49 protein-coding genes are annotated in these 50,142 nt (G+C 67.6%); 26 read left to right on the top strand and 23 right to left on the bottom strand.

Features of this window, described 5'->3' with window-relative positions:
- Positions 1–794 precede the first annotated feature (794 nt).
- Positions 795–2,375 carry an acyl-CoA mutase large subunit family protein gene (locus tag E1261_RS09660; protein ID WP_132404958.1) on the bottom strand — a complete coding sequence of 527 codons (1,581 nt, stop codon included), beginning with the start codon at positions 2,373–2,375 and terminating at the stop codon, positions 795–797.
- Positions 2,376–2,495: 120 nt separating this feature from the next.
- Between E1261_RS09660 and E1261_RS09655 the strand changes: the two genes are divergently transcribed.
- The 4 genes from E1261_RS09655 (at position 2,496) to E1261_RS09640 (ending at position 5,665) form a co-directional block, all read left to right on the top strand.
- Entirely contained in the window at positions 2,496–2,726 is a 231-nt protein-coding gene (locus E1261_RS09655) for an AbrB/MazE/SpoVT family DNA-binding domain-containing protein (RefSeq protein WP_132404956.1), read from the top strand.
- Positions 2,713–3,153 (top strand): type II toxin-antitoxin system VapC family toxin, encoded by a 441-nt coding sequence (locus E1261_RS09650; protein ID WP_132404954.1) that lies wholly within the window; start codon positions 2,713–2,715, stop codon positions 3,151–3,153. Before E1261_RS09655 ends, E1261_RS09650 begins: the two co-directional genes overlap by 14 nt.
- Before the next feature lie 155 nt (positions 3,154–3,308).
- Entirely contained in the window at positions 3,309–4,433 is a 1,125-nt protein-coding gene (locus E1261_RS09645) for a glycosyltransferase family 4 protein (RefSeq protein ID WP_202874534.1), read from the top strand.
- A gap of 2 nt (positions 4,434–4,435) precedes the next feature.
- Positions 4,436–5,665 (top strand): glycosyltransferase, encoded by a 1,230-nt coding sequence (locus E1261_RS09640; RefSeq protein WP_132404953.1) that lies wholly within the window; start codon positions 4,436–4,438, stop codon positions 5,663–5,665.
- Positions 5,666–5,775: 110 nt separating this feature from the next.
- Here the strand turns inward: E1261_RS09640 and E1261_RS09635 are convergent, their stop codons facing one another.
- Entirely contained in the window at positions 5,776–6,591 is an 816-nt protein-coding gene (locus E1261_RS09635) for an MBL fold metallo-hydrolase (RefSeq protein WP_132404951.1), read from the bottom strand.
- A 278-nt stretch (positions 6,592–6,869) separates the two neighbouring features.
- Between E1261_RS09635 and sdhC the strand changes: the two genes are divergently transcribed.
- From sdhC to E1261_RS09615, 4 genes are read left to right on the top strand one after another with little or no spacing between them, the layout of a single operon-like run.
- Positions 6,870–7,247, top strand: a complete 378-nt coding sequence (gene sdhC / locus E1261_RS09630; RefSeq protein ID WP_132404949.1) for a succinate dehydrogenase, cytochrome b556 subunit — start codon at positions 6,870–6,872, stop codon at positions 7,245–7,247.
- 1 nt (position 7,248) lies between these two features.
- Positions 7,249–7,704 (top strand): succinate dehydrogenase hydrophobic membrane anchor subunit, encoded by a 456-nt coding sequence (locus tag E1261_RS09625; RefSeq protein WP_132404947.1) that lies wholly within the window; start codon positions 7,249–7,251, stop codon positions 7,702–7,704.
- A gap of 13 nt (positions 7,705–7,717) precedes the next feature.
- Positions 7,718–9,460 (top strand): succinate dehydrogenase flavoprotein subunit, encoded by a 1,743-nt coding sequence (sdhA, locus tag E1261_RS09620; RefSeq protein WP_132404945.1) that lies wholly within the window; start codon positions 7,718–7,720, stop codon positions 9,458–9,460.
- Complete coding sequence (locus E1261_RS09615; protein ID WP_132173147.1) at positions 9,460–10,164, top strand: succinate dehydrogenase iron-sulfur subunit; 705 nt, start codon at positions 9,460–9,462, stop codon at positions 10,162–10,164. Before sdhA ends, E1261_RS09615 begins: the two co-directional genes overlap by 1 nt.
- Before the next feature lies 1 nt (position 10,165).
- Here E1261_RS09615 and E1261_RS09610 read toward each other — a convergent pair whose 3' ends face one another.
- Complete coding sequence (locus E1261_RS09610) at positions 10,166–10,591, bottom strand: DUF2000 domain-containing protein (RefSeq protein WP_132404943.1); 426 nt, start codon at positions 10,589–10,591, stop codon at positions 10,166–10,168.
- 79 nt (positions 10,592–10,670) lie between these two features.
- Between E1261_RS09610 and E1261_RS09605 the strand changes: the two genes are divergently transcribed.
- From E1261_RS09605 to E1261_RS09590, 4 genes are all read left to right on the top strand, one after another.
- Positions 10,671–11,456, top strand: a complete 786-nt coding sequence (locus E1261_RS09605; RefSeq protein ID WP_238176094.1) for a helix-turn-helix transcriptional regulator — start codon at positions 10,671–10,673, stop codon at positions 11,454–11,456.
- Positions 11,457–11,549: 93 nt separating this feature from the next.
- Positions 11,550–12,041 (top strand): RNA polymerase sigma factor, encoded by a 492-nt coding sequence (locus tag E1261_RS09600; protein WP_132404939.1) that lies wholly within the window; start codon positions 11,550–11,552, stop codon positions 12,039–12,041.
- A complete protein-coding gene (locus tag E1261_RS09595) occupies positions 12,034–13,203 on the top strand; it encodes a sialidase family protein (RefSeq protein ID WP_132404937.1) in 1,170 nt (389 codons plus the stop codon). The genes E1261_RS09600 and E1261_RS09595 overlap by 8 nt, the downstream gene beginning before the upstream one ends.
- Positions 13,204–13,226: 23 nt before the next feature.
- Positions 13,227–13,529, top strand: coding sequence for a hypothetical protein (locus E1261_RS09590; protein ID WP_132404935.1), 303 nt, complete (start codon positions 13,227–13,229; stop codon positions 13,527–13,529).
- Here E1261_RS09590 and E1261_RS09585 read toward each other — a convergent pair.
- The 9 genes from E1261_RS09585 to E1261_RS09545 form a co-directional block, all read right to left on the bottom strand.
- Positions 13,526–14,353, bottom strand: a complete 828-nt coding sequence (locus tag E1261_RS09585) for a M55 family metallopeptidase (protein WP_132404933.1) — start codon at positions 14,351–14,353, stop codon at positions 13,526–13,528. The genes E1261_RS09590 and E1261_RS09585 overlap by 4 nt on opposite strands.
- Positions 14,350–14,571: an SCO4848 family membrane protein gene (locus E1261_RS09580; RefSeq protein ID WP_132404931.1), complete on the bottom strand. Its 222-nt coding sequence runs from the start codon at positions 14,569–14,571 to the stop codon at positions 14,350–14,352. Before E1261_RS09580 ends, E1261_RS09585 begins: the two co-directional genes overlap by 4 nt.
- Before the next feature lie 22 nt (positions 14,572–14,593).
- Entirely contained in the window at positions 14,594–17,350 is a 2,757-nt protein-coding gene (locus tag E1261_RS09575) for a helix-turn-helix transcriptional regulator (protein ID WP_132404929.1), read from the bottom strand.
- A 192-nt stretch (positions 17,351–17,542) separates the two neighbouring features.
- Positions 17,543–19,075, bottom strand: a complete 1,533-nt coding sequence (locus E1261_RS09570; protein WP_238176093.1) for an amino acid permease — start codon at positions 19,073–19,075, stop codon at positions 17,543–17,545.
- A gap of 72 nt (positions 19,076–19,147) precedes the next feature.
- Entirely contained in the window at positions 19,148–19,867 is a 720-nt protein-coding gene (locus tag E1261_RS09565) for a FadR/GntR family transcriptional regulator (RefSeq protein ID WP_132404927.1), read from the bottom strand.
- A 9-nt stretch (positions 19,868–19,876) separates the two neighbouring features.
- On the bottom strand, positions 19,877–20,656 hold the full coding sequence (locus tag E1261_RS09560; protein ID WP_132404925.1) for a 3-oxoacyl-ACP reductase: 780 nt from the start codon (positions 20,654–20,656) through the stop codon (positions 19,877–19,879).
- Positions 20,657–21,991, bottom strand: a complete 1,335-nt coding sequence (locus tag E1261_RS09555; RefSeq protein ID WP_132404923.1) for an aldehyde dehydrogenase family protein — start codon at positions 21,989–21,991, stop codon at positions 20,657–20,659.
- Positions 21,988–22,707 (bottom strand): gamma-glutamyl-gamma-aminobutyrate hydrolase family protein, encoded by a 720-nt coding sequence (locus E1261_RS09550; protein ID WP_132404921.1) that lies wholly within the window; start codon positions 22,705–22,707, stop codon positions 21,988–21,990. The genes E1261_RS09555 and E1261_RS09550 overlap by 4 nt, the downstream gene beginning before the upstream one ends.
- Positions 22,688–24,043, bottom strand: a complete 1,356-nt coding sequence (locus E1261_RS09545; RefSeq protein ID WP_202874532.1) for a glutamine synthetase family protein — start codon at positions 24,041–24,043, stop codon at positions 22,688–22,690. Before E1261_RS09545 ends, E1261_RS09550 begins: the two co-directional genes overlap by 20 nt.
- Before the next feature lie 209 nt (positions 24,044–24,252).
- Between E1261_RS09545 and E1261_RS09540 the strand changes: the two genes are divergently transcribed.
- The gene (locus E1261_RS09540; RefSeq protein ID WP_132404919.1) at positions 24,253–25,194 is read left to right on the top strand and encodes a zinc metalloprotease; all 942 of its coding nucleotides are present in this window, start codon (positions 24,253–24,255) and stop codon (positions 25,192–25,194) included.
- A gap of 215 nt (positions 25,195–25,409) precedes the next feature.
- Entirely contained in the window at positions 25,410–26,513 is a 1,104-nt protein-coding gene (locus E1261_RS09535; RefSeq protein WP_132404917.1) for a D-alanyl-D-alanine carboxypeptidase family protein, read from the top strand.
- Between the two features lie 51 nt (positions 26,514–26,564).
- Here the strand turns inward: E1261_RS09535 and E1261_RS09530 are convergent, their stop codons facing one another.
- From E1261_RS09530 to trpS, 3 genes are read right to left on the bottom strand one after another with little or no spacing between them, the layout of a single operon-like run.
- Positions 26,565–27,635, bottom strand: coding sequence for a YihY/virulence factor BrkB family protein (locus E1261_RS09530; protein WP_132404915.1), 1,071 nt, complete (start codon positions 27,633–27,635; stop codon positions 26,565–26,567).
- Positions 27,636–27,663: 28 nt separating this feature from the next.
- Positions 27,664–28,176: a 2'-5' RNA ligase family protein gene (locus E1261_RS09525; RefSeq protein ID WP_132404913.1), complete on the bottom strand. Its 513-nt coding sequence runs from the start codon at positions 28,174–28,176 to the stop codon at positions 27,664–27,666.
- The gene (gene trpS / locus E1261_RS09520; RefSeq protein ID WP_132404911.1) at positions 28,176–29,225 is read right to left on the bottom strand and encodes a tryptophan--tRNA ligase; all 1,050 of its coding nucleotides are present in this window, start codon (positions 29,223–29,225) and stop codon (positions 28,176–28,178) included. Before trpS ends, E1261_RS09525 begins: the two co-directional genes overlap by 1 nt.
- Before the next feature lie 71 nt (positions 29,226–29,296).
- Here trpS and E1261_RS09515 point away from each other — a divergent pair, with 71 nt between their 5' ends.
- Positions 29,297–29,842 carry an alpha/beta hydrolase gene (locus E1261_RS09515; RefSeq protein ID WP_132404909.1) on the top strand — a complete coding sequence of 182 codons (546 nt, stop codon included), beginning with the start codon at positions 29,297–29,299 and terminating at the stop codon, positions 29,840–29,842.
- Here E1261_RS09515 and E1261_RS09510 read toward each other — a convergent pair.
- Genes E1261_RS09510 through E1261_RS09485 form a run of 6 tightly spaced genes read right to left on the bottom strand, consistent with a single transcriptional unit; the run spans position 29,839 to position 36,372 of the window.
- The gene (locus E1261_RS09510; RefSeq protein WP_132404907.1) at positions 29,839–30,873 is read right to left on the bottom strand and encodes an iron-siderophore ABC transporter substrate-binding protein; all 1,035 of its coding nucleotides are present in this window, start codon (positions 30,871–30,873) and stop codon (positions 29,839–29,841) included. The two genes, E1261_RS09515 and E1261_RS09510, sit on opposite strands and share 4 nt — an antisense overlap.
- A gap of 48 nt (positions 30,874–30,921) precedes the next feature.
- Positions 30,922–32,250 (bottom strand): N-acetylglucosamine/diacetylchitobiose ABC transporter substrate-binding protein, encoded by a 1,329-nt coding sequence (ngcE, locus tag E1261_RS09505; protein ID WP_132404905.1) that lies wholly within the window; start codon positions 32,248–32,250, stop codon positions 30,922–30,924.
- Between the two features lie 9 nt (positions 32,251–32,259).
- Positions 32,260–33,144, bottom strand: coding sequence for a carbohydrate ABC transporter permease (locus tag E1261_RS09500; protein ID WP_132404903.1), 885 nt, complete (start codon positions 33,142–33,144; stop codon positions 32,260–32,262).
- A complete protein-coding gene (locus tag E1261_RS09495) occupies positions 33,141–34,145 on the bottom strand; it encodes a carbohydrate ABC transporter permease (protein WP_238176092.1) in 1,005 nt (334 codons plus the stop codon). The genes E1261_RS09500 and E1261_RS09495 overlap by 4 nt, the downstream gene beginning before the upstream one ends.
- A complete protein-coding gene (ngcE, locus tag E1261_RS09490) occupies positions 34,142–35,560 on the bottom strand; it encodes an N-acetylglucosamine/diacetylchitobiose ABC transporter substrate-binding protein (protein WP_132404901.1) in 1,419 nt (472 codons plus the stop codon). Before ngcE (E1261_RS09490) ends, E1261_RS09495 begins: the two co-directional genes overlap by 4 nt.
- 23 nt (positions 35,561–35,583) lie before the next feature.
- Entirely contained in the window at positions 35,584–36,372 is a 789-nt protein-coding gene (locus tag E1261_RS09485; protein WP_132404899.1) for a sugar isomerase domain-containing protein, read from the bottom strand.
- 255 nt (positions 36,373–36,627) lie between these two features.
- On the opposite strand from E1261_RS09485, the gene E1261_RS09480 reads away from it, so the two are divergent.
- The 4 genes from E1261_RS09480 (at position 36,628) to E1261_RS09465 (ending at position 40,336) form a co-directional block, all read left to right on the top strand.
- The gene (locus tag E1261_RS09480; RefSeq protein ID WP_238176091.1) at positions 36,628–37,617 is read left to right on the top strand and encodes an N-acetylglucosamine kinase; all 990 of its coding nucleotides are present in this window, start codon (positions 36,628–36,630) and stop codon (positions 37,615–37,617) included.
- 79 nt (positions 37,618–37,696) lie between these two features.
- A complete protein-coding gene (locus E1261_RS09475) occupies positions 37,697–38,230 on the top strand; it encodes an alpha/beta fold hydrolase (RefSeq protein ID WP_132404895.1) in 534 nt (177 codons plus the stop codon).
- Between the two features lie 259 nt (positions 38,231–38,489).
- On the top strand, positions 38,490–39,077 hold the full coding sequence (locus E1261_RS09470) for an ArsR/SmtB family transcription factor (RefSeq protein ID WP_132404893.1): 588 nt from the start codon (positions 38,490–38,492) through the stop codon (positions 39,075–39,077).
- On the top strand, positions 39,074–40,336 hold the full coding sequence (locus tag E1261_RS09465) for an MFS transporter (RefSeq protein WP_132404891.1): 1,263 nt from the start codon (positions 39,074–39,076) through the stop codon (positions 40,334–40,336). The genes E1261_RS09470 and E1261_RS09465 overlap by 4 nt, the downstream gene beginning before the upstream one ends.
- Here the strand turns inward: E1261_RS09465 and E1261_RS09460 are convergent.
- Positions 40,278–41,606, bottom strand: a complete 1,329-nt coding sequence (locus E1261_RS09460; RefSeq protein WP_132404889.1) for a hemolysin family protein — start codon at positions 41,604–41,606, stop codon at positions 40,278–40,280. The two genes, E1261_RS09465 and E1261_RS09460, sit on opposite strands and share 59 nt — an antisense overlap.
- 167 nt (positions 41,607–41,773) lie before the next feature.
- Between E1261_RS09460 and galT the strand changes: the two genes are divergently transcribed.
- From galT to E1261_RS09445, 3 genes are all read left to right on the top strand, one after another.
- Positions 41,774–42,823, top strand: a complete 1,050-nt coding sequence (galT, locus tag E1261_RS09455) for a galactose-1-phosphate uridylyltransferase (protein ID WP_132404888.1) — start codon at positions 41,774–41,776, stop codon at positions 42,821–42,823.
- Complete coding sequence (gene galK / locus E1261_RS09450; protein WP_132404886.1) at positions 42,820–43,947, top strand: galactokinase; 1,128 nt, start codon at positions 42,820–42,822, stop codon at positions 43,945–43,947. Before galT ends, galK begins: the two co-directional genes overlap by 4 nt.
- 113 nt (positions 43,948–44,060) lie before the next feature.
- Positions 44,061–44,858 (top strand): M23 family metallopeptidase, encoded by a 798-nt coding sequence (locus E1261_RS09445; protein ID WP_132404884.1) that lies wholly within the window; start codon positions 44,061–44,063, stop codon positions 44,856–44,858.
- 191 nt (positions 44,859–45,049) lie between these two features.
- On the opposite strand, the gene E1261_RS09440 is transcribed toward E1261_RS09445, so the two are convergent.
- The gene (locus E1261_RS09440; protein ID WP_132404882.1) at positions 45,050–45,862 is read right to left on the bottom strand and encodes a DeoR/GlpR family DNA-binding transcription regulator; all 813 of its coding nucleotides are present in this window, start codon (positions 45,860–45,862) and stop codon (positions 45,050–45,052) included.
- A 79-nt stretch (positions 45,863–45,941) separates the two neighbouring features.
- Here E1261_RS09440 and E1261_RS09435 point away from each other — a divergent pair, with 79 nt between their 5' ends.
- The 4 genes from E1261_RS09435 to E1261_RS09420 all read left to right on the top strand — a co-directional run bounded on the left by E1261_RS09435 (position 45,942) and on the right by E1261_RS09420 (position 49,814).
- Entirely contained in the window at positions 45,942–47,072 is a 1,131-nt protein-coding gene (locus E1261_RS09435; protein ID WP_132404880.1) for a GNAT family N-acetyltransferase, read from the top strand.
- 78 nt (positions 47,073–47,150) lie between these two features.
- Complete coding sequence (locus tag E1261_RS09430; protein WP_132404878.1) at positions 47,151–47,810, top strand: GNAT family N-acetyltransferase; 660 nt, start codon at positions 47,151–47,153, stop codon at positions 47,808–47,810.
- A 70-nt stretch (positions 47,811–47,880) separates the two neighbouring features.
- The gene (locus E1261_RS09425; RefSeq protein WP_132404876.1) at positions 47,881–48,681 is read left to right on the top strand and encodes a CAP domain-containing protein; all 801 of its coding nucleotides are present in this window, start codon (positions 47,881–47,883) and stop codon (positions 48,679–48,681) included.
- Between the two features lie 170 nt (positions 48,682–48,851).
- Entirely contained in the window at positions 48,852–49,814 is a 963-nt protein-coding gene (locus tag E1261_RS09420; protein WP_132404874.1) for a CAP domain-containing protein, read from the top strand.
- Positions 49,815–50,142 lie beyond the last annotated feature (328 nt).

Genomic DNA, 50,142 nt, shown 5'->3' with positions numbered 1-50,142 from the left:
CGACACCACCGGCGACCTCCACACCCCCACCTTCGACCCCTCCGAAGAATCAATCTCCCTAGCCACCACGTTGCTAACCTCCGCCGCCCTCCTCGACTGAGAGCTCCCCAGCGACAGCTCCGTCGCCGCCTCCGGCGGGTGATTGCGCCGGAAGTGATTGCCCCGAGTGCGGGCGAGTGGCGGGTGCGGGCCAGCGCGTCCGAAGCGTGCGTTTGTCCGCCGGCGCTCGTCTACGGCGACTCGCGCACGAGCGCCGACTGCAGGCCGTCAACCGGTCATCGCGGACTACGAGGCCGATCACGGTGTCATCACCGAGGACGAGATCGCCGAGGCGGAGCGCTCCGTCCAGGCCAACGCGATCGTCGTGCGTGGCGGGCGTGTCATCCGTCCCGCGGCGGACCGCCCGCACTGATCAACCCACGCCGCCCAGGGTCTGCCCGCTCAACAGCCAGCCGACTTTCGTGGTCGGAGGCACTTGGTCAGTGCCGCAGGTGCGGACCGCCAGGCCATCACAACTGCCGACGCGCCCGGCGCTCCCGCGTGGAACCGCGTCCAGCACGCAATTGTGATGGCCTGGGTGTCCGGGCCACAGGACAGCGAGGGCTCATCGCGGACTCCCATCACCCACCAACTCGCTCCGCACCGGCCGTGCCACGCCTGGCGGCACTTCGTTGGCGAGCGTTTGTGGGGGTTAGACGGTGGTGCACGTCCGCCCCCGCCCCAACCCACCTACCGGGGCACAGCGCAGCGCGCCCCCGCGGCGGCAAAAGGCTGTCGCCGCGGACCGGTGTCCTCTAGAAGGTGTCGGCGGGGATGTAGACGCCCCAGACTTCGCGGAGGGTGTTGCAGACTTCGCCTACGGTGGCTCGGGCTTTGAGGGCTCGTTTCATCGGGTAGAGGCAGTTGTCGGTGCCTTCGGCGGCCTTCTTCAGGTCGGCCAGGGCTGCGTCCACCTCGACCTGGTCGCGTTCGGCGCGGAGGGTGGCCAGGCGGGCTACCTGCTGGGCCTCGATGGCGGGGTCCACGCGGAGGGGTTCGTAGGGCTCTTCTTCGGCGACCTTGAACTTGTTCATGCCGACGACCACCCGTTCGGCGGAGTCGATCTCGAGCGAGATCCGGTACGCCGACTGCTCGATCTCCTGCTTCTGGAAACCCTTCTCGATCGCGGCCACCGCACCGCCGTACTCCTCGACCTGGCTCATCAGCTCGACCGCTTCGGCTTCGACCTTGTCGGTCAGCGCCTCGACGACGTACGAGCCGGCGAACGGGTCAACGGTCGCGGTGATGTCGGTCTCGTAGGCGAGGACCTGCTGCGTGCGCAGCGCGAGCCGGGCGGCCTTCTCGGTCGGCAGGGCGATCGCCTCGTCGTACGAATTGGTGTGTAGCGACTGCGTCCCACCCAGTACGGCGGCCAGCCCCTGCACGGCGACCCGGACGAGGTTCACTTCCGGCTGCTGTGCGGTCAGCTGCACCCCGGCGGTCTGCGTGTGGAACCGCAGCATGTGCGACTTCGGGTTCTTCGCGCCGAACTCGTCCCGCATCACGCGCGCCCAGATCCGCCGGGCGGCGCGGAACTTCGCGACCTCTTCGAGCAGCGTCGTCCGGGCCACGAAGAAGAACGACAACCGCGGCGCGAACGTGTCCACGTCGAGCCCGGCAGCGACCGCCGTACGGACGTATTCGATCCCGTCCGCGAGCGTGAACGCGATCTCCTGCGCGGGCGTCGCCCCGGCCTCGGCCATGTGGTAGCCGGAGATCGAGATCGTGTTCCAGCGCGGCAGCTCCGCCTGGCAGTACGCGAAGATGTCGCTGATCAGCCGCAGCGACTCCTTCGGCGGGTAGATGTACGTCCCGCGCGCGATGTATTCCTTCAGTACGTCGTTCTGGATCGTCCCGGTGAGTTGTTCACCGGCGACCCCCTGCTCCTCCGCGACCAGTTGGTACAACAGCAGGAGCACCGACCCCGGCGCGTTGATCGTCATCGAGGTGGACACCTGGTCCAGCGGGATCCGGTCGAACAGGATCCGCATGTCGTCGATCGAGTCGATCGCCACCCCGACCTTGCCGACCTCGCCGGACGCGATCGTGGCGTCGGAGTCGTAACCCATCTGGGTCGGCAGGTCGAAGGCGACCGACAACCCCATCGTCCCGGCATCGATCAGCTGGTGGTACCGCTGGTTCGACTCCGCGGCCGTCCCGAACCCGGCGTACTGGCGCATCGTCCACGGCCGCTGGGTGTACATCGTCGGATACACACCCCGGGTGAACGGGAACTTCCCCGGCTCCCCCAGCTTCTCCGCCGGGTCGAACCCGTCCAGCGCGCCCGCGTCGTACACCGGCGCGAACTCGAATCCGGACTCACTGCGATGACTCATCTCCCCACCGTAGGCGGAACCACCCCTCCACTGGTATGCACAAACCAGGTGAGATCGGGCACGCCACGACCGGGGGCTGGTAGGATTCCTACTAGTTGGATTCCTACTGTGGAGGCAGCGATGAAGCTCAGAGCCAAGGGGCAGGTGACGATTCCCACCGAGGTCCGCGAGCACCTCGGCCTGCATGAGGGCGACGAGGTGGATTTCGTCATCCGCGGCAACATCGTTCAGATCACCAGAGCCGAGCACAACCGTTCCGTCGGGCGGCAGGTCGCGGGGCGGCTGCGGGGTCGCGGCTCCAGTGGGATGAGCACCGACGAGATCATGGAACTGCTGCGTGGCGAGGACTGAGCTCAGCGTCGTCCGCCGTCCGGTCACACTGGTCGACGCCTGCGTGATTCTCGACCTGACCACCAACGATCCTCAGTGGGCCGATTGGTCGGAGCAGACGCTCGCCGAGGCGGCCGACGAGGGGCCGCTGGTCATCAACGCGATCGTGTACGCCGAGGTATCGGTGGACTTCACCTCGATCGAGGAGCTGGACGACGCCCTCGACCAGAGCTACATCCGCCGTGAGCCGTTGCCGTTCGAGGCCGGCTTCCTGGCCGGGAAGGCGTACGTCGCCTACCGCCGGCGCGGCGGATCCCGCCGATCCCCGCTGGCCGACTTCTACATCGGCGCCCATGCCGCGGTGGCCGGCTACCGTCTCCTGACCCGGGACACTGCTCGCTACAGCACGTACTTCCCGTCGGTCAGGCTGCTGACGCCGGACGGTTGAGTCTGCTGGTGCCCAGAGTTCGTGTCTGAGCAACCGGTAGCCGCTCGCTCGTCACCGGGCAGACATCAAGCGTCCTTGAAGGCGTCGACAGGGAATCCACAACGCGTTACGGACACGTCGCCGAGGGTTCATGCGCGGTGGGGAACCTCCGAAGTGTGCGAATCGTGATGGTTGCCGAGACCTTCCTGCCGCAGATCAATGGCGTGGCGAACACGGCTCGCCATGTCGCCGACCGGCTTCGGGCCCGCGGGCACGAGCTGCTCATCATCGCGCCCGGACCGGGCCCGGACAGTTACGGTGACGTGCAGGTGATCCGGGCGCGGAGCTTCCGGACGCCTGGCTACAAGGAGTTTCCGGTCGGGCTGCCGGATCCGTCGATCGAGCGGGCGATGGCCGAGTTCCAGCCCGATCTGGTGCACCTGGCCTCGCCGTTCATCATCGGCGCCTACGGGCTGCGGGCCGCGCGCCGGCTCGGGCTGCCGACGGTTGCGATCTTCCAGACCGATATCGCCGGCTTCGCCCGGCAGTACCCCTGGTTCGCCGCTGCGGACCGTGGCATCTGGCGCTGGGTACGGCGGACACACTCGCGCGCCGACCGGACGCTCGCACCTTCCACCGCGTCGGTCGAGGCGCTGGTGCAGGGCGGCGTACCGCGGGTCTATCACTGGGGCCGCGGTGTGAATCTCGAACTGTTCGATCCGCAGCACCGCGACGAGAGCTGGCGTCGCGAGATCTCCCCGGACGGCAAGCCGATCGTCGGGTACGTCGGTCGTCTGGCAGCCGAGAAGAAGGTACGGCGACTCGCCGAGCTGACCGATCTGGGCTGCCAGATCGTGATCGTCGGCGACGGCCCGGACCGCGCGTCCCTGGAGCATGCGTTGCCCCAGGCAACCTTCCTCGGGATGCGCCGGGGTGCTGACCTGGCCACGATCTTCGCCGGGCTGGACGTATTCGTGCACACCGGTGAGCACGAGACGTTCTGCCAGACGATCCAGGAGGCGCAGGCTTCCGGCGTCGCCACTGTCGGCCCGGCCGCAGGCGGTCCGCTGGATCTGATCCACCCCGGCGTCAACGGCCTGCTCTTCGAACCAGGTCAGGCCGGATCGCTCCGCGACGCCGTCAAGACCCTGCTGGACCACCCGGAAGCCCGCGCCCGGATGGCAGCCAGCGGCCTCCAGCGAGTCCAGTCCCGTACCTGGCCGGCGGTGGTCGACGACCTGGTCGACCGGCACTACGCCCAGGTCCTGCGCGAAGCCGCCGCCGTACGGCAGGTGGCTTGAGTATGAGTAGCCTGCGGATCGCCCAGCTGGCCAATTTCGTGGGACCGACCTCCGGCGGGATGCGGACCGCGATCGAGCACATCGGTCAGGGGTACGTCGATGCCGGCGCGGACCGGATCGTCATCACCCCGGGCGAGCGGGACGAGATCGTGGAGACCGAGTCCGGCACGGTCGTCCGGGTGAAGGCGCCGAAGGTGAGTGGCGGCTACCGGCTGATCACCACGCCGTGGAACGTGATCGACGTACTGAAGAAGTTCCAGCCGACCACGGTCGAGATCTCCGACAAGTCGACCCTGCTCCCGGTGGCTCGCTGGGCCCGCAAGAACGATGTCGGCAGCGTCCTGTTCAGCCACGAGCGCCTGGACGCGATGCTGGCCCTCGGGGCGGCGAGACCCGGTCAGCTGGGCGGTCACGACGTACTGCGCCCGGGCCGGATGCTCGGTGAGGTCACCACGTACACCAGCCGCTGGACCGGTGAGAGCGTCCAGCGCCGTGCCGAGGGTGTGAAGGCCAGCCAGCTGCATGTGGTCGCCACCGTGGCCGCGCTCTACAAGATCCTCAGTCGCACGTACGACGCGGTCGTGGTGACGTCGCGGTACGCCGCGGCCGAGTTCGACGACGTGACCACGCCGCTGGTCCGGATCCCGCTCGGCGTCGACCTGGACACCTTCCACCCGTCACTCGGCAAGCCGGCCGACGACGGCGTACTGAAGCTCGTGCACGCCGGTCGGCTGTCCCGCGAGAAGAGCCCGCATCTCGCGGTCGCCACCGCTGCTGAGCTGCACCGACGCGGCGTCAAGCTGCAGATGGACGTCTACGGCACCGGTCCGCATCTCGACGAACTGCTCGAGATCGCGGGTACGGCGCCGATCACGTTTCACGGGTACGTCGATGGTCGGCGTACCCTCGCCCGGCATCTGGCCGAGGCGGATATCGCGCTGTCGGTCTGCCCGGGCGAGACGTTCGGCCTCGCCGTACTGGAGGCTCTTGCCGCCGGTACGCCGGTTGTCACGGCCAACACCGGCGGTGCCCGCGAGCTGGTCGACGAGACCTGCGGCCGCTGGGGCCAGGCCAACCCGGTCGCCCTGGCCGACGCCGTACTGCAGCTGGCACAGGTCCCCAACCGCCGAGCCGCGGCCCGTCGCCGGGCCGAGCTCTACGACTGGGACACCTGCATCCGGCACATGCTCGCCCTCCACACCCGCCTCGCCCAAGCGCGGATCGCCGCCTAAACCCGCAACGTCCGAAGGACCGGAGGGCCCGCCTCCAGTTTTCGGACGTTACCGAGGTGCTGCGCGTAACGTCCGAAGGATCGGAGGGCCCGCCTCCGGATTTTCGGACGTTAGGTCAGGTGGTCGTAGTCGCCTCGGGTCCAGGCCATGTGGCGATCGGCAGAACGCCGTACGACGGCCTTGGCGTCGACCGGGATGACCGAGCCGAAGTTGTTGTAGAGGCGGTCGAACTCGTACGGGTCGAGCGCGCGAGCCACGCGGTCGACCACCGCGCCGGACAGCGGGATGCGGTTCGGGTAGCTGCGCATGAAGCTGACCGAGGTGCGGTCGGGGTTCGCGAAGATCGTGTCGCCGGACAGCACGACACCCTTGCCCTCGGCACCATCTGCCCAGTGCACGACCGCGCTCCCCGGGAAATGACCGCCGGGCTGGAGAAGCGTCACTCCCGGCAACGGGTTGAGTACGCCGGACCAGGTCTGGATCACCGCGTCCTGCCGGGCGACCCAGTGCGCATCGGCCTCCGACACGTACACCGGTACGTTGCCTAGACGGTGGCTCCACTCGACCTGGACGCCGTACATATGCGGGTGGCTGGCAACGATCCCGACGACTTCGCCGAGCTCGCGGATCCGCCGTACGGCGTCATCGTCGAGATAGCCGATCGGGTCCCACAGGAGGTTGCCCTCGGACGTGGTGACCAGCATCGACTGCTGACCGATTCCGACCGGCGGCTTGGACGTGACGCCGTACAGGCCGGGTTCGACCGCCTCGATGGCGACCTCCGTCCCAGCCGCGGCCAGCTCCGCCAGCGTGGTCCAGTGCTGACCGTCTGCCGGCACCCACTGCCGCTCGTCGGCGCAGATCGCGCACACCTCCACCTGCTCGGAGTGCTCGACCGCACAGGTTGCACAGATCCAGAAACTCACCGTGATCTCCCTCCATAGCTTTTTGCCCGGACTCTCGCGGTTAAAGCCTGGTTGAAGTCAAGAACACCGCGGGGTCACCGGTCGAGGGCCACCTGCTGCCCGGCTGCCGGGGCCAATTGAGGGCCGCCTACGACACGCGGGAGAGCGATGTCACACCTGTCAGGACAAAAGCGCCAAGCCAGCAGGACTACCATCGAACCCGGCCGGGTTATCGCCGGGCCGAGCCGAATCGCGGCAGCCGCACGGCTCTCGATCCGAGATCCGATCGGAGGATCGGTTTGCCCAGCAAACCAGCCGGCACGCTCTACCGTGGCCGGGAGGGCATGTGGTCATGGGTCGCACACCGGATCACCGGCGTGGGAATCTTCTTCTTCCTGCTCGTGCACGTGCTCGACACCGCTCTGGTCCGGGTGTCGCCGGAGGCCTACAACGAGGTCATCGGCACCTACAAGAACCCGATCGTCGGCCTGATGGAGGTCGGACTGGTCGGGGCCATCCTGTTCCACGCGTTCAACGGCATCCGGCTGATCCTGGTCGACTTCTGGGCCAAGGGCCCGCGCAACCAGCGCAAGCTGATGATCGGCGTCGGCGTGGTCTGGGTCGTGTTGTTCGTGCCGTTCGTGATCCGGCACCTCACACACGTCTTCGGAGGCTGAGATGAGCGACATTGCAGCGCCGCGGTCCAGCACCCACGCCCGTTCCGTCAAGGGCGGCGGCCGGAACCGATCGGGCCAGACCAACTTCGAGCTCTACAGCTGGCTGTTCATGCGGCTGTCCGGGCTCGCCCTGGTCGTCCTGGTCCTCGGCCACCTGTTCGTGAACCTGATGCTCGGCGGCGGCATCACCGCCCTCGACTTCGCCTTCGTGGCCGGCAAGTGGGCCAACCCGCTGTGGCAGGTCTGGGACCTGCTGATGCTGTGGCTGGCGATGCTGCACGGCACCAACGGGATGCGGACGATCATCAACGACTACGCCGAGAAGGACCAGACACGGTTCTGGCTGAAGGCACTGCTGATCACGGCGTCGATCGTGATCGTCGTCCTCGGCACCCTGGTCATCTTCACCTTCGATCCCTGCCTAGACCCGCACAGCACGCTGTCGGTCTGCAAGTAAGGACAGTTCAGATATGCAGCGGCACCAGTACGACGTAGTGATCGTCGGTGCGGGCGGTGCGGGGATGCGCGCGGCCCTGGAGTCCAGCAAGCGGACCCGGACCGCGGTGCTCACCAAGCTCTACCCGACCCGGTCGCACACCGGCGCGGCCCAGGGCGGCATGTGCGCCGCACTGGCCAACGTCGAGGAGGACAACTGGGAGTGGCACACCTTCGACACGGTCAAGGGTGGTGACTTCCTGGTCGACCAGGACGCGGCCGAGGTGATGTGCCGCGAGGCCGTCGACGCGGTCCTCGACCTGGAGAAGATGGGCCTGCCGTTCAACCGGACCGCCGAGGGCAAGATCGACCAGCGGTTCTTCGGTGGGCACACCCGCAACCACGGCGAGGCCGTCGTACGGCGTTCCTGTTTCGCCGCGGACCGGACCGGCCACATGATCCTGCAGACGCTGTACCAGCAGTGCATCAAGCAGAACGTCGAGTTCTTCAACGAGTTCTACGTTCTCGACCTGCTGATGGTGGCCGGCAAGGCCACCGGCGTGGTCGCCTACGAACTGGCCACCGGTGAGCTGCACATCTTCAGTGCCAAGTCGATCGTGTTCGCCTCCGGCGGCTTCGGCAAGGTTTTCCGTACGACGTCCAACGCGCACACGCTCACCGGCGACGGGATGGGCATCGTGTGGCGCAAGGGGCTGCCGCTGGAGGACATGGAGTTCTTCCAGTTCCACCCGACCGGTCTCGCGGGTCTCGGCGTACTGCTGTCGGAGGCCGCTCGTGGTGAGGGCGGCATCCTGCGCAACTCGGACAACGAACGCTTCATGGAACGGTACGCACCGACCGTGAAGGACCTCGCGCCACGCGACATGGTGGCGCGCGCGATGGCGAACGAGGTGCGTGAAGGTCGCGGCTGTGGGCCGGACAAGGCGTACGTGATGCTCGACCTGACCCACCTCGAGCCGGCGCACATCGACGCCAAGCTGCCGGACATCACCGAGTTCGCGCGGACCTATCTGGGCGTCGAGCCGTACACAGAGCAGATCCCGGTCTTCCCGACCGCGCACTACGCGATGGGCGGCATCCCGACCAACATCAAGGGCGAGGCGCTGGCCAACAACGACGACGTGATCCCCGGCCTGTACGCCGCGGGTGAGGTCGCGTGTGTGTCCGTGCACGGCGCGAACCGGCTCGGGACGAACTCGCTGCTCGACATCAACGTGTTCGGCCGACGGGCCGGGATCGCCGCCGCCGAGTACGCCGCGACCGCCGTCTTCGAGGAGCTTCCGGACGCACCGGAGACCTTCGTGGTCGACCTCATCGAGGGCATGCGGAACGCCGGCGGCGAGGAGCGGGTCGCCGCCATCCGGACCGACCTGCAGGCCACGATGGACATCAACGCGCAGGTCTACCGGACCGAAGGATCGCTCAAGCAGGCGCTCGTCGACATCGAGCGGCTGAAGGAGCGGTTCGCCCAGGTTTCTGTCCAGGACAAGGGCAAGCGGTTCAACACCGACCTGCTCGAGGCGGTCGAGCTGGGCTTCCTGATCGACCTGGCCGAAGTACTGGTCGTGTCGGCCCTTGCTCGTAAGGAATCCCGTGGCGGGCACTTCCGCGAGGACTACGACAAGCGTGACGACGTGAACTTCATGCGGCACACGATGGCGTACCGCGAAGTCGATGCCGAGGGCAACATCAACATCCGGCTGGACTACAAGCCGGTCGTCCAGACTCGCTACAAGCCGATGGAGCGGAAGTACTGATGGACGTCAAGGTCAAGATCCTTCGGTACAACCCCGAGGTGCTCGACGAGTCGGAGTGGAAGACCTACTCGGTCACGCTGCTGCCCGGCGACCGGGTGCTCGACGCACTCCACAAGATCAAGTGGGAACAGGACGGCACGCTGACCTTCCGCCGTTCCTGCGCCCACGGTGTCTGCGGCTCCGACGCGATGCGGATCAACGGCCGCAACCGGCTGGCCTGCAAGACGCTGATCAAGGACCTGAACCCGGAGAAGGAGATCACCGTCGAGCCCATCAAGGGCCTGCCGGTGCTCAAGGACCTGGTCGTCGACATGGAACCCTTCTTCGACGCCTACCGCTCGGTGATGCCGTTCCTGGTCACCAGCGGCCACGAGCCGACCCGCGAGCGGATCCAGTCCCAGGAGGACCGGGAGCGCTTCGACGACACCACCAAGTGCATCCTCTGCGCCGCCTGTACGACGTCCTGCCCGGTCTTCTGGTCCGACGGCCAGTACTTCGGCCCCCAGGCCATCGTCGGCGCGCACCGCTTCATCTTCGACAGCCGCGACGAAGGCACCGAACAGCGCCTCGAGATCCTGAACGACAAAGAAGGCGTCTGGCGCTGCCGAACCACCTTCAACTGCACCGACGCCTGCCCCCGAGGCATCGAGGTCACCAAGGCGATCCAGGAAGTGAAGCGAGCGCTCATCTTCCGCCGCGTCTGACTCAGGGGTGCATTTGGGCACCCTTGAGGATCTTGTCGACGGCGTTCCTGGGCCCGTAACAGGCAAGACCGACCAGGTCGAGCGCCGCGGTGGTCACCGCTTTCACCGCGGCGCGATTGTCACGATCGTTGCCAGTAGCAAACAGATCCTGAGTGAAGACCGAATGCTCGACGCCGCGCTGCAACGCGCGCTGATGAGCGGTCGCCAGGAACTCCTTCGTCCCCTCGAAGACCAGCACCGGCTGCCGGAACATCGGCAGGTAACGCACCCCGTCCGCGTCCTCGTAGGCCTCGCCCACCACCTCAGGATGCGTCCCCGCAATCCCGCTCACCAAGAACGCGGTCACGTTCAGCCGCTGCCAGGTCGGCAGATCTTCCCGCAGCAGTACGGCGATCTTGGTCTCGAAGCGAATCGGTTCGTTGTCCACCCGCCCATCGTCGACCTGGGCCGGGCGCGGCGTCTTGTACGTTCTTAGCCCGTACGGCGGGAAGCGTATGTTCGTCAGTGTGAAACCGAGCGTGAAGGCGTGGCGGCCCGCACTCAGCGGCGTCGTCGAGGTCCTGCACGCGCACTTCCCGTCGCATGCCTATCCCAGTCACACCCACGACGCCTGGACGGTTCTGATCGTCGACGAAGGCGCCGTCCGGTACGACCTGGACCACCGCGAGCACGGTCTGGCCCAGGCACAGGTGTCGCTGCTGCCGCCCCACGTCCCGCACGACGGGCGATCGGTGCAACCGGACGGCTTCCGCAAGCGCGTCCTCTACCTGGAGACCGACCGGTTGGGCGTCGACCTGATCGGCGCGGCGGTCGACCAGCCCGAGTACGCCGACGCAGCGCTACGCCACCGGATCCACCAATTGCATGGGGTCCTGGTGGACGGCGACGACGACTTGGAGGCGCAGAGCCGGCTGACCCTGATCGAGGAGCGGCTGCGGCAACATCTTCAGCGAAAGGTCACCGGCCCGCCGGACCAGCGCGACCCCGGCGCCGCCAGGAAGCTCCGCGACCTACTGGACGCCAACGTGCCCGCCGGGATCACGCTCGACGAGGCATCCAGGGTCGTGCAAGCGCATCCGGTCCATCTGGTCCGAGCGTTCAGCCGCGAATTCGGCATGCCGCCACACCGGTACCTGATCGGCCGCCGGATCGACCTGGCCCGCCGCTACCTACTGGACGGACGCCCACCGGCCGAGGTGGCGGTGCTGGCCGGCTTCTACGACCAATCACACCTCAACCGCCACTTCCGCAAACTCCTCGGCGTCACCCCGGCAGCTTTCGCCCGCCGATAAGCTTGTGTGAGCTGAGTCACATTCAGCAACCAGCGGCTGCCAGCCGGGAGTCCTGCAGGCAGAGGCTGAGCGCTGATTGGGGGGACATGCCGGATGGAGAGCCTGCTCGAGATCTACGACGGTTGCTATCGCCGTCTGGTCGGCCAGCTCTACGCGTTGTGCGGCAGTCTGCCCGAGGCTGAGGACGCCGTACAGGAGGCCTTTGTGCGGGCGATCGAGAAACCACGGCGCTTCAACCAACTCGAGAACCCTGAGGCCTGGCTCCGGATGGTCGCCTTGAACATCGCCCGAAGCCGCTTCCGCCGGACCAGCACCTTTCACCGGATCATGAGCCGGACAGGTCCGCCGGGCGACTCGGTTCCCGGGCTCACCCCCGACCACGTCACCCTGGTCGACGCTTTGCGCCGTCTGCCGTGGGACCAGCGCGAGGTGATCACGCTGTACCACATTGTCGATCTGCCGGTCCGCGAGATCGCGGTGCAGCTCGGCGTACCGGAAGGCACCGTCAAAGCCAGGCTGTCCCGCGGCCGCATCCGCCTCGCTCCCCTGATTCGTGAGTTCGCCGAGGAGGTCGACCATGTCTGATCTGAGAGACCTGGCCCAGTCGGTCCAGCAGGCGATCGACGCACCGCCCTTCGACAAACTGGCCCGCCGCGCGACCAGGCGCCGGCGTCGCAAGACGGCCTTCGCCACTGCCGGGGTGATCGGGATAGTCGCGACCATCGTGTCACTGGTCGTCCTGCCCGGCGGTTCCGCGGAACCGGCGGCCTCCCCGGAAGAGGAGGGCCGGGCTCTGGTGCAGAGCGCCGATGCTCAGCTGCAGGGCACCCTCATGATCTCGGAGAACCAGTGGGCAGCGAGTTGGGCCGACTGCAGGGGGAGCTGCCGGTACGGCGCCGTCCTGAGCCGGAACGGTCGGTCGTGGTACCTGCCGGTGAAAACCCAGCCGTACGTCCTCCTGCAGGTCGGCAACGAGCCGGTCGCGGTCTCCGGGCGGGAGCCGATGTCCCCTGCAGGCGATCGGCCCGAACAGTCCCTGGCCCGGCTCACCAATCGCGGACTGGTGCGGACGCTGCTGCGCTATGTCGCGCCGACACAGACGTTCGCGACAGATGAGGTCCTGACCGACAAGTTCGGCCCAGAAAGTCTGCAGGTGCTCAACCTCAAGGACTCGACCCTCCGTCCGCTCACAACACCCCCGATGGACGAGATCCTGTCCCCGTCCGCACCCGTCCGCGACAAGACCGGCCGCTGGTGGACACTCAGCGGCCGGACGCGGATCAAGGTCGCCTGGACCGACAACCGCGGAATCAGCTGGCGGTCCGAGCCCGTCGATGTCGAGAGCAGCCCGGGGAACCTGGCCGTCAGCCCGAACGGACGGACCACCGCGGCCACCTCGCTCACCCCGCTCACCGGCAACACCTTCGTGTCGATCGCGAACCTGAAGGTGTCCACCGATGCCGGACAGAGCTGGCGGCTCTTTACCAAGCCCGGCGGACACAGCGCCGGACCGGTCACCCTCGACGACGGCACCGTCCTGTTGCTCGGCCAGCTACCCGGTGATCCCACCCGAGGGCTGTACACCGTCACCGGCCGCCAGGTCCAACGCCTCAACGACGCACCCGACCTGACCAACTTCACCGGCAACAGCAATCTGCTTTACGGCCTCACGATCGAACCCATGACGACCAAGGTCGCCTTCTCCACCGACCGCGGAACGACCTGGAACTACTTCGAGCCGCGCTAGGTGCGGACCGTCATACTGACCGGATGGACTGGTCGAAAGAGAAGAACGCGCGGCTGCTCGCGGCGGCGTACACAGTGGGTTTTGTGGCGTGGCTGATCGGCCTGCTGATGATTCTGTACGGGCAGTTCGCGGGGGGTTCGATCGCGGGCACGGTGGTGGGCAGCGTGTTGTTCCTGGTCGGCCAGGCGCTGCTCTCGACCGTCGCCTTCACCCTGCGCAGGAACTTTCAGACCAGTACGTCGATGTCCTCGTTCTCGCAGGCCTGGCAACGGTTGGCCCTCGGGCTCGAACTGTCCCCTGCGGTGCGGCTGCTGCTCAAGCGTTAGCAGTACGGCGGGTTCGAGGTGACTGCGGTGGCTACGCGGAGGAAGAGGTTGAAGAGGCGGTAGAGCTGGAGCATGTCGTCCGTGACCGTCACGGTGCGGTCGTCGCGGCGGGTGACGCCGGGGATGGCGGTCAGGTGGGAGGCCACCGAGGCGGACTGCCAGCGGACGCTGAGGGTGCGGGGATCGGGGCCTGCGGCAACAGTCGGCAGTGAGCGGAGGGCTTCGGCGGCACCGGCTGAGATGGCGGCGCGAGCCTCGGCGACCGGGACGAGCTCGGCGGCGAAGCGGTCCTTGGCGAATTTGACCGGGACCGTGTGGATGGCGCCGTTCCAGGCTGTTGCCTCGGCGCAGGCGGTGTCGTCGCCGGTGAGCAGGACCAGCGGGACGCCGTACGACGCGGCGGTCGCCTCGAAGAGGCCTATTTCGCCGGTGACCTGGTCGTCGAGCCAGATGTCCTCGATCTCGTGGCCCATGAAGCTGTGGCTGAGTACGCCGAGGATGCCCGCGCGGGCGTGGAAGCCGACACACAGGACGGCGTCGTACGACGAGGTCAGCCCTTCGATCATGCCCATCGGCTTCGGCCGGCCCTTGATCAACACGGCGCGCGGGTCGAGAAGGTCCGGCAGCAGGTTGCGCATCGGGCCGTGTGCGTCATTCACCAGTACGGCGGTCGCCCCGGCCGCGTAGGCGCCACGGATGGCCGCGTTCACGTCCTCGGTCATCATCACCCGGCCGCGCTCGTAGTCGCGGCCCGGCGGCTGCACGTCCTCGGCATCGACCAGGCCGGTGATGCCCTCCATGTCCGCGCTGATGTAGACCTTCACGACGAGGTGACCTTGGCCGCCTTGTAGGCGCGGACTCCCCAGGTGCCGAGGACGGCCGCGATCACCAGGTTCACCACGATCAGGATCGTGTGGGCGACGTAGTACCCGGTCGGGCGGTCCTCGGTGTCGATCAGCGCCTTGATGAAACGTAGGTACGTCACCACGTTCCAGATCGCGATGCCGAGCAGGACGAAGGCGTGCTTGCGTTCGAGTTTCACCCAGCCATTGTGCCCGGCCGGGTCACGTGCCGGGGCGGTCCACCATGCGCAGCAGTTGGGTGCGATTCGCCACTCCGAAGCGGCGGTAGAGGCGGGTCAGCTGGGACTCGACCGCCTTGACCGACAGGTAGAGCGCGGCGGCGATCTCGCGGTTCGTCGAACCGTCGCGCACCATCGCCACGATCTGCTGCTCGTTGTCGGTCAGCTCGGACGGCTGCCGGCTCCGGCTCGGCACGTCCAGGCGGGCCAGCTCGGTCTCGGCCACCTCGCGCCAGGCGGGAGCGCCGTACGTCTCGAACTGCTCGATCGCGTCCAGGAACGCCGTCCGCGCCACCGAACGACGCCGGGCCTGCCGCGCGACCCGGCCGCGGGTCAGCTCGCAGCGGGCCAGATCCAGCGGGTACACGCGGTCGCCCGCGCTGCTGATCGTCCGCTCCAGCAACTCGAGGGCTGCGGCCGGATCGCCCTGCTTGGCGATCAGCAGCGCCTCCGAACGCGCCAGCCCGATCAGCACGATCGGGCGGTCCAAGGTCGCCGCGCGGGAGCGGATCTCGGCGATCAGGGCGGCCGCGTCGTCGAGCCGACCAGCCGCGACCAGTGCCTCGGCATAGTCCGCGTGCCACGGGATGATCGCGGGGTCGAACGGCATCGCGGCCTCACCGGAATCCGCGATGGAGTCGAAGGCCTCGACGGCTCGCTGCGGGTCACCGGTCAGCACACCGACCAGGCCTTGTACGGCGAGGGCCGGGCCAGTCCACTCGTCATTGCCGACCAGCCGAACACCCTCGAGCGCCGCATCCGCGAGCTGGCGGGCCATTGCCGCCGTACCGCCTGCCCACTCCGCGCGGCTGGCGATGATGAGCCCGACCTCGGCCTCTTCGCCGATGTCCTGCATCAGCTGGTAGCACTCGTGGCCCGCGCTCAACGCCTCGGGGCCACGACCGCTGCGCTCGTAGATCGCGGTGGCCGAGATCAGCACCGAGGCCAGCCAGCGCATCGCGCCGCCGTCGCGGACCTCTTCGACGAGGGCACTGATCGCGGTGATCGCCTCGTCCGTCCGGCCGCGGAACAGCTCGCTCATCGCAGCCATCTGGCGGGCGATCACGACCGCCTTGGTCAACGGCAGGTCGCGGGCCAGCTCAGCAGCCTGGGCCAGCAGGAAGTCTGCGCTCTGGTCGGCCCGGCGAGACATCAGCACCGAGCTGCTCGCGCTCAGCGCGTCGACCAACGCCTCGGTGTCGCCGGACGACCTGGCCAGCGCCTCGGCCACCCGCGCGTGCTCCTGAGCCTCGTCGAGCCGGCGATCGAAGTACGCGCTGTTGCTGAGCCCGATCCGAACCCGCGCCTCGAGCCGATCGTCGCCCTGGGCAACCTCGAAGGCGTCGGCCAGCAGACCGACCCGGCACTCGCGATCCGGCCAGGCCGCGTCGACCTGCAGCAGCAACGCCGGAACCTTGGTCTCAGGACGCGTCGCAGCCTGTACGGCGAGGCGCGCCATCTCAGCGGATTCCGCCAGATGCCCGGCGGCTGCAGCGTCGTCCGAGGCCCTGGTGAGGCGGCGAGCGCGCTCGTCCGGCAGGTTGCCCGGAGTCCGCTCGGCCGCGAGTCGCCAGAGGGTCGCGGCGGCGCCAGGCGCACCACGGCCGGCGGCGACGGCGGCCGCCTCCTCGATGGCGATCGCGAGGTCGGCGTCGGCCTCCTGGGTGGCCAATGCGCGGTGGGTCGCGTTCTCGACCGGTTCGTCGACCACTGCGGCGAGCTGGGCGTGCGCCTGGCGGCGGGCGGCCGACGTGGCTTCGGCGTACACGTACTCCCGGAGAAGCGGGTGGGAGAACCGCAGCCGCTCGGACGCGATGTCGATCAGGCCGAGTGCCTCAGCCTCGGCCAGCTCGGTCTCGATCGGCCGGTCGAGGGACTGCGCGAGCTGAGTGGTCGTCGGGCGCGGGGACGATGCCGCGTGGAGCAGCAGCTCGTGGGCGCCGAGGCTCAGGTCGGAGAGGCGGTCGCCGAGCAGCGTCTTGAGCCGGCTCGACACCGGCAGCGGGTCGTTCGGCGAGACGCCCTGCGGGTGCCGCAGCACCGCCCGACCGAGCTCCAGCGCCATGAACGGGTTGCCGGCGCTCGCGGTGAAGATGCGACGCGCCGTACGGACTGGGAGAGGGCTGGACAGGCGCTGACGCAGCAGACCCAGTACGTCGGGCTCGGTCAGCGGGGGTACCTCCAGCTGCAGCACCGGCTCCGGGCACGCCTCAGCCATCACCGGGAGGTCGCCGTCGGCCACCTGCTCGGTGGCGAGCATGTGCACGCCTTCGGACAGTCGGCGGGCACAGAACGTGAGCACCTCGAGACTGGACGGATCCACCCACTGGATATCGTCGACCACGAGCAGGACGGGCCCATTCGCCGCCAGACGACGCAGTACATGCAGTACGGCGAGGCGGACGGCCAGCTCATCGCGGACTGTGTCCGGAGCGCTCGCCTTGAGCAGGGCCACCTCTAGGGGCTGGCGGAGGTGGTCCGGCAGCACCTGCCAGGCCAGCTCGAGCTGGTTCGAGAGGAGGTCGAGGAGCGTGACATACGGCAGTCCGGCTTCGCTCTGTGACGGAGCGGCGCTCAGAACCCGGCAACCGGCCTTGGTCCGGTCTGCGACCAGCGCTCGCCCCATCGCCGACTTGCCGATGCCGGTCGGACCGTAGAGCAGCACACTGCCGCTGGTCTCGAGCTGCTTCTTCGCACGCTCGACCAGTCCGCTCCGGCCAACCAGCTCGTCGTCAGTCACACAACTCCTCGAAGGATTACCCGTGCCGATTAAAACAGGCAAAGACCGCCCGACACGGCACGTGTCACATGAGGAAACCGTCTCGACACCATCCTGTCACCGGATCCTGCCGTCTCAGAGCGGTCAGCACGGCACGATCGTGCCGGGGCACCAGATGGCGCCCCGGCAAACCTGAAACGTTCAGGACTGGAGTCAGATGACGTCCAGGTCGCGTTCGATGGCGGCTAGTTCGGCTTCGGAGCCCTGGACCTTGGGTCCGGTGAACCAGCGGCGGGCGGAGAGGAACCAGTACGCCGAGGCGAAGCCGAGGACGACCAGGACGGCGATCGGGGTGTAGTTGAAAGTGCTACCGGTGACCGGGCTGACCTGCGGGAGCATGAACAGGACGGTGATGAAGGCGACCCAGATGATCGCGATGATGCCGATCGGGCGGCTCCACCGGCCGAGCGACCAGGGGCCGGGTTTGAAGTTCTTGCCTTGGGCGAGGCGGAGCAGGGTCGGCAGGACATAGGCGATGTAGAGGCCGATGACCGCGATCGACGTGACGGCGGTGTACGCGGTGGTGTTCCAGAGGTACGGCAGGCCGAGGACGAAGGCGCCGCCGGCGGCCAGCCAGATGGCGTTGGTTGGCGTCCGGGTCTTCGGGTTGATCTTGTGCCAGAACGACGAGCCGGGCAGCGCGCCGTCGCGGGAGAACGCGTAGATCATCCGGGAGTTGGCCGTAACCGACGCCATCCCGCAGAAGAGCTGCGCACCGATCACCACGAGCAGCAGGACCTTGCCCATCGTGAGGCCGACCGCGTCGATGAAGATCTGCGCAGGCGGTACGCCGGTTCCGCTCTCAAGGGCGCCGTCGTAGCTCTGGATCGCGAACGTGAGGCCGATCAGCAGTACCCAACCCGCACCCAGCGAGACCAGGATCGACATCACGATGCCACGCGGACCCGAGCGCGCCGCGTCGTGCGTCTCCTCGGTCATGTGCGCGGAAGCGTCGTACCCGGTGAAGGTGTACTGCGCGAGCAGCAGGCCGAGCATGCCGACGTAGAAGGTCGATTCCCAACCGGTGTTGTTGACGAAGTGACCGAAGACGAACCCGGCCGACTGGTGGTTGTCGGGCAGCAGCACGAGCGCGCCGACGATGAACAGGACGCCGACGATGTGCCACCAGACGCTGATGTCGTTCAGCCGGGCGACCAGCTTCACGCCCAGCGAGTTCAGCAGTGCGTGCACCAGCAGGATGATCCCGAACAGCAGGATCGTGTGGCCGGGTGTCGCACTGAAGCCGAACTGCAGGTCCAGGAAGGCGTTCAGGAAGAAGGCGGCACCGAAGTCGATACCCGCCGTCACTGCGACCTGGCCGAGGAAGTTGAACCAGCCGGTGAACCAGGCCCAGGCCGCACCGTTGGACGGCGCGAGCTTGGCCGCCCAGTAGTACAGACCACCCGCGGTCGGGTAGCTCGAGCAGACCTCGGCCATCGCCAGTCCGACGAACAACGTCATCAGCCCGACGAACGGCCAGCCCCAGACGATCATGGCCGGGCCGCCGGTGTTCATCCCGAACCCGTACAGCGTCAGGCAGCCGGACAGGATCGAGATGATCGTGAACGACACCGCGAAGTTCGAGAACCCGGACATCGTCCGCGAGAGTTCCTGCGCGTAACCGAGCTGATGCAGCCGCTGCTCGTCATCGGTCATCGGGGCGGATTCGGCATTGTCCTGGCTCACGAGGGCCTCCTCAATGGTCTTCCGGCAGACCTTTGACACATTGAGACATGCTCACTTGGCAGAGTCAAGCAGTCAGACAAGAAAGGCACGCAGAAGCGTTGCGGTGCCGGAGAGATGTTCCTTCATCGCCTGCCGGGCCCGCTCCGGATCACCGGCCAGAATGGCGTCGACGATCGCGGCGTGCTGGTCGTTGGAGTGCTCGATATTGCGTTCCAGCAAAGGGATTGCGTCGAGCAGTTCGTTCAGCCGCATCCGTACATCGGCGGTCGCCGACGTCAGCGAGGCCGAGCCGGTGACCTCGGCGATCGCGAGATGCAGCCGGGAGTCGAAGCGGCGGTAGTCGGTGAGTTTCGCGGCCGCGGTGTCGGCCAGGCACTTCCGCAGATGGTCTTCCTCGGCGGACGTCAACGCCCGTACGGCGGCGGCTTCGGCGGCCCCGGTCTCCAGGGCGTCGCGCAGGATCAGGGCGTCGTCGAGTCCGTCGCCCAGTTCGCGGGCGATCCGTTTGGCCGGCGTACGGCGGGGTTTCGGCAACTGCGCGTTCACGAACGTACCGCCGTACCGGCCGCGGCGGGATTCGACGAACCCGGCCTCGGTGAGGGCGTGGATCGCCTCCCGCAGCGTGACCCGGCTGACGTTCAGCCGGGTGGCGAGGTCCCGCTCGGCGGGCAGCCGGTCGCCCGGCCGGACCACGCCCAGCTTGATTGCCTGCAGCAACCGTTCGACCGTTTCCTCGAACGGGTTCCCGGTCCGGACCGGCCGGAACACGGCGTCGTCTGCAGGCGTGACCATGGTCGAAGCCTAGAGCGGTGTCACGTAGGCGCCGGAGATGCCGCCGTCGACGAGGAACGTGTTGGCGGTGATGAACGAGGAGTCGTCGCTGGCCAGGAACGCGACCGCGGCCGCGATCTCGTCCGGCTCACCGAACCGCCCCATCGGGACGTGCACCAACCGCCGCTGCGCCCGCTCCGGGTCCTTGGCGAACAACTCGGTCAGCAGCGGCGTGTTCACCGGCCCCGGACAGAGCGCGTTGACCCGGATTCCCTCGCGGGCGAACTCGACACCGAGCTCCCGGCTCATCGCGAGCACGCCGCCCTTCGAGGCCGAGTACGAGATCTGCGAGGTCGCCGCACCCATCACCGCGACGAACGACGCGGTGTTGATGATGGACCCCTTGCCCTGGCGCCGCATGTACGGGATCGCCGCCTTGCAGCACAGGTAGACCGAGGTCAGGTTGACCTCCTGCACCCGGCGCCACGCCTCCAGCCCGGTATCCAGGATCGAGTTGTCGTCGGGCGGCGAAATCCCCGCGTTGTTGAAGGCGATGTCGACGCTGCCGTAGGTGTCGAAGGCCTGCTGGAACAGGTTCTCCACCGCGGCCTGGTCGGTGACATCGGTGGCGACGAACAGCCCACCGACCTCGTCCGCGGCGACCTTCCCGGCGGCCGGGTCGACATCACCGATCACGACCTTGGCGCCTTCCGCCGCGAACCGGCGTACTGTCGCCAGACCGATCCCGCTCGCACCGCCGGTCACCACCGCGACGCGCCCCTCGAGGCGGCTCGCCTTGACGTCAGTCATTCAGTCCTCCGTGCTGATGAAGATGTTCTTGGTTTCGGTGAACGCGGCCAGCGCGTCCGGACCGAGCTCGCGGCCGAGCCCGGACTGCTTGTAGCCGCCGAACGGTGTCGAGTACCGCACCGACGAATGCGAGTTGACCGACAGGTTGCCGGCCTCGACGCCCCGGCTGACCCGGAGAGCGCGGCCGACGTCGCGGGTCCAGATCGAGCCGGACAGGCCGTACTCGGAGTCGTTCGCCTGCTTCAACGCATCGGCCTCGTCGTCGAACGGCACCACGCTGACGACTGGGCCGAAGATCTCGTCGGGTACGACATGGCCGAGTACGGTCGGCGGGAACCAGTAGCCGGGGCCTTCCGGCGCAGTGCCCTGGAAGAGCGGATTCTCGACGTACGACGTGACGCGGTCGTGCTGTTGCCGCGAGATGAGGGGGCCCATCTCGGTGGCCGGATCGGCCGGGTCGCCGACCTTGAACGCCTTCACCGCGGGCTCCAGCAGCTCGAGGAAGCGGTCGTGGACCGAGCGCTCCACCAGGATTCGCGAGCGGGCACAGCAGTCCTGGCCAGCGTTGTCGAAGACGCCGTACGGCGCCTGGGCCGCGGCCTTCTCGAGATCCGCGTCGGCGAACACGATGTTGGCGGACTTGCCGCCCAGCTCGAGCGTCACCCGCTTCACCTGGTCCGCGCAGCCGGCCATGATCTGCTTGCCGACCTTGGTCGACCCGGTGAAGACGACCTTCCGTACGGCGGGATGCGTCACGAACCGTTGCCCGACGACCGTGCCGGCACCGGGGATGATCTCCAGCACGCCTGGCGGCAGGCCGGCTTCCAGCGCGAGTTCACCGAGGCGGATCGCGGTCAGGGGGGTGAGCTCGGCCGGTTTGAGGACGACTGTGTTGCCTGCGGCAAGGGCCGGGGCGAAACCCCAGCCGGCGATCGGCATCGGGAAGTTCCACGGGACGATCACGCCGACGACGCCGAGCGGTTCCTGGAAGGTGACATCGATGCCGCCGGCAACAGGAATCTGCTTGCCGAACAGGCGTTCCGGGGCGGCCGAGTAGTAGGTGAGCACGTCGCGGACGTTGCCGGCCTCCCAGCGCGCGTTGCCGATGGTGTGACCGGCGTTCTCAACCTCCAGCGCTGCAAGGTGTTCGAGGTCGCCGTCGACCGCGTCGGCGAACCTTCTGAGCAGCCGCCCGCGGTCGGCCGGAGTGACGTTCCGCCAGGTCCCGAAGGCCTTAAGAGCCTTGGCGATCGCCGCGTCGGTCTGCTCGACGGTCGCGAGCTCGATCGTGCGGACGACCTTCTCCGTGGCCGGGTTGATCACGTCGTACGTCATGACTGGTGTCTCCTGGATGCGTCGATCAGCGCGATGAACAAGCGCAGATCCTCGGGGTTCTCCTCCGGATGCCACTGCACGCCGAGCGCGAAATCGTGGCCGTCCACCTCGGCGGCCTCGACCGTCCCGTCGTCTGCCCGCGCGGTGACCTTCAGCGTGGGCGCAACGGCGTCGAGCGCCTGATGGTGATAGCAGTCGCCGCCGGCGTGCTCGCCGAGGATCTGCGCGGTGAGCGTACCCGGCTCGACCTTCACCTCGGTCCGCCCGAAGACCGCGGGACTCGGCCGATGCCCGTCGTTCGCGACGATCTCGGGCAGGTGCTGATGCAGCGTGCCGCCGAGCGTGACGTTGAGCATCTGCAGGCCGCGGCAGATCGCGAGCAGCGGCAACTCAGCATCGAGGGCAGCACGGATCAGGATGGACTCGTGGTCGTCGCGCCCGGGGCGGGTATCAGCCGTTTCAGGATGCGGTACGGCGTTGTAGGCGCCCGGGTCGACGTCGCAGCCGCCCGCGATGATCAGGCCATCGAGCAGGTCGAGGACGCTCGGGTCGGTCCCGACCGGGGGCAGCAGGAGCGGTACGCCGCCGGCCGCGACCACCGCGTCCAGGTAGACGCGCGGAAGCAGGGCCGCGTCGCGCTTCCAGATCCCCCAACTGGCCGGTTCGAGGTACGTCGTGATGCCGATCCGCGGCCGGTCAGAGGCGCTCGAAGCCACGGATCCGCTCCCAGTCGGTGACAGCGGCGTCGTACGCATCGAGCTCGACGCGGGCCGCGTTCGTGTAGTGGTCGACCATCTCGTCACCGAACGCCTCGCGCGCGATCCGCGAACCGGTGAACAGGGCCGCGGCCTCTCTGAGGGTCGACGGCACGTGGTCCTTGTCGGACTCGTAGGCGTTGCCCTCCAGCATCGGTTCGAGCTCCAGCTCGTTCTCGATCCCGTGCAGGCCGGCGGCGATGATCGCGGCCACGGCGAGATACGGGTTCACGTCACCGCCGGGCAGACGGTTCTCCACCCTCAGCGATTCGCCATGCCCGACCACGCGCAACGAGCACGTGCGGTTGTCGAGTCCCCACGCGACCGCGGTCGGCGCGAAGCTGCCTTCGACGAATCGCTTGTAGGAGTTGATGTTCGGCGCGAGTAGATACGTGAACTCCGGCAGGCAGGCGAGTTGGCCGGCGATGAAGCGCTCCATCACCTCGGAGAACCCGTTCTCGCGGTCCCCCGCCAGTACGGCGTCGCCGTCGGTCGACCGGAAGCTCAGATGGATGTGACACGAGTTGCCCTCGCGCTCGTCGTACTTGGCCATGAACGTCAGGCTCTTGCCGTGCTGCGCGGCAATCTCCTTCGCCCCGGTCTTGTAGATCGAGTGGTTGTCACACGTCTTGAGGGCCTGGTCGTACCGGAACGCGATCTCGTGCTGCCCGAGATTGCATTCCCCCTTCGCCGACTCGACGTACAGACCGGCCCCGGTCATCCCGTTCCGGATCGCGCGGAGCAGTGGCTCGACGCGCGCCGTACCGAGGAGTGAGTAGTCGACGTTGTACTGGTTCCCCGGCGTCAGGCCCTGGTAGCGCTTGTCCCACGCCGCCTCGAACGTGTCGTCGAAGACGATGAACTCCAGCTCCGTCCCGACATACGCCTCCATCCCCCGCGCCGCCAACCGCTCCAACTGCTTCCTGAGCACCTGCCTCGGGGAGGCCACAACCGGCGTACCGTCCAGCCACTGCACATCACACAGCACCATGGCCGTCCCCTCCAACCACGGCACCAGCCTGAGTGTGTCCAGATCCGGCGCCATCACCAGATCGCCGTACCCACTGGCCCACGAAGACATCGCGTACCCGTCGACAGTGTTCATGTCGACATCAACCGCCAGCAGGTAGTTGCACCCCTCGGTCCCGTGCCGCAGCACCTCCTCCACGAAGTACCGCCCCCCACACCGCTTCCCCTGCAACCGCCCCTGCATATCCGTGATCGCCACCAGAACGGTGTCGACCTCCCCCTTGGCCACCAGATCCCGAAGCTCCTGCACACCCAGCTGACCGCTCACAGCGCTCCTCACTCCAATGGTCTACCAACGATCCATTGACTCAAGCCCCGGCCCTGTTGTCAATGCAGAGCGGCCGTGATCAGCGGTACGGCGGCGTGGTGGTGCCGTGGCACTGGGGGGTCAGGAATTGGTTGGCACTTGGCGGGGTGGTGCGGAAAATCGGGGGATTCGGCCGCACCGCCCAGCGGCCCGCCTCTGGAGGACGCTTTATGCGCTCTTTCGTTACTCGTCCCCGCGCCCTGGCCGTGTTGCTGGCCGGTGGGGCGCTCGCTTTCAGTCCGCTCGGTGGTACGGCGACCGCGCAGCTGCCGGTTGATCAGACCGCGAACCCGTGTTTGACGCCGGCCGAGGGACCGGCTGCTCGTGGTGGCTTCGGGAAGGATCATCGGGAGATGTCCGCGGCCGAGCAGAAGTCGATCGAGGCCCGGACCGCCGAGCTGCTGAAGGCCAAGCAGGCGCGTGGGCTGGCCCCGAAGGCCGGGAAGCTCGCGGCAGCCAACGTGCCGGTGTACATCCACGTGATGCGGTCGAGCAGTGGTGCCGGTGATGTCACCGCGACCCAGATCAGCCAGCAGATCGCCGAGCTGAACCAGAACTTCGCCGGTGGTGAGTCCAGCCAGGCCGCGAACACCGGGTTCACGTTCACGCTGGCCGGGACCTACCGGTACAACAACGACACGTGGCACCGGGACGGCCAGAGCACGACGTACCGGGCGCAGACCCGCAAGGGTGGCAAGAACGCGCTGAACGTCTGGCTGGTCAACTTCTCCTACCTCGGGATCGCGACCTTCCCGTGGGACTACGCGAGCAACCCGAGCATCGACGGGATCCGCGTGCAGTACACGTCCCTGCCGGGTGGTTCGGCGACGAACTTCAACCTCGGCAAGACCGCGACGCACGAGGCCGGGCACTGGTTCGGGCTCTACCACACGTTCCAGGGTGGCTGCACGAGCACGAACGACGGGGTTGCCGACACCCCGGCTCAGGGCAGCTCGTCGAGCGGTTGCCCGACCGGCCGCGACTCCTGCTCACTGTCTGGCCTGGACCCGATCCACAACTACATGGACTACTCGTACGACTCTTGCTACAACCAGTACACGCCCGGGCAGAGCACCCGGATCAGCAACATGTGGACGGCGTACCGGGCCTGACCGGAACACGCGGCCTGTGCCTCGTCAAGGAACGTTGGTGCCTCTAGCGGTGGTCCAGTCGTTCGCTGGCAAGGCGGAGGAGGAGCGCGATGCGGAGCATCTCGCGACGACGACAACGCAGCCAGCGGGCGTCTGGGGCGCCGCTAGAGGTGCCGAACGTTTCTTGACGAGGCACGAGATGACGGTTGCCCTTTTGGGCGTCTAGGCTGCCGCCGATGCGTTTGCTTCTGACGGCCTGCGCGACCACCGCTTTGGTGGTCGCGCAGCCGCTGACAGCGACCGCCGCCGAGCAAGCACCGGTCGGCGGCGCGCTGATGACGACGAAGCCGACGGTGGTCGCCGCCGGTGCGACGCCGCCGGCTGTGCAGGCATCGGCCTGGGTCGTCGCCGACATCGACACCGGCCAGGTGCTGGCCGCGAAGGCGCCGCACGCGAAGTTGCGGCCCGCGAGCACGCTCAAGGCGCTGACCGCGCTGGTGCTACTACCTCGGCTGAAGAAGACCGATCAGGTGACCGGCACGGACGCCGACGCGAACATCGTCGGCAGCAAGGTCGGGATCTCCCCCGGGCTGCGCTACTCGGTCAACCTGCTCTTCGAGGGCATGTTCCTCGCCTCCGGCAACGACGCCGTACACGCACTCTGCGAGCACGACGACGGCGGTACGGCGGGGACCATCCAGCGGATGAACGCCAAGGCCAAGGATCTCGGCGCGCTCGACACCACTGTCACGGACCCGACCGGGCTCGATGCGGACGGTCAGTACTCCAGCGCCTACGACCTCGCTTTGTTCGCCCAGGCGGGACTCGGGCGGCCGGACTTCGCGAAGTACGCGAAGACGAAGTTCACGAACTACCCGCTGACCACCAAAGGCACCTACCAGGTCGCGAACCAGAACAAACTGCTCTTCAAGTACGACGGCGCCCTCGGCATCAAGACCGGCTACACCACGCTCGCCCGGAACACGTTCATCGGCGCGGCCCGGCGGGACGGTCACACCCTGGTCGTGACGATGATGAACGCCCCGCACGGCATCACCGAGGACGCGAGCAAGCTGCTGAGCTGGACGTTCAAGAACTACGACAAGCTCAGCCCGGTCGGCTCCCTGGTCAAGCCCGTCGCACCCCCGAAGGAAGCCACCGGCCCCGCCGACGGACAGCCGCAGGCAGCCGGCCCGATCCCCCCAAGCCGCCGTACGACGGACAAACAGCTCCGCACGGTCAACTCGTTCTTCGTCAGCACGCCCGTCTGGTTCTGGGCCGCACCCCCAGTCCTCCTCCTCGGCCTCTTCCTGAAGCGCCCGCGGAGACGCCGCCACTAACGTCCGAAGACACGCCGACCACGCCCTCCGTTCCTTCGGACGCTGTGGGTTTTAGCGGCGGGTGGAGCGGGCTGCTTTGGCTAGTTGTACGGCGATGGTGGTGACGGCCATGCCTAGTACGGCGCCGGCGGCGACGGCGACTGTGTCGGCCTTCTTCTGGGGGATGGGGACGACTTTGTAGCGTTTGCCGGGTGGGCCCAGCAGGAGGGGCTCTTCGACGGACATGCCGGCCGGGAGGGGTGCTTCGGAGATGCGGAGGCGGGCGGTGTCGTCGGTCTCGCGGGCGATCGCGTCGAGGCCGGCTTCCTTGGTCCACGCGGCGATCAGCATGATGACGCGGGTCATCAGGTAGATCCAGACCAGCAGCGCGAGCGGGAGGGCCAAGGCGCCGTACGCCGCGTTGGAACCGAGCACGTGTTTCACGTACACGTTGCCGAGCTTCTGGGCCAGGTAGAAGAGGATGCCACCCGCGAGGGCCGCGATCAGCATCACCTTGCGGGGCAGGATGATCCGCGGCAAGGCGGTCTGCAGGTAGAGGAAGAGCAGCGCGCCGGCCGCGATGCCGAGGACGAGGCTGATCGCGTCGAGACCCCAGTTCGCGAGCCAGGTGCCATCGAGGTCGGCCGCGGCGACGATCCGCTCCGACAACCCGGTCAGGATCGACGACGCGCCGGTACCGACCGCGCCGATCACGCCGAGGCCGATCAGCGCACCGAGATCCGCGAGCTTGAGCTGGATCGCGTTACCAGGCTGGTCGTCGAGCTCGTGCATCGAGCGGATCGACGCGCGCAGGGAGTCGATCCAGCCGAGCCCGGTGAAGAGCAGCGAGATGCCGGAGATCAGCCCGATCGTGCCCGCGTTGGCGATCAGCGAGTCGATGTCGATCTTGTCGCCGATCCCGGGCAGGTTCTCCTGCAGCGCCTTCTTCAATCCCGAGATCGCCGAGCTGCCCAGTAGCGGACCAGTAACGGCCGCGGCCAGGACGATCAGCGGGAACAACGACAGGAAGCCGAAGAAACTCGTTGCCCCGGCCAACCGGTTGCCCCGGCGATCGCCGTACCGTTGCCACGCCCGCCAGATCTGGGTGCGCGCGAAGCGCCTCCAGACAGCCTTGATGTTCATGACGCTCCTGTACCCAGGGAAAGGTAGCTCAGCCTGTCAGGGGAAATGAGCGCTGCGGGCGCCACACGCCGTCGGCACCGTGTTCGTAACGGTCGAAGGCCGTGACGTCGAAGGCGCAGTCGTACTCCGACAGGGTGTCGTACGCGCGGTCGAGCGCGTCCTTCTCCAAGTCGTGGGCCACCGTGACATGCGGGTGGTACGGGAACCGGAGATCCACCGCCAACGGACCCGACCGGACCTGGGACTGCAGGACCTCACACGACGAGATGCCCTCGGCCAGCGGTACGAACACGACCGGCGAGATCGGCCGGAAGGTCGCCGTACCGCGGAGCCGGATCCGGAAGCTCGGGAACCGGGCGGCCACCTCGAGCAGGTGCTCGTCGATCGATGCCAGGGCCGCGTCGTCGATCTCGGTCGGCGGCAGCAGCGTCACATGGGTCGGGATCGAGGCGGCCATCGGATCGCCGAACTCGGCCCGGTACTTCTGCAGCTCCGAGCCGAACGGTTCCGCGATCGGGATCGCAACCCCGATCGTCGCCACTACTTGCCTGCCCCGGGGACGAAGCCGAGCCGGTCGTAGACCCGGGTCAGCGTCCGCTCGGTGACCGCGCGGGCCCGCTCGGCGCCGGCCGCCAGGATCGCGTCCAGCTGGGCCTTGTCGTCCAGGTAGGCCAGCGTCTTCTCGCGGAACGGGGTGACGAACTCGACCACGACCTCGGCCAGGTCCTTCTTGAAGTCGCCGTACCCGCGACCGGCGTACTCGTCCTCGAGCTCGCTGATCTTCTTACCGGTCAGCGCCGAGTAGATGGTCAGCAGGTTGGCCACGCCGGCCTTGTTCTCCGGGTCGAAGATCACGTCGCGGCCGGAGTCGGTGACCGCGGAACGGATCTTCTTCGCGCTCACCTTGGGGTCGTCGAGCAGGTCGATGATCCCGGCCGGCGAGGACGACGACTTGCTCATCTTCGCGGTCGGGTCCTGCAGGTCCGCGATCTTGGCGGTTTCCTTGACGATGTACGGCTCGGGCAGCCGGAAGGTCTTGCCGAACCGGTGGTTGAAGCGGCCCGCGAGGTCGCGGGTCAGCTCCAGGTGCTGGCGCTGGTCCTCACCGACCGGGACGCGGTCGGCCTGGTAGATCAGGATGTCCGCGGCCTGCAGGATCGGGTACGTGAACAGGCCGACGGTCGCCCGGTCGGCCCCACCCTTCGCGGACTTGTCCTTGAACTGCGTCATCCGGCTGGCCTCACCGAACCCGGTGATACACCCCAGCACCCAGCCCAGCTGCGCGTGCTCAGGCACGTGCGACTGGACGAACAGCGTCGACCGCTCCGGATCGATCCCGGCCGCGAGCAGCTGGGCCACCGACCGCCGGGTCCGCTCCCGCAGCGCCTTCGGCTCGTACTCCACCGTGATCGCGTGCAGATCGACCACGCAGTAGAACGCCTCGTGGTCGTCCTGCAGCGCCACCCACTGCCGCACCGCCCCGAGGTAGTTGCCGAAGTGGAAGGAGTCCGCCGTCGGCTGGATCCCGGACAGCACCCGGGGGCGCCGCTCGGTTCCGGCTGCGGAGGGGTCAGGCGCAGCAAGGGACATACCCCCGATTCTGCCAGCGCCCCGGTCCTCGTTCACACCGGGTCACCCCCGAGGGTCATACAGTCCGCGTTATGAGTTCACGCACCGCTGTGGTCGTCCCCGGCGGCCAGAACGGCCCGAGCGCACCACTACCCATGTACGCCGCAGATGCCGCGGAGCAGCGGGGTGCGCAGATCCACCGGATCTGGTGGGACGAGCCAGACCGTCCGTTGACGCTGACCGAAGCGGAACGCGGCCCCTGGGTCGTGCCACAGGTGGAACGCGCCTTGTCCGTCACCGACGGTGAGGTCCTGCTCATCGGCCGATCGCTGGGCAGCTATGCCAGTCCGCTCGTCGCCGACCGGGGCCTGCCGGCGGTGTGGCTGAGCCCGATCCTGACCGATCCGTGGGTCGTGGACGGGCTGCGTCGCGCGACAGCGCCGTTCCTGGTCGTCGGCGGTACGGCGGACGCCTTGTGGGACTCCGCCGTCGCGCGCGAACTGACGCCGTACGTGCTGGAGGTGCCGGAGGCCAGCCACGGGATGTACGTCCCGGGCCGGCTCGCGGCGTCGGCCGCCGTACTGGGGCAAGTGGCGACGGCCGTGGAGGACTTCCTCGACGAGGTCGTCTGGCCTTAGGCGTTGGTGGCGGGGTTGCCGTCGAGGGCGGCGGCGAGCTTGGGGACCAGCTTCTCGAGGACGATCGGGAGGCTGAGGACCGAGACGAAGCTGGTCGCGCCGTAGAACAGGTCGTTGTAGTCCTCCTCGATGAAGATCTCCCGCGCCTCGGTGCGGGCCTTGAGGTTCTTCAGCAGCGGGTCGGCCTTCAGCTTGGCGGTCCCGTCCTTGGCCGGGAACCAGACCAGGACCTGCTGGTCGAACAGGCCGATCTTCTCGGCGCTGATGTTGGCACCGAACTTGTCACCGACCAGCTTGTCCATCTCCGGCGGCATCACGAGACCAAGGTCGGCGAGCACCTTCGAGCGCGGGTCCTGTGGGCCGTAGACGAAGTAGCCCTCCCACGGCGAGGCCATCAGGCCGGTCTTGCCCTTGAACTCGGGGTGCGCGGCGCGCGCCTCCTCGAACTTCTTCTCGACGCCCGTGACCAGCTCATCGGCCGCCTTCGGCTTGCCGACGGCCTGCCCGATGGTCCGGGTGACGGTCTGCCAGGTGACGCTGTAGTCCGCGCTGCCGTCGGCCGGCTGCGCGATCGTCGTCGCGATCGCCGTCAGCTTCTTGTAGTCGTCCGCGGTGATCGACGAGTACAGACCGACGATCAGGTCCGGCTGCAATGCGGCCAGCTTCTCGAACTGGATGCCGTCCTTGTCGCTCAGCACCGTCGGCAACGCGCCGCTGCCGAGCTTCTCCTTGGCCCAGGGGAACAGCGCACCCGGCTTCTCGCCGAACCACTCGGTGGTGCCGACCGGTACGACGCCCAGCGCGAGCAGCGCGTCCTGTTCGATCAGGCCGACCGCGACGACGCGCTTCGGCGACTCCTTGATCACGGCGTCGCCGTACTTGTTCTTGATCGTGACGGGGTACGCCCCCGCCTCGACCCCACCCTGCGTCTGGCCGTCGGCCGCCGCGGGTTCCTTGGCTTCGGCGCCACAGGCGGTCAGGGCGAGCAGGGGTACGACGAGCAGCACGAGCGGGCGCAGCAGGTTGCGCATCGGGACCTCACAGGGGGTGAACGTTTAGGTTGCCCTAACCTAATCTATTCACGCTCGGTGATACTTGGTGACTGCCTTGTCCTTCTTCAACTCGTCGGCCGCCAGCTGGATCTTCCCGCTCCAGTCGGACACCGGTACGCCGCCGGCCAGGAACTCGCCGGTCGCCTGGGCCGCGGCCGTGGCGAACGCCGGGTACCAGCTGTCGAAGTACCACGTGATCGCCTGATCCCCGGCCGCACCGAGCAGATCACGGGCGGAGCGCAACGCCGTACCGATCTCCAGCCCGTCGGCCGCACCACGAACGATCGTGAGCTGGTTGGCCTCCGTGGTCACCTGCGCGGCGACATCCCGCGACAGCGCGGCCCGCAGGAACTCCAGCCCACCGGCCTTGTTCTTCGCCTTCTCGGCCACCAGGTACGGCGCGGTCGCGGCGACGTGGAGTCCACGCGGCAAGGCGGTTGAGCCGTCCAGCGGCGGTACGGCGAACATGGTCAGCGCGAAGTTGGCCGGGATCGATGCCCTCATCTCGTTCTCGAGCCAGTTCCCGCACGGCAGCATCCCGGCTTTGTTTGCCAGGAACCGTTTCTGGGCCGCGATGTGGTCGTACTTCGCACTGCCCGGCGCGAGCAGCCCGCGCTTCACCAGCTCACCGACAGCGGAGATCGCCCGGATCATGGCGGAGTCGCGCCAGGCGCCGTCCTCCAGGTTGTCGATCCGCTTCACCACGTCATGCCCGCCGGCCTTCGCGGCCAGCGTGAGCACCAGCTCCAGCACGTAGTACGGATGGTTGCCCGGGTACACGAACGCCCCGAGCCCGGCACCCTTCATTTCGGTGCCCAGGGCAAGCAACTGCGGCCAGGTCCGGGGCACGTCCCACCCATGCCGCTGGAACAATGCGGCCGAATACCAGAGCCCGTACACGGTCGCGACATAGTTGATGGTCCGCTGCGTCCCGTCGTACTGCCCGGACTCCAGCATCCCCGGCAGGATCCCGTCCGAGACCTTCGCCTTATCGTTGTCCCAGGCCGGCGCATCCAGCACACCCCGCAGATCCGCGAGCTGCCCCTGCGCCACCAGCCGCGGCAACTCCAGCGGCTTGGCACCGGCATTCAGTACGACGTCCGGCGGGCCACCGGCCTGGAACCGCGTCAGCACCTTGTCCCGCAACAACGGATCCACCACCGACGTGACCGACGCACTCGGATACTTCTTCCGGTACGCCGCCGCCGCGAACCCGCCGTACTCGGCTCCTGCCACCACGTCGAGGGGCAACGATCCCGGATCAACAGTAGGAACGCTCACCGGCGTATCCGTCGAGCATCCGCTCAGTACGGCGCCGGCGAGCGCTCCTTGGAGAACTGTCCGCCGTTTCAGCATCCAGGCAGGCTACTTCACGCCGCCCTGGGTGACCGATACCTGCAATTGACGCTGGAAGATGATGTAAACCACCAGCACCGGCGCCACCGTGATCACCACGGCCGCGAACAGCGCGCCGAAGTCCACCGCGTACCCGGCTTGGGATGCGAACGACGCCATCCCCTGCGACAACACGTAGTTGTTCGAGTCGGTGTTCAGCGCGACCGGAAGCAGGAACTGGTTCCACAACCCGAGGAAGTTGAAGATGGCGACCGAGGCCATCCCCGGACGGGCCATCGGCAGCATCACCGAGAAGAACGTCCGCCACTCACCGGCGCCGTCGATCTGCGCCGCCTCGTAGATCTCGCCCGGTAGCTGCTTGAAGAAGCTGTGCAGGAAGAAGACGGTGAACGGCAGCGCGAACGCGACGTACGTGACGATCAACCCTGGCAGCGTGTTCAGCAGCGAGAGGTTCTTCAGCACGAAGAACAGCGGAACGATCGCCAGGAAGACCGGGAAGGTCAGACCGGCCAGCATCGAGTAGTAGATCAGCCGGTTGCCGGGGAAGGTGAACCTGGCCAGCACGTAGGCGCACATGGCACCCAGGACCATCACCAGCACCAGCGCGGTACCGACGACGACCACCGTGTTGACGAAGTAGCGGCCGATCCCGGCCGTCGTCCAGGCGTTGACGTAGTTCTCGAAGTGCAGCTTGCCCGGCAGCGCCAGCGGGTTGCCCAGGACCTCCTGCGTCGACTTGAACGACGACAGCACGGTCCAGAGCAACGGCAGGATCACCAGCAGCGACCACAGGATCAGCGCGAAGTGGGCGGTCGCCGCCACCCCACGACCTTCCTTGGCCCCTTGCGGGACCCGGGCCACGAGGCCGGGCCGCTCGGCGGTGGTTGTCGTCATCGGCCTACCTTCGCTTTCCGCTGGTCACGTCCGCCGGTCAGTGCGTTCACCGTGAAGACCACGAGCGCGAACAGCATCGTCACCGCGGCCAGGACCACACCCATCGCCGTCGAGTAACCGAACTGTCCCTTGCTGAAGGCCGTGGTGAACAACTGCTGCGGCATGACCAGGGTCGAGTTCTGCGGCCCACCGCCGGGGTTCAGCGCCTGCATGTAGACGAAGGCGTCGAGGGCGGCGATCCCGAGATAGATGTAGGCCGTCTGCACGTTGTCACGAATCAGCGGCACGGTCAGCGAGATCGCGGTCCGGAACCGGCCCGCACCGTCGATCCGGGCCGCCTCGAACACCTCGGGGTCGATCCCCCGGATGGCGGCGATGAACAGCACCATGTAGAAGCCGACGGCGCCCCAGATCATCACGAACATCGAGGCCGGCATCGCGGTCTTGGCTTCCCCGAGCCACGCGTAGTCCTTGAACTGCTCCAGCCCGATCTTCGACAGCGCCGCGTCCAGGATCCCCGAGCTCGGGGTGAACACCTGCGCCCAGATCAGGCCGATCACGATCGCGGGAATGACGTACGGGAAGAACGAGATGATCCGGTAGAAGCCCGCATTGCGCAGCCCGCGGATGGTGCCGGTCCCGGAGCCACCGATCGTGACCAGGGTCGCCAGGGTCAGCGACAGCACGATCGTGACGATCGGGACCACGATCGCCAGCAGCACGTTGTTGCGGACGGCCTTGAGGAAGATGTCGTCGTGGAACAGCTTCACGTAGTTGTCGAAGCCGACGAAGTTCATCCCCGAGCTGAAGCCGGACCAGTCGGTCATCGAGTACCACAGTGCCTGCGCGAACGGCGAGACCACGAAGATCACGAACACCGCCAGCGGCAGGCCGAGGAACACGACCATGAAGCTGACCCGGTCGAAGGTCAACGGCCGGCGACGCCGGGGGACGGACCGCTTGGGTCCGCCTCCCGGCACGGCCTCGTGCGTCACGGTCACTTGGTGACCGGGATCTTCTTGACGGAGCTGTCGTTGCGCACCTTGTCCGTGATCTGCTGCAGGCCCTTGGTCAGGCCCGCCGCGTCGATCTGACCGGACAGGAACGAGTTCCAGACGACGAGCTGGTCGGTGTTCATGCCGTACAGGCCGAACACCTGGTAGTCGAAGATGTTGGTGCCGGCGGCATCCAGCATCGCGCTCTGCGACTGCAGTGCGGTCGAACCGAAGCCGTCCGCGGGCACCAGGCCCTTGACGATCGTCGGCGCCAGCCGGGTCTTGGCGAAGTTGGTCGCCGCCTCCTTGGACAGCATCGCCCGCAGCAGTTCCTTGCCGCCGGCAAGGTTCTTGCCCTTGGCCGGGACGATGAACGGCTCACCGGCCGCGCTCCGCAGCGACTCGTACGGCAGCTTCGGGGCGTCGGTGAGCGTCGGCTCCGGGATGCCCTTCATGTTGAAGCCGGCCTTGGTGGCCTTCTTCATCTCGTTCTCGATCCACGAACCCGAGGGGTAGAGGATGGCCTGCTGGTCGTTGCTCCACTTCGCCTGCGCGGCGGTGAACTGGGTGCCGGCGCCACCGGGGACGAAGTACCCGTTCTTGACCATGGTCTCGAGGGCCTTGAAGATGCCCTGGAACTGCGGCATCGACCAGACGTTCTCCTTGAGGTTCTCCAGCCCCAGCCGGACCTCGTCGCCACCCTCCTTGATGGCGCCGTCGACGGCCATCGTGTGGTAGTAGGTGGCGGCTTCCTTGCCCCAGACGAACAGGTACTTGCCCTTGGCCTTGGCCTTGGCGCCGAGGTCGAGCAGCGCGTCGTAGGTCTTCGGCGGCTCCCAGCCGTTCTCCTTGAACAGGCTGTCGGAGTACCACAGGCCGTACAGCGTGAGCACGTAGTTCATCGCGATGAACTTGCCGTCGAACGTGCCCGGGATCTTGGCGCCCGGGTACAGCGTGTCGGCGATCTTCGTGCCCTCGTAGTTGTTGGCTTCGAAGACGTCGTCCAGCGGTGCGAGCTGGTCCAGGATCGTGTTGAAGCCGATCTGGTTCGCGCCGGAGTTGTCGATCAGGTCCGGCGGGTTGCCACCGACGAAACGCGGCTGCAGCTGCTGGGCGATCTGGGTGGACGGCGAAACCTTGAAGGTCGAGCCCGCGTGCTTCTTCTGCGCGATGTCCGCCGCGAACGTCACGTAGTCGTACCCGTAGCCACCGTTGAAGATGATGGCCTCGACGGTGGCCTTGTCCGCCATACCGAACGGGTTGTCCGCGGACTTCGTGCCGCCACCGGTGTTGGAACCGTTGTCGTTGCTGCCACTGCCGGCGCAGGCCGCCAGCAGCGTGCTGCCGCCGGTGGCCAGCAGCGTGCCGACCGCCGCGCGCTGCAGGAACAGCCGCCGCGACAGGGGGTTGGGAGTGGTCATGGGTCCCGCCTTCCGAGAGTGTTTCAGGCAGTACGCCGGATCCGGCCGGCGTACTGTGCTTCGAGGGCGCTGTTGTGCTCGTCGCCGCCCGGGATGTTGGCCGACAGGTAGACCGGAGCGGTCTCGCCTGCCTCGGTGAGCCGGCGCAGAACTTCTGCGACCAGCATTTGCGCGATCAGCGCAGCCGTGATGGACGACACGGCACAGACCTTGCCACCCCCGGGCAGGTCCAGCACGGAGTCGCCGTACGGCGCATGGTTGTCGAGGACGACATCCGCGAAATCGATGAGTTTCTTACCGGACGGGTGGCGCGAATCCACCCCGGCGGTGTGCTGCAACGAGGTGATCGCGATCAGCGGGTGGCCTTGTTCCTTGACCACGCTGGCGAGCTCGACGATCGAGCCGTTCACCCCGGAGTTCGACGCGATGACGAAGAGGTCGCCCTCACGGGCCGCCGAGAGTTCGTAGAGCTTGCGGCTGTACGACGGGTCGCGCTCCAGCTCGGCGCTGCGCAGCAGCTCGGCCGGCTCGCCGCCGAGCAGGACGAGGTCCCGCAGCGCGATCCGGTTGGTGGCGATCAGTCCGCCGGCGCGGCCGGCGATCTCCATCGCGAGCGCCTCGGAGTGACCGGAGCCGAAGGCCTGGATGACGCCGTTCGCGCGCAGCGAGGTGACGAACAGTTCGGCCGCCTGCTGGATCGGGCCGTCGATCTGCTCGGTCACGGCGGCGAGGATCGGCGTCAGCGCGTGAACAAAACTCTGCGCGCTCACTGCGGTGTTCTCCCCCGGTCCGCCCTGGTCACTGCTGGCCATACTCGGCCCCACCCCTCAACAATCTGTTCATCGCGACACTCTCGATGCCGACAAGTGCGCAAGTTTGCGCTTTGCTGGACAGAACTTTTCTCAAGTGGCAGCTAAAGTCAAGGCTCATCCCGCTACGTCCCCCAGATCGGGACCGTTGTGTGACCTTGTCCATGAATGTTCATTAAGGCCTCTTTCGAGCAGTTTGGAGCATTGCGTATGTCGGTAGAACGCCCGCTGCCGGAACCTGCGGACTCAGTGGTCTTGATGCCAGCCTCGACACTGGTCCTGGGTGGTGACCTCGGTGGCACCTCGACCCGGATCGTGATCGCCGACTCTGAGGGCAACGTAGTCGGCCGAGGGGCCGCTGCCGGCGGAAACCCCACCAGCCACCCGACGACGGCCGCGGCCAACTTCGGACAGGCTCTTCACACCGCGCTGACCGGCCTCGATCCGGCCCGCGTCGAGGCCGCCGTGATCGGGGCGGCGGGCGGCTCGGCCCTCGCCGTACCGGAGGTGAAGGCGCAGTTCGACGCGGCCTGGTCCGGTGCCGGGCTGGCCACCGAGGCCCAGTTCATCGGTGATCTGGAGGTCGCTTTCGCCTCCGGTACGCCGGAACCGGACGGACACGTGCTGATTTCGGGCACCGGAAGCAATGCCGGGCTGGTCCAGGACCACCGACTGGTCCGGACTGCGGGCGGGCACGGCTGGCTGCTCGGCGACGAGGGATCCGGCTTCTGGCTCGGCCGCGAAGCCGTCCGCAGTGTGCTGCTCGCCTTCGATCTGGAGGAGCCGCTCGGCCTGCTCGGCGAATCAGTCCTGCAGGAATTGCTGCCGGGCCACGATTCGGCGATTTTTGCGCAGCGTGACGGGTACGAAATCGTGCGTAACGACGTGATTCGGGTGGTGAACAACCGTCCACCCGTGCTGATGGCCGAGTTGGCCCGCACGGTGGTCTCGACGTACGAGCAAGGCGACAAGACCGCCCACGCCTTGGTGAAACGCGCAGCCGACCTGCTCATTGAGACGGTCGGCCGGATCAGGACAACGAAGGACACGACCCCGTTGATCCTCGCGGGCAGTGTCGCCGGTGAACAATCTCCGGTCGGTCGCCTCCTCCGGGAGACCTTTCACGAGCAGTTTTCCGGAGAGATCCTCACTGCCCGTGACGGTGTCAGCGGCGCCACCTGGCTCGCCCTCGGCGTCCTCGACCCCGCCCTCGCGAACGAGGCGAACCACACCCGCTTGGTCAGTTAGGGACGAACTGTCCGGCCGAAAGGGTCGGCTTCGGATGTATCGCTCACCTGGGCGGATTCCTCTTCTTAGTGTGAGTGACATGTTCGAGACCGACCTGCGGCTGACGAACGGGCGCGCGCTGCACGTGTACGACAGCGCGCCCTGTGACGACGGCCGGCTCGCCGTCGTGACGCTGGGTGTCCCGATCGACGGGCTGTACGAGGCCGGCGAGTGGCTCGGGATCCGCTGGATCTCCTGCGACCTCTTGTCCACCACCACCGCCGCCGATCTCGCCGCGGTCGTCGACGCGGCCGGTGTCGACGGCTTCGCCCTGATGGGCCACGCCGAAGGTGGCGCCCTAGCCCTCCGCACTGCCGCCCTCGTCGGCGACCGCGTCGAGGCCGTAGTCACCTTCGCCAGCACCCTCCCCGCCGAGTTCATCCTCACCGCGATCGACGCCCCGGTCCTCCTCACCCACGGCCTGGCCGACCGCGTCTCCCCACCCACCAACAGCCACTGGCTAGCCACCCGCCTCTCGCTACCCACCCTCGACCTACACCCCGCGCTCGACCACACCTCGATCCTCACCCGCGCCGAGCCCGCCCTCGAGTGGATCCGAGACCACACCGGCTAACCCCACCTTGAGCACCCCTCAACCACTCCTCGGCCCGCACGACGACTGAACCGCGCCCAACGTCGTACCAGCACCACCTTGAGCACCCACCAACCACGATCCGCACGCACGGGCGACCGAACCGTGCTCAAGGTCGCGGGCAGGCAGCACCTTGAGCACCCATCAACCACTTGCCCGCTCGTACGACGGTTGGGCGGTGCTCGAGGTGGAATCCAAGCAATGGCTTGACATTGGGATCGGTACGGCGGATATTCCAAGCATGTCTTTGGAGAAGCGGACCCGGTTGCTGGATGATCCGTTGGCGATCCGGGCGATGGCGCATCCGGTGCGGCTGGATCTGCAGAACCTGCTGGGGCGGGAAGGGCCGATGACGGCGGCTGATGCGGCGCGGCGGCTGGGGATCAGTCAGGCGCTGGCTTCGCATCACTTGAGGCAGTTGGCGAAGTACGACTTCGTCGAGCCGGCACCGGGGAAGGACAACCGGGAGCGGCCGTGGCGGTTGGTGTCGACGTCGCAGTCGTGGCGGGATGCGGCCCGAACCCCCGAGGGCGCGGCGGCGGCCGACGTACTGGAGCAGTTGCTCGCTGAGCGGGCCTTGGAGTCACTGGCTGAGTGGCAGCAGCAACGTCAGGACGAGGAGCCGATCTGGCGCGATCACGCCGGGATCGGCCGCACCGGGATCTACCTGACCGGCGCCGAACTGGCCGAGCTTGTCCAGCAGGTCGAGAGCCTCATCGGGCGGTACGTCGAGGAGCGCCCGATCGACGACGAGTCGACCCGCCCGGTCGGCAGCCGATACGTCTCCATCACCCAGATCGTCACCGTGCACCCCGAGGAGCCGGCATGAAGGACCTGTGGGGCGTCCTGGCCCGGCAGCGCGACTACCGGTTGGTGCTCAGCGCCGGCCTGATCTCTCTCACCGGCGACTGGCTGCTCCGCACCGGCCTCGCCTTCCAGATCTACGTGATGACCGGATCGACACTGGCCTCCGGTGGTCTCCTGCTGGCCTCGTTCGCCCCGACTGTCCTGCTCGGATCGCTCGCCGGGGTCTTCGTCGACCGCTGGGATCAGCGCAAGACGATGAACGTGGCGAACCTCCTGAACGCGGCCGTTCTCCTTCCCCTGCTCGCAGTTCGCGGCACCGGCACCATCTGGATCGTGTACGGCGTCGTCCTCGCCCAAGCGTGTTTGCAGCAGTTCTTCCAGCCGGCCGAGCAGTCGTTGATCCCGGTTCTCGTGGACTCGAAACAACTCGTCACGGCGAACGCGTTGAACAGCCAGATCCGCGACCTCTCCCGGCTGATCGGCGCCGCGATCGGTGGCGTCCTGACTGCGGCCGGCGGCCTGACCCTGCTGGCGATTGTCGACGCGGCCACGTTCCTGCTCGCAGTCGCCCTACTCTCCGCCGTACGGCATCGGACCGAGCGGATCCGCGCGATCACCGAGGCCGCCGGTGGCGCGATTCGACGGCTGAAGGCGGAGTGGACCGAGGGCTTGAAGCTGTGCGTCAGCGGCTCGGGGATGCGGCTGCTGTTCGTGTGCTGCCTGGTGACCGGGCTCGGCGAAGGGGTGATGAGCACCCTGTTCGCGCCGTTCGTCTCCACCGAACTCGGCGGTGACGGCAAGGCCTACGGCCTGATCGTGTCGTCACAGGCGATCGGCGGGATCGTCGGCGGCCTGGTCGCCGCGGCCGTCGGCTCACGGTTGCCCGCGGCAACCATGTGGGGAGTGGGCGCACTGGCGTTCGGCCTGATCGACCTCACCCTGTTCTGCTATCCGCTCTTCTCCGACAGCCTGATCCCGGCCTTCGTCTGCATGATCGCCGTCGGCCTGCCCGGCGCCTTCGCAGTCGCCGGCATGATGACCACCCTGCAATGCCTGACCACCGACGGCACCCGCGGCCGTATCTTCGGCGCCATCATGGCCGCCGAAGGCGTCACCGTCCTGCTCGGTATCGCCGCCGCCGGCCTACTCGGCGAGGTCGTCGGCATCATCCCGCTCCTGGTCTTCCAGGGTCTCGGGTACGTCGTAGGTGGCGTCGTGATCCTCAGTCGCCGACGGGTGCTGGAGCCTCGTCCGGAACCGGCTGCTCCCCTGCCGGCCTGACCCGGTGCACGCGGACCCGGGCGACCCGGCGGCCGTCCATCTCGGTGACGGTCAGCGTGTGATGGTCGACCTGGGCCTCCTCACCGACCGCGGGCACCTTGCCGAGCTGGGCGGCGAGGAACCCACCGACCGTCTCGTACGGGCCGTCGGGCAGCTCGAGACCGGTCTCGTCGGCGAAGTCGTCCAGGTTCAGTAGACCGTCGACCTCCATGTCCCCGCTGCGGAACCGCGTGGTCTCGGTGGACTCCTCGTCGTACTCGTCCTTGATATCGCCGATCAGCTCCTCGACGAGGTCCTCGAGCGTGACGATCCCCGCCGTACCGCCGTACTCGTCGAGGACGATCGCAAGGTGAGTGCTGCGGCGGCGCATCTCGGTCAGCGTCGGCAGCAGCTTGGCGGTGTCCGGCAGCATCAGCACCTCGCGGGCCAGATCGCCGACCCGCACCGAGCGCGACGCCACCGCGGGATCGAAGAGGTCCCGCACATGCACGAAGCCGACGATGTCGTCGGCCGATCCGTTCATCACCGGGTAGCGCGAGTGCGGCCGGTCGGAGGCGAACTTGACCGCCTTGTACGCCGGCATCTCCGCGTCCACGAAGTCGACCTCGGTCCGGGGCAGCATCAGCTCGCGCAACTGCCGGCTGCCGGCCTCGAACACGTCGTCGACGATCCGCCGCTCCTCCTCACCGAGCGACTCGTGCGCGGAGATCACATCGCGCAGCTCCTCGTCGGACATCACCTCGCGGTTCGCGTTCGGGTCACCGCCGAGGGCGCGGACCACGAGGTCGGTGGACTTCGAGAGCAGCCAGATCACCGGGCGGGCGCCGGAGGCGATCCGGTCCACCAGCGGGGCCAGGCCGAGCGCGAACGTCTCGGCCCGCTGCAGCGCGAGCCGCTTGGCCGCGAGCTCCCCGATCACGATCGAGACGTAGGAGATCAGCACCGTGATCAGGACCAGCGCGACCGTCGCGGCCACGCCCTCGGGCAGGCCGAGGTCCTGCAGGTGCGGGGCGAGGGCGTCGGCCAGTGTCGCGCCACCGAAGGCGGCGGACAGGAAGCCCATCAGGGTCACGCCGATCTGCACGGCGGAGAGGAACCGGTTCGGGTTGGCGGCCACCCGGGCCACCGTCTCGCCCCGCTTACCGCGGTGGGCGAGGGCCTTCACCTGCGACTCGCGCAGGGAGACGAGCGCCATCTCGGCGGCGGCGAACACCCCGCCGATCAGCACGAAAACCAGGATCAGGACGATATTGAGAACTGTTTCGTTCATGGCAGGGAGGTCCTAAAGCCCTCTCGTCGTATGTCGAGAGGGCGGGCGTTGGGCGTCTTCGTCCATCTCCTCAGCGTACCGGCGGGAGGCTCCACGATGCATGTTCGAGTTTGTTGGTTTACGATGATTCCTGGCCGTCCGTGTGCTGCGGCCGGGAAGGTCACACGATGAAGACACCGCGCGGTGTGCGCCGGACGGACACCCACCTGTCCGACGGCCGAGAGCTGATCTACTACGACCCGGCCGACCTGCCGGCCCGGGTTCCGCTCGAGGACACCCGTGGCCTGCCCGCTCCGCAGCCCCAGGTCGATCTGCGGACCGACCCGCTGACCGGTGACGTGATCACCTACGCGACGCACCGCAACACCCGGACCTACCTGCCGCCGGCCGACCAGTGCCCGCTCTGCGCCAGCAAGCCGGGCAACCCGACCGAGATCCCGGACCACGACTACAACGTGGCCGTGTTCGAGAACCGGTTCCCCTCGTTCGCCGGTCCCGGCCGGACCGAGGTGCTCTGCTTCACCAGCGACCACAACAGCTCCTTCACCCAGCTCTCCCAGGGCCAGGCGCGGATGGTCGTGGACGCCTGGGCCGACCGGAACGCCGACCTCAGCGCCCGCGACGACATCGAGTACGTCTTCCCGTTCGAGAACCGCGGCCGCGAGATCGGCGTCACGCTCAGCCACCCGCACGGCCAGATCTACGGCTATCCGTTCCTCCCGCCGCGGATCCGGACGCTGATGGCGCGCGCCCGCGAGCACCAGGAAGTTGCCGGCAGCAACCTGTTTGCCGACGTACTGGCTGCCGAGCGCAAGGAAGGCACCCGGGTCGTCGCCGAGAACGGCAACTGGACGGCGTTCGTCCCCGAGGCCGCGCGCTGGCCGGTCGAGGTGCACCTGTACCCGCACCGCCAGGTGGCCGGGATCGACGACCTCTCGATCGGTGAGCGCGACGACTTCGCCCAGCTCTACCTCGACGTCCTGAACCGCTTCGACAGCCTGTACGGCGATCCGCTGCCCTACATCGCCGCCTGGCACCAGGCCCCGGTCCGGATCGACCGCGAGCTCGGCTACCTTCACCTCGAGGTGCTGTCCATCCGGCGGGCAGCCGACAAGATCAAGTACCTGGCCGGCTCGGAGTCCGGGGTGGGCGCGTTCATCAGCGACACCCGCCCGGAGGACGTGGCCGAGACTCTGCGGAAGGTGGACGGCTCGTGAGCTTTCAGGAAGTCTTCGGTACGGCGGCCACCGGCTCCTGGCGTGCTCCCGGACGGGTCAACCTGATCGGCGAGCACACCGACTACAACGACGGCGTCGTACTGCCGATCGCCCTGCCGGTTGAGGTCGTCGTACATGCTTCGCCGCGAACCGACGGCCGGATCGCGGTGTCGTCCGTCGGGCACGACTCGGTCATCGAGTTCGCGATCGACGAACTGGCACCGCACTCGGTCGACGACTGGGCGGCGTACCCGGCCGGCGCGGCCTGGATCCTGCGCGAGTCGGGCTACCCGATCGGTGGCGCGAACCTGCTCTTCGATTCCGACGTCCCGACCGGCGCGGGTCTGTCGTCGTCGGCGGCACTGTTGTGCGCCACGTTTGTTGCTTTGCTGGGTCTGTCCGACATCGAGGTCGAGCCGGCCGAGGTCGCGCGGCTCGCGCAGCGCGCGGAGAACCAGTACGTCGGTGCGCCGGTCGGGCTGATGGATCAGACCGCGTCGATGTGCTGCACGGCCGGGCACGCGCTGGCCTTCGACATCCGCTCGGGTTCGCTGGATCAGATCCCGTTCGACCCTTCGGCTGACGGTCTCACGCTGCTCGTGGTCGATGTGAAGGCACCGCACCGGCACGCCGATGGTGAGTACGCCGCACGCCGGAAGAGTTGCGAGAACGCGGCGGCACAACTCGGCGTACCGGCGTTGCGTTCTGTTGCCTTTGACTCGTTGGACGATGCGCTGGCACGCCTCGACGACGAGGTGGATCGCCGCCGGGTGCGGCACGTGGTCACCGAGATCAAGCGGACCGAGGACGCGATCGCGCTGATGAAGGCCGGCCGGCTGCGAGATGTCGGGCCGCTGTTCACCGCATCGCATGCGTCACTGCGCGACGACTTCGAGATCACCGTTCCGGAGCTCGACGTCGCGGTCGACACCGCGCTCGCCGCAGGTGCGCTCGGGGCCCGGATGACCGGTGGTGGTTTCGGCGGTTGCATCATCGCGCTGACCGCCACCGACGACGCCGACGCCGTACTGGCTGCCATCGAGAAAGCCTTTGCGGAGAAGGGTTTCACTCCCCCCAGTGCACTCGCTGCAACGCCGTCGAACGGTGCGTCACGAATCAACTGATTGACCTCTTGCCTCATTGTGCAGAATGTGCTCTGAGGCCTGGGCAGCCCTCGACTCCGGGCGTACTTTCCCCTTAAGGGGAAGCACAAATTGGGGGAAGTGGGGTGAGGGCAATGGCGCTGCCTTTGCCTGCCGGAAAACTCAAGGTAGGAACCGGCTGGCGTTATTCACAAGGCGGGAAGCACGCCGCCTTCGACTATCCGGTGGCGAACGGTACGACGGTCTTCGCGGTCCAGGACGGCATCGTCCTTGCCTGCAACGACGGCGTGCCGAACAAATCGCAACCGGGCGTCCAGGGCGCGCCTTCGAACTGGGTGCTGCTGGGCATCAGGCACGGCAGCAAGAAGGCCAGCGTGCTGTACCAGCACCTGTCGCCGGGTCTGCTGGTGAAGAAAGGCGAGCAGGTCAAGGCCGGCGATCCGCTCGGCAAGTCGGGCCGCTCGGGCAATGCCAGCGGCCCGCACCTGCACCTGGCAGCGATGTGGGGACATCGAACGGCTGCCGGCCGCTACGACTACCTGATCAACATCGGCCCGAACGAGAAAGCACCGAAGGGCACCGCGGGGAACGAGATCTGCATCTTCCCGCCCGACCAGGTCTACACCGGCAAACCGGCGGACCGGAACCCGCTCGCTGCCGGCGACGTGTTCCTCGACAAACTCAAGTTCGGCGTCAAGCAGTCCGACAGCGTGAAACGCCTGCAATTCGTCCTGAACCGCATCAAACTGGTTCACGGCCGGACCCTCGCCCTCAGCGGCAACTACGACATCGACACCAAGAACGAAGCCACCAAGTGGCAGATCCAGATCGACAAGTGCAAACCAGGCACCCCCGCCGCCGACGGCAACATCGGCCCCAAACAAGCCGAAAAGATCTTCGGCCCCCAATACACCCTGAAGGCGCACTCCTAATCCAACACCGCGCCCAGCCCGCAGTGAGCCTCCCCTCGCTGCGGGCCCGCCCGCTCCCGGTGGACGGACCTGCAGCAACACGGACGGATATCCCTTCAATGTGCTGGTTCTCCCCCCAAATTTTCAGGGGAGAAGGGACAACCTGCGGGGTTATCCGTTCAAATGGCCGCGCGGGAGGCCGGGTGGGCGGGTCAGGAGGTGATGACTAGTTCGCAGCCGGTGTCGCGCATGGCTTTGCGGGCGGCTGGGGTGAGGCCGGCGTCGGTGACTATGACGTCGAGGTCGGCCCAGGTGGCGAAGGTGCTGAGGCCTACGGTGCCCCACTTGGTGTGGTCGGCTACTACGACGACCTCGCGGCTGGCGGCGATGAAGGAGCGGTTGGTTTCGGCTTCCATCAGGTTCGGGGTGCTGAGGCCGTGCTCGGCGTCGACGCCGTGGGCGCCGAGGAAGAGCAGGTCGAGGTGCAGCGAACCGAGGGCGGCGGTTGCGATCGGGCCGACCAGGGCGTCGGAGGGGGTGCGGATACCGCCGATCAGTACGACGGTGCGGTCGGAGCGGGAGTTGCCGTGGAAGACGTCCGCGATCCGGGCCGAGTTCGTGACAACCGTCAAGTTCTCCACCCGGAGCAGCTGCCGGGCGAGCGCGTAGGTCGTCGTACCGGCGCCGATGCCGATCGCACTGTCGGGCTGGACGCGTCCGGCGGCCTCGGCGGCGATCGCCTGTTTGGCGGCGGACTCCTGGGTCAGCTTGGCGTCGAACCCGGGCTCGTGGGCGCTGCGGAGGCCGACCGAGGTCGCACCGCCGTGCACCTTGTGCAGCAGTCCGCTGGAGTCCAGCGCGTCCAGATCGCGCCGGATCGTCATGTCCGACACGCCGAAGCGCTCGACCAGCTCGGCGACCGTGATCGCGCCGCGACTGTTGACCTCGGCAACGATTGTGGCCTGTCGTTGCGCGGCCAGCTGTCCACCCCGGCCGCGTGGCGGCTCCGCTCCGGCTGCATTCACGTGCCCAGACTAAACGGAGTTCGGCGCGCTGTCAGGGAAATGGCGTTGCCGAGGCGTACCCGGCTTGTCACCCTGAAGCATGCGATTTCCCGAGGACGTGCCGGAACTGCGCGACGACCTGATCACCCTGCGGGCCCACACCCCGGCCGACGCAGAGGATGTCTACGAGCTCTGCCAGGACCCGGAGATGCAGCGCTGGACCGTGATCCCGGTGCCGTATACACAAGACGACGCGGCCTTCTTCCTCACCAACCTCGTACCGAACGGCTGGCGCGAGGAACACGGGACCCGGCACTGGGCGATCGAGGTGGACGGCCGGTTCTCCGGGTCGGTCAGCCTGCACGGCGGTGAGGGCGGGGTCGGCGAGATCGGGTTCTCGGTCGGTCCGTGGGTTCGCGGCCGGGGTGTGATGACGCGCGCGGCGAAACTCGCGATCCGGCACGCGTTCGACGATCTCGGCTGGTCGCGGGTGATCTGGCGGGCCTTCGTCGGCAACTGGGCGTCCCGCCGGGTCGCCTGGAAGGCCGGGTTCCGCGGACTGGTCGTCGTACCGGGTGGTGGGCTCGCGCGTGGTGTCCGGTACGACGAATGGGTGGCAACCGTCGGCCGGGATGACGAGCTGGAGCCGCAGGGCAACTGGTGGCAGGTGCCTGAGCTGGAAGGTGATGGAATCCGGCTGCGCGCCCCGCGGCTGACAGACGCCCAGCGGGTGATGGAGGCCTGCAGCGACGAGCGGACGCAGTACTGGCTGGCCGGGCTACCTTCGCCGTACGAGTTGCACCACGCAGAGGGTTTCATCACGAGCCGCCAGGAGAGCCGGGCCTCGGGTGAAGGCGTGTCGTGGGTGATCGTCGATGCCGGCACCGACGAGGTGATCGGCAACGTCAGCGTCTTTGCCATGCTCAACCGGATGGACAAAGGCCACGGCGAGATCGGGTACTGGATGCACCCCGCCGGCCGCGGCAAGTCGGTGATGACGAAGGCGGTGCGACTGGTGATCGAGCACGCCTTCACACCGATCGAGCAGGGCGGTCTCGGACGCCGGCGGCTGGTGCTGCTCGCCGCGGTCGACAACACCGCCTCGGCGCATGTTGCCGAAGCCAACGGCTTCCACCGGGTCGGTGTCACACGGGCCGCTGCCCCCGGCCGGGAAGGTCGCTGGGACGACGACTACGTCTTCGATCTGCTGGCCGGTGATCCCCGTCCGTGACCATCTCGAGACGGCGAGTTTGTCTCCGGCGACACCGTTCCCCTCGCCGTCTCGGCATTCGGCTGGTTGAATCGACTGGTGAGAGATCGTGAGGAACTCGTCCGCCGCTGGCAGGCCGGGTGGTCCGTCTCGAGGGGCTGGACGACGGTTGAGGACGACCTGGACGGGATATTGACCGTCCGCGCGGGTGAGGAGAACCGCGCGATGGAGTACGTCGTCCTCGACGCGGACGACAAACCCGAACGGGTCGAGCGCGCCGCCGAGCTGGCCCTGGCCGCGCCCGGTGGCCGCGGGGCCGGCTGGATCACCCTGGCCACCGACGACAAAGAAGCCCGGATCGAGCAGCTCGAGGACCTCGGTCTGGAGGTGCAGCGCGACCAGGACTGGCTGATGACGATCCAGTTGTCGGAGCAGCCTGCCCTGAAGCTGCATGAGCGGTACGCACTGCACACCGAGCTCGAGGACGACCTGATCATCACCCGTGCCACGTTGCACGGTGGGGTCGTGTCGAGCGGCCGGATGGCGGTCGTCGGGCCGGACGCGGTGGCGGACCGGATCGAGACCGACCCCGCACATCGGCGGCGCGGACTCGGTAGCGCGGTGATGGCCTCCCTGGTCGAAACCGCCGCAGCCCAGGGCGCCAAGCGCGGGATCCTGATCGCATCGATCGACGGTCTCCGGCTCTATCGCAGTCTGGGCTGGAAGGTCATCGCCGACGTCGTTACTGCACGCTGTTGATTATCAGACATCTGTAAAGGCCGGTCGCCGAAGGCGTCAGGCAACAATCGGGTGGGCAAGGCTGCTCACCATGACGAACCCCCGACGGTCGCCGCGCTCGCGTGTGGCCGGTCCGCTGCTCGCTTCCCTGTCCGCGCTGGTCGTGCTCACAGGGATCGGGTGGTTCGTACTGCGGGATGTCGGCGGTCAGAAGGCGACCGGCCAGGAGCAACCGCTGACCGCGATCCCCACATCGACCGACGATGCCTCGGCCACCCCGACCCCGATCCGGCCGATCAGTCCGTCGGCGACACCACGCCGTACAGCGACTGTCCCGCCCACCAAAGCCGTCACCAAGTCACCGACGCCAACGCCAACGCCGGCCAGATCCAGTACGGTGCCGAGCCGCGAAGGCACGCGGAAGCCCACGACCGCGCCGAGCCACACCGCGACACCGAGGGCCTCGAAGTCGACGACGTCGACCACGACGACGGCTTCCGGCAGTCCCGAAGCTCAGGTGCTGACCTTGACCAACGCCGAGCGGAAGAAGGCCGGCTGCGGGGCGCTGCGGACGAACAGCGCGTTGACCAAGGCGGCCGAGGCGCACGCGTCCGACATGGTGGTCAACCACTACTTCGCGCACAACAGCCAGGACGGTCGTACGCCGTTCGCCCGGATGAAGGCGGCCGGGTTCACGGGCGGTGCGATGGCCGAGAACATCGCTGTCGGTTACACCAGCCCGGCGGCGGTGGTGAAGGGCTGGATGAACAGTCCTGGGCACCGGGCCAACATCCTCAACTGCAGCTACACGATGCTCGGTGTCGGCTACGACTCCGGACAGGTGAAACCCGAATGGGGCAAGGGCTCCTGGGTCCAGGACTTCGGTGGCTGAGGGCAATGGGTCGATAAACCTTCAGGAAAGGTTAAGTCGGGTCGCGGAACTGTAACGGTGACCCGCCGTATCGGTTAAGGTCGCTGTTCGGTGACCAGGGGGGACCTGGAAGGAACCGCGGGAACGACGCAGTACTCGGAACGACGCACACGAAGAGGATTCGCCCACCCATGACGGATGCGCCAACCCCCCGGCGGCACCGCGGTACCCGACGCGCCCAGAAGCAGAAGCGGGGCCTCGTCGGCCCGATCGCCAGCGCGTTGTCGGTGCTCGTTGCCATCGGCCCGGTGATCTATCTGATGTCGCGGGACAACTCGACCGTGAGCGACGCGACGAAGGTACTGAACGTCTCCGAGGACACCCGGGACGACTCCGGCGGTTCGCTCGTCGACGGTGCACACAACGAGCCGCTGAAGACCGTCACCAAGACACTGGCCGACGGCAAGGTCACCGCCGCCGTGATCGGCTCCGGCGCGAACGGCACGTCGACGACCTCGACGCCGAGTACGCCGGCAGTCCCCCCGAGTGGTTCGCCCTCGAGCCCGTTGACGACACCGAGTGCGCCGACCACCGGCGTGACCACGGTCATCGTCACCCCGGGCAAGCCGCGGACGACCGAAGGTAAGCCCGGCACGCCAGGCAAGCCGAAGCCGACCTCGACCCCGACGAAGACCGAGACCAGCAAGCCGCCGAGCAACACACCCGAACCGCCGCCCACGAACGACGGCGGCGGTACGAACGCGCAGGAGCGCGAGGTGCTCGAGCTCACCAACCAGGTCCGCCAGCAGAACGGCTGCGGCCCGCTGCGGCTGAACAGCGCTCTCGTCGAAGCGGCCGGTCGGCATGCGTCGGACATGGTCCGTCGGCACTACATGGACCACACCAACCCGGAGGGGCAGGACCCGGGCGACCGGATGCGCGCCGCCGGGTACGACGGTGGCAGCTGGGGCGAGAACATCGCCGCCGGATATCCGACCGCCCAGAAGGTGGTCGCGGCCTGGATGAAGAGCGACGGTCACCGGGCGAACATCCTGAACTGCAAGTTCAACCTGCTCGGCGTCGGTTACGACCCCGGACGCGTGAAGTCCGACTGGGGTCCCGGAAGCTGGGTGCAGGACTTCGGCCGCAGTTAGCCGCGGCCGTCGTACAGGGTTGTCATTGTGTCGAAGGCACCGACAGTGGAGCGGACGTTGTCCGAATGCCACAACGTCCGGCCGATTTCCGGCCGGTCCTGGCGGGTAGATCCGTCCTTGTCGCAACGTCCGGCTCGTTCCACCAAGCCGGGCGCGACGGTAGATGAGGCACGTCTTGGGGGCGAGACAGTGAAGGGAACAACGACATAATGTCGTCCGATTCCGGCAGTGGCCGGCAGAAACCACGCAGGAAGGCGACCCGTGCCCGGGGCTCCCGGCCGAACGCCCCGGAGCCGGCTCCCACGCCCCCGCCCGAGCCACCCCGCTA

Source organism: Kribbella albertanoniae, assembly GCF_004348455.1.
Taxonomy (GTDB): Bacteria; Actinomycetota; Actinomycetes; order Propionibacteriales; family Kribbellaceae; genus Kribbella; species Kribbella albertanoniae.
The sequence above is the reverse complement of the archived record's forward strand: the minus strand, read 5'-3'. Positions and strand labels throughout refer to the sequence as shown.

Bases quoted from the DNA above. Each gene is read 5' to 3' on its own strand.
- E1261_RS09555 (WP_132404923.1), bottom strand. From the start codon at position 21,991: ATGACGTACGACGTGATCAACCCGGCCACGGAGAAGGTCGTCCGCACG.
- E1261_RS09640 (WP_132404953.1), top strand. From the start codon at position 4,436: ATGAGTAGCCTGCGGATCGCCCAGCTGGCCAATTTCGTGGGACCGACC.
- E1261_RS09540 (WP_132404919.1), top strand. From the start codon at position 24,253: ATGCGCTCTTTCGTTACTCGTCCCCGCGCCCTGGCCGTGTTGCTGGCC.
- E1261_RS09425 (WP_132404876.1), top strand. From the start codon at position 47,881: ATGACGAACCCCCGACGGTCGCCGCGCTCGCGTGTGGCCGGTCCGCTG.
- E1261_RS09445 (WP_132404884.1), top strand. From the start codon at position 44,061: ATGGCGCTGCCTTTGCCTGCCGGAAAACTCAAGGTAGGAACCGGCTGG.
- E1261_RS09595 (WP_132404937.1), top strand. From the start codon at position 12,034: ATGTCTGATCTGAGAGACCTGGCCCAGTCGGTCCAGCAGGCGATCGAC.
- E1261_RS09515 (WP_132404909.1), top strand. From the start codon at position 29,297: ATGAGTTCACGCACCGCTGTGGTCGTCCCCGGCGGCCAGAACGGCCCG.
- E1261_RS09660 (WP_132404958.1), bottom strand. From the start codon at position 2,375: ATGAGTCATCGCAGTGAGTCCGGATTCGAGTTCGCGCCGGTGTACGAC.
- E1261_RS09475 (WP_132404895.1), top strand. From the start codon at position 37,697: ATGTTCGAGACCGACCTGCGGCTGACGAACGGGCGCGCGCTGCACGTG.
- E1261_RS09435 (WP_132404880.1), top strand. From the start codon at position 45,942: ATGCGATTTCCCGAGGACGTGCCGGAACTGCGCGACGACCTGATCACC.
- E1261_RS09420 (WP_132404874.1), top strand. From the start codon at position 48,852: ATGACGGATGCGCCAACCCCCCGGCGGCACCGCGGTACCCGACGCGCC.
- E1261_RS09530 (WP_132404915.1), bottom strand. From the start codon at position 27,635: ATGAACATCAAGGCTGTCTGGAGGCGCTTCGCGCGCACCCAGATCTGG.
- ngcE (WP_132404901.1), bottom strand. From the start codon at position 35,560: ATGACCACTCCCAACCCCCTGTCGCGGCGGCTGTTCCTGCAGCGCGCG.
- E1261_RS09615 (WP_132173147.1), top strand. From the start codon at position 9,460: ATGGACGTCAAGGTCAAGATCCTTCGGTACAACCCCGAGGTGCTCGAC.
- E1261_RS09465 (WP_132404891.1), top strand. From the start codon at position 39,074: ATGAAGGACCTGTGGGGCGTCCTGGCCCGGCAGCGCGACTACCGGTTG.
- E1261_RS09470 (WP_132404893.1), top strand. From the start codon at position 38,490: ATGTCTTTGGAGAAGCGGACCCGGTTGCTGGATGATCCGTTGGCGATC.
- sdhA (WP_132404945.1), top strand. From the start codon at position 7,718: ATGCAGCGGCACCAGTACGACGTAGTGATCGTCGGTGCGGGCGGTGCG.
- E1261_RS09480 (WP_238176091.1), top strand. From the start codon at position 36,628: ATGCCAGCCTCGACACTGGTCCTGGGTGGTGACCTCGGTGGCACCTCG.
- E1261_RS09600 (WP_132404939.1), top strand. From the start codon at position 11,550: ATGGAGAGCCTGCTCGAGATCTACGACGGTTGCTATCGCCGTCTGGTC.
- E1261_RS09485 (WP_132404899.1), bottom strand. From the start codon at position 36,372: ATGGCCAGCAGTGACCAGGGCGGACCGGGGGAGAACACCGCAGTGAGC.
- E1261_RS09535 (WP_132404917.1), top strand. From the start codon at position 25,410: ATGCGTTTGCTTCTGACGGCCTGCGCGACCACCGCTTTGGTGGTCGCG.
- ngcE (WP_132404905.1), bottom strand. From the start codon at position 32,250: ATGCTGAAACGGCGGACAGTTCTCCAAGGAGCGCTCGCCGGCGCCGTA.
- E1261_RS09510 (WP_132404907.1), bottom strand. From the start codon at position 30,873: ATGCGCAACCTGCTGCGCCCGCTCGTGCTGCTCGTCGTACCCCTGCTC.
- E1261_RS09590 (WP_132404935.1), top strand. From the start codon at position 13,227: ATGGACTGGTCGAAAGAGAAGAACGCGCGGCTGCTCGCGGCGGCGTAC.
- E1261_RS09500 (WP_132404903.1), bottom strand. From the start codon at position 33,144: ATGACGACAACCACCGCCGAGCGGCCCGGCCTCGTGGCCCGGGTCCCG.
- galT (WP_132404888.1), top strand. From the start codon at position 41,774: ATGAAGACACCGCGCGGTGTGCGCCGGACGGACACCCACCTGTCCGAC.
- E1261_RS09460 (WP_132404889.1), bottom strand. From the start codon at position 41,606: ATGAACGAAACAGTTCTCAATATCGTCCTGATCCTGGTTTTCGTGCTG.
- trpS (WP_132404911.1), bottom strand. From the start codon at position 29,225: ATGTCCCTTGCTGCGCCTGACCCCTCCGCAGCCGGAACCGAGCGGCGC.
- E1261_RS09560 (WP_132404925.1), bottom strand. From the start codon at position 20,656: ATGACTGACGTCAAGGCGAGCCGCCTCGAGGGGCGCGTCGCGGTGGTG.
- E1261_RS09565 (WP_132404927.1), bottom strand. From the start codon at position 19,867: ATGGTCACGCCTGCAGACGACGCCGTGTTCCGGCCGGTCCGGACCGGG.
- E1261_RS09655 (WP_132404956.1), top strand. From the start codon at position 2,496: ATGAAGCTCAGAGCCAAGGGGCAGGTGACGATTCCCACCGAGGTCCGC.
- E1261_RS09625 (WP_132404947.1), top strand. From the start codon at position 7,249: ATGAGCGACATTGCAGCGCCGCGGTCCAGCACCCACGCCCGTTCCGTC.